This window comes from Curtobacterium sp. MCBA15_009 (genome assembly GCF_001864895.1).
In the GTDB taxonomy this organism is placed as follows: domain Bacteria; phylum Actinomycetota; class Actinomycetes; order Actinomycetales; family Microbacteriaceae; genus Curtobacterium.
This window is the reverse complement of sequence record NZ_MJGO01000023.1, coordinates 336,476-380,677: the sequence shown is the minus strand read 5'-3', so window position 1 is coordinate 380,677 and position 44,202 is coordinate 336,476. Positions and strand designations below refer to the sequence as shown.

The following is a 44,202-nucleotide window of genomic DNA, read 5'->3' as shown; positions in this document are numbered from 1 at the left end:
GAACCGGAACCGGAACCGGACCGGAACCGGAACCGGAACCGGAACCGGTACCAGGACCGCTGCCGATGCGGGGGCAGGCTCCGAGCCGGCCATGGTCGACAGGGCTGTGGGCACCAAGCTCGCGGACCCCTGACGGACCCGGTTCGCAAGCCCCGGCGCTCGATCACCGGAACCGTCATTCGCCGGACCGCACCACCTCACCCGCTGTCTGCTGGCGCGCCAGTCGCCCACGGCCGGACGTGAGCGGCGCGTCGCGCGGCACGCGCTCCGGGTGGCAGCGACACGCGGGCGGTGCGGGCCTCCGCGCAGCCTTGCGGGAAGCCGCACGCCATGCCGGAGACCCCCCGTCCGGGTGTCCGTACCGGTCCGTTCGTCCCCCTACGGTCGGAGGACCCGCGGGGGTCCCGACAGCACGCCGACCCGAAGGCACGCTGCCCCCGAGGACTGAAGGACCGTCATGCCCGAACAGCGTGACGGCGCCAGCGTGCGCCGTCGACAGTGGGGATCCGAGCGTCGTACCCGTCCGCTCGACACCCTCCACGAACGTCCCTCCGACCGGAAGCTCGTCTCCGGCCGGGTCGCGATCATCCTGACCATCGCGTTCTGGTCCGCCTACGTCGTCTACACGGTGATCCGGCAGTTCCTGGACTCCGGCACCGAGAGCTTCCGCTTCACGACCGAGGCGATCTCGTACCTCGTGGTCGTCACCTTCCTGACCTTCTCCGCGCTCATGCACCTCGTCGCCCGACAGGGGGCGATGGAGCGCTTCGCGAGCCACGTCCGGGTGCCGCGTGCGGAACTCGACCGGCACTTCGCCGAGGGCCACGAGTCGCCGATGACGGTCCTCGTGCCGAGCTACGCCGAGGAGCCCGACGTCGTCGCCACCACGCTGTGGTCGGCTGCGCTGCAGGAGTACCCGTCGTTGCGCGTGGTGCTGCTCGTCGACGACGCGCCGTTCCCGTCCGACCCGGAGACCCTGGCGAAGCTCGAGCGCACCCGCGCCGTCGCCGCGACGATCCAGGCGCAGCTCGCGGCACCGTCGAACCGGTTCCGCGAGGCCCTGTTCTCGGCCGAGGTCGAGGCGGCGAACGCGCCCTTCGCGAGCGTCGACGCCCTCCGCACGCTGGTCGAGCACCACCGCTGGGCCGACGCCTGGCTGCGGCGGCACGCACGGGAGCACGACGTCGTCGACCACGTCGACCGGTTCTTCCACGACCAGGTGCTCGTCGGGCTGGCCGACGAGTTCCGCCTGACCTCCGAGGCGCTCGAAGCCGCCATCGTCGACGCGCTCGACAGCGCGGCCGACGGCGCGACCGAGCCCACCACCGCGGCCGACGGCACGGACGGCGTTGTCTTCACGGAGATCACCTCGGCCCGCGCGGTCGAGCTCCAGCGCCGCCTGGCGTGGACGTTCACCGCCGAGATCACCACCTTCGAGCGGAAGCGCTTCGCGAACCTGTCCGACGAGGCGAACAAGGCGATGAACCTGAACGCCTACATCGGGCTGCTCGGTGGCTCGTACGCGTTCGAGGAGACGGCGAGCGGCACGATCCTGCGCACCGTCGAGGACCCGACGGCGGCGGACCTCGTGGTCCCCGCGTCCGACTACGTCCTGACGCTCGACGCCGACTCGGTGCTGCTGCGGGACTACTGCCTCCGCCTGGTGTACTTCCTCGAGCAGCCGGAGAACGCCAAGGTCGCCGTCACGCAGACCCCGTACTCGTCCTTCCGCGGCGCCGCGACCCGCATCGAGCGGCTCGCCGGTGCCACCACGGACATCCAGCACATCCTGCACCAGGGCATGTCGCGCCACGACGCCACCTTCTGGGTCGGTGCGAACGCGGTCATCCGCACGCGGGCGCTCCGCGACATCGAGGAGGTCGAGACGGTCGGCGGCTTCGAGGTGAAGCGCTACGTGCAGGACCGCACGGTCATCGAGGACACCGAGTCGAGCGTCGACCTCGGCATGCACGGCTGGACCCTCGTCAACTACCCGGAGCGCCTGTCCTACAGCGCGACGCCGCCGGACTTCGGGTCGCTCATCGTCCAGCGTCGGCGTTGGGCGAACGGCGGGCTGCTCATCCTGCCGAAGTACCTGCGCCAGGTGCGCGAGCGTCGCGCCCGCGGTGAGCGCGTCGGGATCGTCGAGTTCTCGCTCCGCGTCAACTACATGGCGTCGATCGCGTGGGCGTCGTTCGGGCTCATCTTCCTGCTGGCGTACCCGTACGACTCGCGGCTGCTCAGCCCGATGGTGTTGCTCGCGGCGCTGCCCTACTTCTGGCTGCTCAGCAGCGACCTCAAGTACTGCGGCTACAAGCGCACCGACGTGTTCCGGATCTACGGCTTCAACCTCATCCTCATGCCCGTGAACGTGGCCGGTGTGCTGAAGAGCATCCAGCAGGCGCTCACCGCGAAGAAGATCCCGTTCGCCCGCACGCCGAAGGTCCGGGACCGCACGGCGTCGCCGGCGCTCTACGTCCTGGCGCCCTACGCGATCGTCGTCTTCTCGGTCTTCACCTTCGCCCGCGACTACCAGGCACAGAACTGGGGCAACGCGGTGTTCGCCGCGTTCAACGCCCTGCTGGCGATGTACGCGATCGTCGCCTACATCGGGATCTGGAACTCGGTCGTCGACGTCTGGATCTGGGCGACGAAGTGGATGTACTACGACCCCTCGGCCCGGGCGGCCGCCCGGGCGGCACATCGTGCGGAGCGGGCTGCCCGGAAGGACGCCGCCCGCGGGGTCCTCCCCGAGGAACTCCCCGCCGAGGACTGGCGCGCCACGCTGTACTTCGGGCACCGCGGCGGTCGCATGCCGGTCCGCCACTCCGCCGACGTCGTCGGCGCGGCGCGCGGACGCCGGACCACCGGCACCCTCGCGACGACCCACCCGACCGCAGCACCGATCCCGTCCGCAACGAGCCCGACCACGGCCGTCGTGCCGGCGGTGTCCTCCGGCCGCCACGCCGACGGCCGGACCGCCGGCACCACCGCCACGGGCACCACGACCCCCGACACGAACAGGACCGCCGCCTGATGGCCACGACCCGTCGACTCTCCCCGCTCCGCGTCGGCATCGCCGTCGTGCTCACCGCGGCCCTCGCCGCCACCGCGTACGTCGGCCTCGGCCGCTGGCAGGCCGCCCACGCCGACGGAGCCGAGCAGCCGTGGTTCGCCGCGTACACCGACGTCACCGTCACGCCGACGTTCGCCTTCGAGGACGTCAAGTCCGCCAAGGGCCGCGACGTCATGCTGTCCTTCGTCGTCGCCGACCACGACGCCGCGTGCACCCCGACGTGGGGTTCCGCCTACACGTTGCAGGGGGCGTCGGACTCCCTCGACCTCGACCGGCGCATCGCCCGACTGCAGCAGCAGAAGGGTGAGGTCGGGGTGTCGTTCGGCGGCCTCGCGAACGACGAGCTCGCCACCACCTGTCGGAACGGCGACGACCTGCTGCGCGCGTACGACACGGTCGTGCGGCGCTACGACGTCAGCACGGTCGACTACGACGTCGAGGGCGACGACCTGACGAACCACACCGCCGGGAAGCGCCGCGCCGAGGCCGTCGCCGCCCTGCAGGAGCAGCGTCGGGCCGCCGGGCACCCGCTCGCGGTCTGGCTGACGCTGCCCGCCGCTCCCGGAGGCCTCACCGCCGACGGCACCACCGCGGTCGCGCAGTTCCTCGCGGCCGGCGTCGACCTCGCCGGGGTCAACGCGATGACGATGGACTACGGCGACTCGAAGGGGTCGAGCCAGAGCATGTACTCGGCATCGGTCCAGACCCTGCAGGAGGTCCACCGGCAGCTCGGCGTGCTCTACCAGCGCGCGGGCACCCCGCTCACCGCCGCGACGCTCTGGCGGAAGACCGGCGCGACGCCGATGATCGGCCAGAACGACGTGCAGGACGAGGTCTTCACCCTCACGGACGCCGAGAAGCTGAACGCCTGGGCCCGCGACAAGGGGCTCGGCCGGATGTCGATGTGGTCGCTGAACCGCGACACGACGTGCGGCTCGAACTACGTCAACCTGTCGACCGTGTCGAACTCGTGCTCCGGGGTCGACCAGGGCGGGCGGCTGTTCGCCGACGTCCTGGGCAAGGGCTTCGGCGGCGGGATCGTCGCCGCGGCCTCCGACGTGACGCAGGCGGAGCCGTCGGCGACGATCCAGCCGACCGACGACCCGAAGACGAGCCCGTACCCGGTCTGGGACGCCGACGCGTCGTACCTCGAGGGCACGAAGATCGTCTGGCACCGCAACGTCTACGAGTCGAAGTGGTGGACCTCGGGCGACCTGCCGGACGACCCGGTGCTCAGCGCGTACGAGACGCCGTGGCAGCTCATCGGCCCGGTGCTGCCGGGGGAGAAGCCCGTCGAGCAGCCCACCCTGCCGGACGGCACCTACCCGGCGTGGACCGGCACGAAGCAGTACGACACCGGCGACCGGGTGCTCTTCGCGGGTGTCCCGTACCAGGCGAAGTGGTGGAACACGGGCGACAGCCCGCAGGCCTCGACGAGCGATCCGGACGGCTCGCCCTGGGTGCGGCTGAAGGACTCGGAGATCCAGCGGCTCCTGTCCGGCGACGACCGGTAGGCGACCGGACCACCCGCCGGACGGGAGGCGCGGTGCCGGCCCGCACCGCGCCTCCCGTCCGCACGTCGGGGGACCTGTGGGGGCCGTCCGGCGTTCGCGGACCGCGGACGCTGTCCACAGCCCCGTTCGGGGCTGTGGTTCGGGCACTTCTTTCCGATACGCTTGTGGGCCAAGAGGAGGAGGTCCACCGATGCCAGATCCAGTGGTCCCGCAGCCCGACGGTCAGAAGACCCCGGAGCAGCGGCTGGTCGACACCACGCTGACCTTCAGCATGGACATGGGCGCGGCGCTCACCGCCGAGTCCGGAGTCTCGACCGAGGAACGCGACGCCGTCAACGCACTGCCGTCCGGTTCGGCGTTGCTCGTGGTGCGACGCGGCCCGAACGTGGGCGCGCGGTTCCTCCTCGACTCCGATGTCACGACGGCCGGCCGGCACCCCGACGCCGACATCTTCCTCGACGACGTCACCGTCTCCCGCAAGCACGCGCAATTCCTGCGGCACGGCACGGCCTTCACCGTGAAGGACAACGGCTCCCTCAACGGCACCTACTTCGACGGCGTGCGCATCGACGAGGCGCCGCTCACCGACGGTGCCGAGGTCCAGGTGGGCAAGTTCCGCCTGACGTTCTACGCCTCCCGGGTCGACCTGGCGCGCCTGGCGAACGCGTAGTGGCCGCACGGTCCGCTGCGGCCCGGGCGGGGAACGCGGCACCGGACCTGCTCACCATCGGGCAGGTCCTCGCGCGCCTCAAGCCCGAGTTCCCGGACCTGTCGAGCTCGAAGCTCCGTTTCCTCGAGGAACGCGAGCTCGTCACCCCGATCCGCACGGCGAGTGGCTACCGCAAGTTCTCGCCGGCCGACGTGGACCGCCTCCGCGTCGTGCTCGGCCTGCAGCGCGACCACTACCTGCCGCTCAAGGTCATCAAGGACTACCTGGCCGACCTCGACGCCGGTCGCGAGCCGGTCCTGCCCGGGGGCGGCGATGCTCCCCGGCCGTCGATGCTCGGTCGGGAGCGCCGCTACACCCGCGACGAGACCGTCCGGGCCGCCGGTGCTTCGCCGATGCTGCTCGCCGACGCGGTGTCGGCGTCGCTGCTGCCCGCGACCGAGACCTACGACGAGGCGAGCGTGTCGGTGCTCAAGGCGCTCGTCGACCTGCAGCGCACCGGCATCGAACCGCGTCACCTCCGCACGCTCCGCAGCACCGCCGAGCGCGAGGTCGGGCTCATCGAGTCCGCGCTCATGCCGGTGTCGCGGCGGGGCGACGCGACCTCGCGGGCGAAGGCCGCCGAGGCCGCGCGCGAGATCGCGGGGCACCTCGAGGTCATCCGCTCGAACCTCATCCGCGCCGCCATCGGTCGCCTCGACACATGACGCTGTCGGGCGCTCCGCGGGGGCTTGTGTGTCGGAGGGTGGGGCGTATCCTCGACACGCCGGACGCGCCGGGTCGGATGTCCCGCGTGGGAGCGGTCGGAGTCGCTACCGTGGACCTCGGAACAACTCTCAACCCGTCATTGAACGTTCGGGTGGGAGCTCGATCGTCGTGGAAGGCAAGCGCATGAGTGGGAACGACACCCCTGGCACCGAGTCGGACACGACCCGGTACGACCTCGGGCTGCTCTTCACCGACGGCCTGCCCGAGCACGACGAGCAGAACGGCTACCGCGGCACCGTCGCCGCCCGTGCAGCCGGTATCTCCTACCGCCAGCTCGACTACTGGGCCCGCACCGAACTCGTCCAGCCGACGATCCGCGGGGCCGCCGGCTCCGGGTCGCAGCGCCTGTACGGCTTCCGCGACATCCTGGTCCTCAAGCTCGTCAAGCGCCTGCTCGACACCGGCATCTCCCTGCAGCAGATCCGCACCGCCGTGAACCAGCTCCGCGAGTCGGGCGTGTCGGACCTCGCCCAGACCACCCTGATGTCCGACGGGGCCTCGGTCTACCTCTGCACCTCCGACGACGAGGTCATCGACCTCGTGTCCCGCGGCCAGGGCGTCTTCGGCATCGCGGTCGGCAAGGTCCTGCGCGAGGTCGAGAGCTCCCTGGTCGAGCTCGACGCCACCGCCGCGGCGGACCCGGCCGACGAGCTCGCCGCTCGCCGGGCGACGCGCGCTTCCTGACCAGGTTCTCGTCCCCGCGGCTCGGCCCGAGTGGTCACGAACCGCCGTGTGCGTGTCACCGAGTGGCCGAGAACTGTCGCCTGCGACGTTGCTGACCGACAAGTGGTGACCCCTCGGCGGACGTGAGTGGCATGTCGTGACCGCTGGGCGAGCGACATGTCGTGACCGGTGGGTGAGCGGCTGGGCGAGCCGGAGTCGCGTGTGTCTGCCGGGGCCGGGGTGGGCCTCCCGGCAGGCGCCGAGTGGTCACGGACCGCGGTGTGCACCTCGTCGAGAGGTCACGAACTGTCGTCTGCGACGTTGCCGACCGACAGTTGGCGGCCGCTCGGCGGACGTGAGCGGCATGTCGTGACCGCTGAGCGAGCCGCTGGGCGAGCCGGAGTCGGGCGTGTCTGCCGGGGCCGGGGTGGGCCTCCCGGCAGTCGCCTGAGCCTCCCGGCCGGCGCCGAGTGGTCACGAACCGCCGTGTGCACCTCGCCGAATGGTCATGAACTGTCGCCTGCGTCGTCGCCGACCGACAGGTGGTGACCCCTCGGCGGCGGTGAGCGGCACGTCGTGACCGCCTGACCGCAACGACCTAGGCGGCGCCGCCCTCGGCGTACGGGCCGATCTTGCCCGTGCGCATGATGCGCTCGAGCAGCTGGTCGAAGTTCTTCGCCATCTCCTGCGCGGACTCGCCAGGCCAGACGTGCAGGGGCTTCGCGGCGCCCTGGGCCTGCTGGAGCGAGGTGCGCTCGGGCAGCTGGGGGGAGAGCACGAGGGGGCCGAACATGTCCCGGAGCTCCTTGATGCGGAACTGGTGCTCGAGCGACTGCACGCGGGCGCGGTTCACGATGATGCCGAGCGGCTGCAGTCGTGGGGAGAGGCCGCGGCGGATCTCCTCGATGGCCCGGAGGGCACGGTCGGCGGCGGCGACGGAGAACAGACCGGGCTCGGTGACGACGGTGACGCGGTCCGACGCGGCCCACGCGGTGCGCGTGAGGGCGTTCAGGGACGGCGCGCAGTCGATGAGCACGAGCTCGTAGTCCTGCTCGACGTTGGCCAGGGCCTCCTCGAGCTTCCAGATGTCGCGGATGGAGGGGTGCGGGCCGTCGAAGTTGATGGCGGAGGGCGACCCGACCATGACGTCGATCTTGCCCTGGGAACCCTTCGTCCAGCCCGACGGGGCGATCGCCTGGCGGACGATCTTCTCCTTCGGGTTCTCGAGCACGTCGGCCACGTTGAGGTGTCCGGCGATGTTGATGTCGAGGCCGGTCGAGACGTCGGACTGCGGGTCGAGATCCACCACCAGCGTGCGCAGTCCCTTGGCGAACGCGGCCGAAGTCAGGCCGAGCGTCACCGTCGTCTTGCCGACACCACCCTTGAGGGAGCTCACGCTGAGTACATGCACGGTGAGCCACGTTACCGCCGATAGGGTTGTCCCACCTCAACCCGGGCTGAAAGGGACCTCGTGTTCAGCAAGATCCTGGTCGCGAACCGTGGCGAGATCGCCATCCGAGCATTCCGCGCTGCGTACGAGCTCGGGGCACGGACGGTCGCCGTCTACCCCTACGAGGACCGCAACTCGCTGCACCGTCTGAAGGCCGACGAGGCGTACCGCATCGGTGAGCGGGGGCACCCGGTACGCGCGTACCTCGACGTCAGCGAGATCGTCCGCGTGGCGCGGGAGTCCGGTGCCGACGCGATCTACCCCGGGTACGGCTTCCTGTCCGAGAACCCGGAGCTGGCGGCCGCCGCTGCGGCTGCGGGCATCACGTTCATCGGTCCGGGGGAGCACGTCCTCGAGATGGCCGGCAACAAGGTCACCGCGAAGGAGCACGCCATCGCGGCCGGGGTCCCGGTCCTGGCGAGCACGCCGGCGAGCCGCGACGTCGACGAGCTCGTGGCCGGTGCCGACGCCATCGGGTTCCCGGTGTTCGCGAAGGCCGTCGCCGGTGGCGGCGGGCGCGGCATGCGCCGGGTCGAGACGAAGGCCGAGCTCCGCGACGCCCTCGAGGCAGCGATGCGCGAGGCCGACAGCGCCTTCGGCGACCCGACGATGTTCCTCGAGCAGGCCGTCATCCGGCCGCGGCACATCGAGGTCCAGATCCTCGCCGACGCGACCGGCACCGACGCCGGCACGATCCACCTGTTCGAGCGCGACTGCTCGGTGCAGCGGCGCAACCAGAAGGTCGTCGAGATCGCCCCGGCGCCGAACCTCGACCCCGCGATCGCGCAGGCGCTGCACCGCGACGCCGTGGCGTTCGCCCGGTCGATCGGGTACGTCAACGCCGGCACGGTCGAGTTCCTGCTCGACACCGAGGGCGAGCGCGCCGGCCAGCACGTCTTCATCGAGATGAACCCGCGCATCCAGGTCGAGCACACCGTGACCGAAGAGGTCACCGACGTCGACCTCGTGCAGTCGCAGATGCGGATCGCCTCGGGCGAGTCGCTCGCCGACCTCGGCCTGTCGCAGGACACCGTCCGCGTGCACGGTGCGGCGCTGCAGACCCGCATCACGACGGAGGACCCGACGCAGGGCTTCCGCCCGGACACCGGCCGGATCAGCACCTACCGCAGCCCGGGCGGCGCGGGCGTGCGCCTCGACGGCGGCACGGTCGCCACCGGCGCGCAGATCAGCCCGCACTTCGACTCGATGCTCGCCAAGATGACGTGCCGCGGTCGTGACTTCCCCGCAGCGGTGGCGCGCGCGAAGCGAGCCCTCGCCGAGTTCCGCATCCGTGGGGTGAGCACGAACATCCCGTTCCTGCAGGCCGTGCTCGAGGACCCGGACTTCGCTCGCGGCGACGTGTCGACGAAGTTCATCGAAGAGCGTCCGCAGCTGCTCGGCGGCCACGTCTCGAAGGACCGCGGCACGAAGGTGCTCAACTGGCTCGCCGAAGTCACGGTGAACAAGCCGAACGGTGAACGGTCGCCGCTCGTCGTCGACCCGGGCGTCAAGCTGCCCGCCGTCGACCTGGGCACCCCGCTGCCCGAGGGGCAGCGCGACCGCCTGCTGGCGGTGGGGCCGGCCGAGTGGGCGCGGGAACTCCGCGCGCAGACGGCCCTGGCGGTCACCGAGACGACGATGCGCGACGCGCACCAGTCGCTCCTGGCCACCCGCGTCCGCACGAAGGACCTCGTCGCGGTGGCGCCGTACGTCGCGCGGCTCACTCCGCAGCTGCTCAGCGTCGAGGCGTGGGGCGGCGCGACGTACGACGTGGCTCTCCGGTTCCTCGGCGAGGACCCCTGGGAGCGCCTGGCCTCGCTGCGGCAGGCGATGCCGAACATCCCGGTGCAGATGCTGCTGCGCGGTCGCAACACGGTCGGCTACACGCCGTACCCGACCGAGGTCACCGACGCCTTCGTCGACGAGGCCGCACGGAGCGGCGTCGACGTGTTCCGGGTGTTCGACGCGCTGAACGACGTCGGTCAGATGCGACCGGCGCTCGAGGCGGTGCTCGCGACCGGTACGGCCGTCGCCGAGGCCGCGCTCTGCTACACCGCCGACCTGCTCGACCCGGCCGAGGAGCTCTACACGCTCGACTACTACCTCCGGCTCGCGGAGCAGATGGTCGAGGCGGGCGCCCACGTCATCGGGATCAAGGACATGGCCGGCCTGCTCCGCGCCGGCGCGGCCGAGAAGCTCGTCGGCGCACTGCGCGAGCGCTTCGACCAGCCGGTGCACGTGCACACGCACGACACCGCGGGTGGGCAGCTCGCGACGCTCCTCGCCGCCGCGCGGGCCGGTGCCGACGCCGTCGACGTCGCGTCCGCGCCGATGGCCGGCACGACGAGCCAGCCGAGCATGTCCGCGCTCGTCGCCGCCCTGGCGCACACCGAGCGCGACACCGGTCTGTCGCTCGGCGCGGTCGGTGACCTCGAGCCCTACTGGGAGGCCGTCCGCCGCGCCTACGCCCCCTTCGAGTCCGGGCTGCCCGGGCCGACGGGTCGCGTCTACCAGCACGAGATCCCGGGCGGCCAGCTGTCGAACCTCCGGCAGCAGGCGATCGCCCTCGGGCTCGGCGACCGCTTCGAGCAGGTCGAGGACTGGTACGCCGCGGCGAACCGGATCCTCGGCCGTCCGACCAAGGTGACGCCCTCGTCGAAGGTCGTCGGCGACCTCGCACTGCAGCTCGCCGCCGTCGGCGCCGACCCGGTCGACTTCGAGCAGAACCCGGACAAGTACGACATCCCGGACTCCGTGGTCGGGTTCATGGCCGGCGAGCTGGGCGACCTGCCCGGCGGCTGGCCCGAGCCGTTCCGCTCGAAGGTCCTGGCCGGCCGCGACGTCCGACTCGAGATCGCCGCCGTGCCCGACGCCGAGCGTGCGCACCTCGAGACCCCCGGCCCCGAGCGGCAGCAGGCCCTCAACCGCCTGCTCTTCCCGCAGCCCACGCAGCAGTTCGCCCGTGTCCGCGAGCAGTACGGCGACCTGTCCGTCGTGCCGACGGTCGACTACCTGTACGGGCTGCGTCCCGGCCAGGAGCACGTCGTCCCGCTCGGCCGGGGCGTCGACCTGTTCGTCGGGCTCGAGGCGATCGGCGAGGTGGACGACAAGGGCATCCGCACGGTCATGGCGACGATGAACGGGCAGCTCCGCCCGGTGTCGGTCCGCGACCGGTCGGTCGAGGTCGAGACGAAGGCCGCCGAGAAGGCCGACCCGTCCGACCCGAAGCACGTGGCCGCGCCGTTCTCCGGCGTGGTGACGCTCAAGGTCGCCGTCGGTGACGTCGTCGAGGCGGGCACGCCCGTGGCGACCATCGAGGCGATGAAGATGGAAGCGGCCATCACGGCGCCCGTGTCGGGCACCGTCGGCCGTCTCGCGATCCCGGCGACCCAGCAGGTGGACGCCGGCGACCTGTTGGTGGTGCTGCAGTAAATTGACCGTCCGTCCCATCCGCCTGTTCGGCGACCCCGTCCTCCGTTCCCCGGCGGACCCGATCCGACCCGAGTCGCTCGGCAGCCAGGGGGTCCGTGACCTCGTGCAGGACCTCGTCGACACCGTCCGCGAGCCCGGCCGCGCCGGCGTGGCCGCGCCGCAGATCGGCGTGGGCCTGCGGGCCTTCTCGTACAACGTCGACGGCGAGGTCGGCTACGTGCTGAACCCCGAGGTCGTCGAGGTCTCCGGCGAGCCCGAGCTCATGGAGGAAGGCTGCCTGTCCGTCCCCGGCCTCGGCTACCCGACCCGTCGGCACCCGTACGCCAAGGTGCGCGGGGTCGACGTCGACGGGAACGAGGTCGTGCTCGAGGGCACCGGGCTCATGGCCGAGGCGCTCCAGCACGAGGTCGACCACCTGGACGGCACCGTCTACGTGATGACCCTCGACCCCGAGGTCAGGCGACAGGCGTTGCGCGACATCCGCGCGCAGGACTGGTTCCACTGATCCGACGCCCGTTCCGGTGACACCCGGAAGCGGGATTGTCGTCTCGTCCTGACGACGAGGTACCGTACCGTCGTCGGCTTCCCACCGACGACGTATCCCACACCCCCAGGACAGCATCATGGCCGCTCAGGACAACGAGCTCAGCTCGCACCGCACCCGTACCAACCTCCGACCCGACTCGGCCGCCTCGACGACGTCGTCGACGGCCGTGCTCGACGCACCCGCCGCGGAGATGCCCCCGCAGGGCTGACCGCAGCAGGGCGCGTCGCGCCCCGCGCACACCGTGACCGCCTGGAGGCCCGGTGCCGATCCCATGGACCGGCACTGGGCCTCCAGGCCGTCGCGACGGACGTTCTTGCCCATTGCACGCGAGATGGGAAGACGAATCGCGCGTAGGGGGCCAGAAGTTCGGACCTCCTACGCGCGATTCCGCTTCCCACGCGCGAAACGACCACCTACGCGCGGAACAGCGCCCACCGCGGAACCGCCGCCTACGCGCGACGGCGGCGGCCCTCGACGACCGGCGTCGCCGTCGTCTGCACCTTCGACCCCGAGTAGATGTGCTCGACGTCCGCGGCGAAGTCGCGGAGGACCACCGCACGCTTGATCGTGAGCTTCGGAGTGAGGTGCCCCGACGCCTCGGTGAGGTCCGCGTCGAGGATCGTGAAGGACCGCACCGACTCGGCGCGCGAGACCCGTCCGTTCGCGGCGTCCACGGCTTCCTGCACGGCGGCCAGCACCCGGTCGTCGCGGGTCGCGGCGCCGGGCTCGAGCGCCGGCGAGATGCCCCGGCTCTCGCACCAGCCGGGCAGCATGTCGCGGTCCAGGGTGACGAGCGCGGCGACGAACGGCTTGCCCTCGCCGACGACGACGACCTGTCCGACGAGCGGGTGCTCGCGGATGCCGTCCTCGAGGGGCGCGGGGGCGACGTTCTTGCCGCTCGCGGTGACGATGAGCTCCTTGGCCCGGCCGGTGACGGTGAGCACGCCGTCGCCGTCGAGACGGCCGAGGTCGCCGGTGCGGAACCAGCCGTCGGCGAAGGCGGACGCCGTGGCCTCCTCGTTGTGCCAGTAGCGGTCGAAGACGTCGACGCCGCGGATGAGGATCTCGCCGTCGTCGGCGATGCGGACCTCGACGCCGGGCAGGGCGGGGCCGACCGACCCGATGCGCAGGTCGGCAGCGCGGTTCACCGTCGCCGGCGCCGTGGTCTCGGTGAGGCCGTAGCCCTCGAGGATGAGCACGCCGATCGAGCGGAAGAAGTGCGACAGCCGCGGTGAGAGCGGCGCCGAGCCGCTGACCGCGTACCGGGTGCGGCCGCCGAGGGCGTCGCGGAGCTTGGCGTAGACGAGCTTGTCGAACAGCCGGAAGCGCAGCGCGAGCCCGAGGGGCACCCGGCCGGCCGTGACGGCCTCGGAGTGCGCGACCGCGGTGGCCGCCGCCGCGCGGAACACCCGGCCGCGGCCGCCGAGGTCGGCCTTCTGCTCGGCGGAGTTGTAGATCTTCTCGAACACGCGCGGCACGGCGAGCAGGAACGTCGGGCGGAACGTCGAGACCGCGCGCATGAGGTCCTTCGTGTCCGGCTCGTGGCCGACCAGGACGCCCGTCGAGATCGACATGACCGCGATGAACCGGGCGAAGACGTGGGCCATCGGGATGAAGAGCAGGGTCGAGGACCCGTCGGCCACCACCTCGGGCATGGCCTCGCTCGCGCCCTCGACGGTGGCGGTGAAGTTGTCGTGCCGGAGCACGCAGCCCTTCGGCCGACCGGTGGTGCCCGACGTGTAGATGATCGTGGCGTCGTCGTGTCCGTGCACGTCCGCGGTCCTGGCGTCGAGCTCGTCGTCGGTGACGTGCTCGCCGAGCCGGACCAGGTCGTCGAGCCCGCCGCCGTCGATCGTCCAGTGCTGCCCGAGGTGCGGCAGGTCCGGCGCGATCGAGGCGACGCGGCGCGCGTGCTCCTCCTGCTCGACGACGATCGCGACCGCCTCGGAGTCGGACAGGATCCAGCGGACCTGGTCGGGCGAGCTCGTCTCGTAGACCGGGACGGACACCAGGCCCGCCTGCCACAGGGCGAAGTCGACGAGGGTCCACTCCATGCGGGTGCGGGAGAGGATCGCCACGTGGGCACCCGGCGCCAGGCCGGCGGCGACGAACCCCTTCGCGATGCCGCGGACGCGCGCGAGCGTCTCGGCGGCGGTGACGGTGCTCCACGAGTCGCCGTGGCGCTGCGCGAGGACCGGTCGGTCCGGCGTGCTGGCGGCCCGGGCCTCGAGCAGCCGGGCGGCGGAGCCGTGGTCGGGGGCGACCGGACCGGTGCCGGTGCTGCTGCCGGCGGCGGGCCGGGCGCGGTCCGGGGTCGGGGTGCTGCGCGGTGCGGGCCGCTGATCGTTCACGGTGACTCCCTTGTCTGCCGGTTCGATTCGGTGTCGACTCGTCCTCGAGACGACACGCTCAGCATAGGACGCGTCACCGGGCGTTCCGTGGGTCCCGGACGAACGGGTAGGCTCGTTCTCCGTGCAGGCCATCGGAATCGACATCGGGGGCACCAAGATCGCGGGGGCGGTCGTGACGGAACTGGGCGAGATCATCGCCGAGGACCGCGTGGCCACCAACGCTGCGGACCCGGACGCCATGCTGGACGACGTGGTCGCGATGGTCTCGCGGCTCCGCGCGACGAGCGACGTGGGAGCGGTCGGCGTCGCCGCACCGGGCTTCATCGACGCGTCGCAGTCGATCGTCTACTACACGCCGAACATCCGGTGGCGGAACGAGCCCCTGCGGCAGAAGCTGCAGCAGCGCCTCGGCGACCTGCACATCACCGTCGACAACGACGCGAACGCCGCCGGCTGGGCCGAGTTCCGGTTCGGCGCCGGGCGACTCGTGTCGGACATGACCATGCTCACCATCGGCACCGGGGTCGGCGGCGCGATCGTCACCGAGGACCGCCTGTTCCGCGGCGGCTTCGGCACCGGCGGCGAGATCGGGCACCTGCGCATCGTGCCGAACGGCCTGCCCTGCGGCTGCGGCGCCCGCGGCTGCATCGAGCAGTACGGCTCCGGCCGTGCGCTCCAGCGCATGGCGAACGACGTCGCCGACGCCGGCGGTATCGGGTCGGCCCTCGCCGACGCCCGGGCCGACAACGGCGGGCAGCTCGACGGCGGGATCGTCGGCGACCTCATCCTGGCCGACGACCCCGGCGCCCTCGCTGCGCTCCGCCGCCTGGGCCGGCACCTCGGCGAGGCCTGCGCGTCGCTGTCCGCGGTGCTCGACCCGCAGCTGTTCGTGTTCGGCGGCGGCGTCGCGAGCGCGGGGGACCGACTGCTCGACCCGATCAAGCAGGCCTACCTCAACAACCTGCCGGCGCGGGGATACCACCCGGAGCCCGACTTCGTGATCGCCGAGCTCGTGAACGATGCGGGCGTCGTCGGCGCGGCCGACCTCGCCCGGATCCACGCCCGGACGGCGTAGGGTCGGGCCACCCACCACCTGGAGTCGTCGATGACCTACTGGCTGCTGAAGAACTTCGTGCTCGGCCCGCTCATCCTCACCCTGTTCCGCCCGTGGGTGATCGGCCGCGAGAACGTGCCGACGACCGGACCGGTCATCTTCGCGTCGAACCACATCTCGTTCATCGACTCGGTGATCCTGCCCGCGGTGCTCGACCGGCGGTTGTCCTTCCTGGCGAAGAGCGACTACTTCACCGGGCGCGGCCTGAAGGGCTGGGCGACGAAGACGTTCTTCAACGCGATCGGCCAGCTGCCCATCGACCGCTCCGGCGGCAAGGCGTCCGAAGCGTCCCTGCGCACCGGGCTGCAGGTCCTGGCCCGCGGCGAGCAGCTCGGCATCTACCCCGAGGGCACCCGCAGCCCCGACGGCAAGCTGTACCGGGGTCGCACCGGCATCGCGCGGATGATCCTCGAGGGCCGCGTGCTCGTCGTCCCGGTCGCCATGGTGGGCACCCGTGAGGTCCAGCAGATCGGGCAGAAGTTCCCGAAGATCAAGCGCGTCGGCGTCGTCTTCGGCAAGCCGCTCGACTTCTCGCGCTTCCAGGGGTTCGAGACCGACCGCTTCATCCTGCGCAGCGTCACCGACGAGGTCATGCACGAGCTCGCCGGTCTGAGCCGCCAGGAGTACGTCGACGTCTACGCGACGAGCGTCAAGGAGCGCGCGAGCTCTGCGCGCGAGGCCGTCATGCGGGAACGCGGGAGCACGCCCGCACGTTAGGCTCTGATGGTCCCGGCACCCGCCCGGGGCGCACGGCGTCGCCGATGTGCACGCCGCGCCGATCGCACAGAACACCGAGGTACCGCCCTTGTCCGAGTCGACCGACTTCGTCGCCCTGCAGGATCCGGACGCGATCGAGGGCCTGGACTACTGGCGCACCCTCCCGATCAAGCAGCAGCCGACCTGGCCGGACCCCGCCGCGGCCGAGGCCGCCTCGGCCGAGATCGCCACGCTGCCGCCGCTCGTCTTCGCCGGCGAGGTCGACAAGCTGCGCGAGCGGCTCGCCGCCGCCGCCCAGGGCAAGGCGTTCCTGCTGCAGGGCGGCGACTGCGCCGAGACCTTCGCCGGTGCCACCGCCGACTCCATCCGCGACCGCGTCAAGACGATCCTGCAGATGGCCGTCGTGCTCACGTACGGTGCCTCGATGCCGGTCATCAAGATGGGGCGCATGGCCGGCCAGTTCGCCAAGCCGCGCTCGAGCGACTTCGAGACCCGCGGCGACGTCACGCTGCCCGCCTACCGCGGCGACATCGTGAACGGCTACGACTTCACCCCGGAGAGCCGGCAGGCCGACCCGCGCCGCCTGGTGCAGGGGTACCACACCGCCGCGTCGACCCTGAACCTCGTCCGCGCCTTCACGCAGGGCGGGTTCGCCGACCTGCGCCAGGTGCACTCGTGGAACAAGGGCTTCGCGTCGAACCCGGCGAACGCCCGGTACGAGCACCTGGCGCAGGAGATCGACCGCGCGATCCGCTTCATGGCGGCCTGCGGCGCCGACTTCGACGCCCTGAAGAACGTCGAGTTCTACGCCTCGCACGAGGGCCTGCTCATGGACTACGAGCGGCCGATGACCCGCATCGACTCCCGGTCCGGCCAGGCGTACGACACCTCGGGCCACTTCATCTGGATCGGGGAGCGCACGCGTGACCTCGACGGTGCCCACGTGGACTTCCTGTCCCGCGTCCGGAACCCGATCGGCGTGAAGCTCGGCCCGACGACGAGCGTCGACGACATGCAGGCCCTGGTCGAGAAGCTCGACCCGAACCGCGAGCCCGGTCGCCTGACCTTCATCACCCGCATGGGCGCCGGCAAGATCCGCGACGAGCTGCCGAAGCTGCTCGAGGCGATCAAGGGCATGGACGCGAACCCGCTGTGGGTCACCGACCCGATGCACGGCAACGGCCTCACCACGCCCACCGGCTACAAGACGCGGCGCTTCGACGACGTCGTCGACGAGGTGCTCGGCTTCTTCGAGGCGCACCGTCAGGTCGGCACCTACCCGGGCGGCATGCACGTCGAGCTCACCGGCGACGACGTCACCGAGTGCCTCGGCGGCTCGGAGCACATCGACGAGGCCACGCTCGCGACCCGTTACGAGTCGCTGTGCGACCCGCGGCTCAACCACATGCAGTCGCTCGAGCTCGCCTTCCTGGTGGCCGAGGAGCTCGGCGCGCACCCGCACGTCCGCGCCTAGCGCGACGCAGGTCGGGTCGGTCCCGGCAGAGCGACAGGACCCCGCGAGCAGTTCGCGGGGTCCTGTCGCTGCCGCGGACCGGACGGGAGGCCCGTGGCAGGCCCGCACCGTGCCTCCCGTCCGTCGTGCCGGTCGCGCCCAGTGCCAGCCGCGCGCGTCCGACGCGGCCGCCCGCCGTGCCGTCCCGTCCCGTCCCGCGGAAGCGACACTGTCTCGCCGATGTGCGGCGCCAGACTGTCGCCCTCGCGGAGCCTTCGGCGGGGCCAGGCGGACGTGTGTCGCCGTGGCGGATCGGACTGCTCGCCCCGCTCGCCCTGCCCGCTGCCCGCTGCGCGCGGCGCCGGCGGTGCCGGCGGTGCCGTTCTGCGAAAGCGACAGTGTGCCGCCGATGTGTGGCGCCAGACTGTCGCTTTCGCGAAGCCTTCGACGTGTCAGTCGCCCCGCTACTGGTCGTACGCGAGGGTGACGGTGTCGCCCCGGTGCACGGTGGCACCGACGCCGGGGTCCGTGCCGGTGACCGGGAGCTTCGACTTCCAGTCGTAGAAGCCGCAGAGGATGTTCGTGCAGTCCGGTACCGAGACCTGGAGCCCGAGTCCGCGCAGGGTCGCCGTGGCCTCGTTGATGGTCGCCCCGACGACGCCGTCCTCGGGGATGACGATGGGCGTCGGACCCTTCGACACGACGACGTCGACGGTGCTGCCGCGGACGACGGGGGAGTCCTGCACCGAGGCGGACACGATCTGCCCCTGCGGTACGGACTCGTCGTACTCCTCGGACTGCGCGCCGAGCACCAGGCCGACGTCGTCGAGCGCTGCCGTGGCCTGCTCGACGGTCTTGCCCGCGAGGTCCGGGACCGGACCGAGGGAGACCGTGAGCGTGACCGGCCCGGTCTCCCCGTAGGCCTTCACGGTGCTCAGGTCGAGGCGTTCGCCGTCAGCTCCGCGCCCGGTGGCCGCGATGACGGTGTCCTCCGGGGCGTCGGCGGAGAACTGGTAGCGGTCGTCCTGCAGCTCGAAGTCGTCGTCGAGGGCAGCGGTGACGGTGGACAGCGGCTGGCCGACGATCGCCGGGAGCGCGATCATCCGCGGACCGTTCGACACGACGATCCGGACGGCGGTGCCCTTCCGGACCTCGCGCGCCGCGGCCGGTTCCGTGGCCGACACCTGTCCCTTCGCGACGACGGCGTCGAACCGTGTCCCGGTCTTCGACGCCGTGTGCAGGCCCTGCGCTTCGAGCAGCTGCCGGGCCTGTGAGACCGACTTGCCCGCGACCGCCGGGATCCGCACGTTGCCACCGGGGCCCGGCCCGAACCAGAAGGCGATGCCGGCGGCGACGAGGGCGAGCACGACGACGATCGCCAGGGCGGCCCAGCCGCGCTTCCGCCGCTTGCCGGACAAGTCGGCCAGGCGTTGCGCGGCGGGGGAGAGCGCTCCCGGCTGCGAACCGGTGCGCCGGGGTCCGGGCGGCGCGTTCCGGCCCCGCGCCGGACGACCGGGGTCGGTGGCGCGGTCGCGCGGGATGACGGCCGTCGCGTCGGTGGCCGGCGGGGAAGCAGGGGCACCCGCTCCGGAGCCGGCGCCGCCGCCGCCCGAGGGCAGGATCGCCGTGGCGTTCTCGGGTCGGAGCACCGCGGTCCGGTACTGCCCGGTGGCGCGCTGCTGGTTGCCGGCCATGTGGTCGAGCATCTCGCGGGCGTCGCGGGGGCGGTCGTCGGGGTTGCGCGCGGTCGCCCAGGCGACGAGGTCGTCGAGCTCGGGCGGCACGCCGTCGACCGCGGCGCTCGGCAGCGGCACGGTGTCGTTGGCGTGCTGGTAGGCGATCTGCATCGGCTGGTCGCCCTTGTAGGGCTGCTCGCCGGTGAGCATCTCGTAGAGCATGATGCCGAGCGCGTAGATGTCGCTGCGCGAGTCCGCGGCGCCGCGGGTGACGAGCTCGGGGGACAGGTACGCGATCGTGCCGAGGAGCGCCGCACCGGTCGCGGTGTTCGCGGTGGTGGCACGGGCGAGCCCGAAGTCGCCGAGCTTGATCCGGCCGTCGTCGGCGAGCAGGACGTTCTCGGGCTTGAGGTCGCGGTGCACGATGCCGGCGCGGTGCGCCGAGGCGAGTCCGGCGAGCACGGCCCGCAGGATGTCGGTCGCCTGCTCCGGCGTCAGGGCGTGGTGCTCCTGGAGCAGGTCCCGCAGCGTGATGCCGGGGATGTACTCCATGACGATGTAGGCGGTGTCGTCCTCGGCGCCCTGGTCGTAGACGCCGACGAGGTTCGGGTGCGACAGGCGGGCCGCGGAACGGGCCTCCTGGATGAAGCGCTCCCGGAACGCCTGGTCGTCCGCCAGGTGCCCGTGCATGATCTTGATCGCGACGCGCCGTTCGAGGCGGACGTCCGTGGCGAGGTACACGGTCGCCATGCCCCCGCGCGCGATGCGGGAGCGGACGCGGTACCGCTGATCGATCATGCGACCGATCATCGGATCCGTGGCGGCGTTCGTGCTCATCGGCGGCATTCTACGAATCGAGACTGCACACGGCCGCACTGACGCACCGGTCGTGATGCAATCTCGATCTTGCGGATGAGACTCAGAGCGTGGCCAGCCAGCCCTCGGCGGCGCTCGCCCAGTGGGCGTAGGCCTTCGGGTAGGCGGAACGCTGCACGGCCTGGGCCGCGTCCGTGATGCTCATCGACGCCCATCCGGGCACGTCGAGCAGGCCGCGCGTCGTGCCGGCGTTCGGGTTCGACCGGCCGCCGTAGAAGAGCTTCGCGGCGTGGGTCGGGTCCTGCAGGGCCGCGGCGCTGCCCCAGCCCTGGCTCGGACGCTGCTGGAACAGGCCGACCGAGTCACGGTCGCCGTGCGCGAGGTTGCGGAGGCTCGACTCCTGCATCGCGGCGGCGAGGGCGACGACGATGCCCCGGTCCGGCACACCGAGGGAGCGTCCGACGGCGACGATCGTCGCGGCGTTCTGCCGCTGCTGGGCGCTCAGCCCGACGGCGGAGCTGACCGCGGCACCGGAGGGCGCGGCGGCGACGGCGGTGGACGTGGCACCGGGCAGGACGAGGGTGCCGCCCGCGTAGATGGTGCTCGTGTAGCTCAGGCCGTTCGCGGACAGGAGCGACGCGACCGACACGTGGTGCGCGGCGGCGATCGAGCCGACGGTGTCGCCCGCGGCGATCTTCACCGAGGACGCACGCGACGCCGACGACCCGCCGGAGCCGGACGTGGACGACGCCGTCGAGGACGGCGCCGACGTCGTGGCGCCGTGCGGCACCCGGAGGGTCTGGCCCGGGTAGATGACGCTGCGCTGCGAGAGCCGGTTCGCCGACAGGAGCGCCGACGTGGACACGCCCACGCGGGACGCGATGCCGGAGACCGTGTCGCCCGACTTCACGTGGTAGCTCGAGGTGCTCGACCCGGTGGACGCGGTGGCGCCCGACGTCGCGGCCCCCGACGTGCGGGTGGACGCGGTGGTGACCGCGGGCGTCGAGGCGAGGTGCAGGGTCTGGCCCGGGTGGATGATCGTGTTCCAGCCGAGGCCGTTGCGCACCAGGACCTCCTGCGCGGAGAGGCCGAAGCGGGCGGCGATGCCGGACACGGTGTCGCCCTGGCGGACCGTGTACGAGGACGGCACCGAGGCGGTCGCCGCGACGGTGGTCACGACGGTCTGCGCCGGCCGGGCGACGGCGGTGCTGAACACCGGGCGGTCGCCGACGGTGCGGTCCTGGTCGACGTGGCGCTTGTGGTTCGCGTCCTGGTCGTCGTGCCGCGGTTCGGCGTGCGCGACGGGGCCGGTGAGTCCGGCGGTCACCGCGATGGTCCCCGCGAGGACGATGGGGACGGTGGCGAAGCGGGCGGATCGCGCGCGCCGGGCGGCGTCGTCTGCGGCGTTGTCCACGGGTTTCTCCTGACCTCGGTGAGCCGTGCTCGTGCGTGCGCGCACTCACAGGTGGCCCCACGCTGGCATGGTGTGGTTTCCAAGTCAACCAGAGAGTCGGACGTGACGCGTGTGACTGGTGTGACGAACGAGGTCGCGCCGGACCGGCGCGCGCTCTGGCACCATGGGCGTGTGAGTGCCGCACCCGCAGACGACCTGACCCTCTCCGAGCGCTGGCTGACCGTCCCCGAACTCGTGGACATGTTCAGCACCAGCCCCGGCCGGATCCACCGACTCTTCGAGCAGAAGACCCTGCTCGCCGCCCGCGTCGGCGGAGTCCTCCGGGTGCCGGTCGAGTTCCTGGAGGACGGCGAGCCGATGCCCGAGCTCCGCGGCACGCTCATCGTGCTCGGCGACAACGGCTTCACCGACGACGAGGCGGTCCGCTGGATGCTCACCGTCGACGACGCGATGGGCACGACGCCGATCGCGGCGCTGCGCGCCGGTCGCAAGGCCGAGGTGCGCCGCGTGGCTCAGTCGCTGCTCTAGACCCGCCCCGGGACGGACGGGAGGCCCGTGGCGGTGTCGCCACGGGCCTCCCGTCCGTTCCGGGGTCGCGTCTACGCGGAGCGGCGGCTGACCGTGTCCGCCAGCGACGCGAGCTGGTCGCGCGCCGACGGCGTGAGCGGGGAGGACTCGAGCGCGGCCTTGGCGCGCGCGACGTGCCGGTCGATCGATCGTTCCACCGCGGCGACCGCACCGGACTCGGTGAGGGTGGCGCGGAGCATCTGCACCTGGGCCTCGTCGAGGTCCGGGTCGCCGAGGAGCTCGTCGAGCAGCTGCCGGGGGCCGCTCGGCAGCGCCTTGCGCGCGGACGCGATGAGGACGGTGCGCTTGCCCTCGCGCAGGTCGTCGCCGGCGGGCTTGCCCGTGACCTCGGGGTCGCCGAAGACGCCGAGCATGTCGTCGCGCAACTGGTACGCCACCCCGAGCGGCAGACCGAAGGACCGCAGGCCCTCGAGCTGCGAATCGCTCGCGCCGGCGACGAGTGCGCCGATGACGAGGGGGGCCTCGATCGAGTACTTGGCGGACTTGAAGACGATGACGCGCTGGGCGCGGAGCAGGTGCTCGGACTCGTCGATGACGGGCCAGGCGGTCTCCTCGTGCACGTCGAGGTACTGCCCGGCGGTGACGTCGAGGCGCATCGCGTGGAACTCCTGGCGGACGATCCGTGCCCGGACCGGGTCGAGCAGCGCCAGGCCCTCGTCGAAGACGGAGTCACTCAGGGACAGCAGCAGGTCGCCGAGCAGCAGGGCCGAGTTCGTGCCGTACTGCGCCCGGTCACCGGTGAACCCGGACTCCTGGTGCAGGGACTCGAAGCGGCGGTGCGCCGCCGGTCGCCCACGGCGGGTGTCCGAGCGGTCCATGATGTCGTCGTGCACGAGGGCTGCGGCGTGGAAGACCTCGAGCGCGGCGGCGACGGTGACGACGGCCTCGGCGGTGGTCTGTCGCGAACCCTCGGCGAGGGGGTCGAACGAGCCGGAGCGCCCCGCGACCGACTGCCAACCCCAGTAGCAGAACAGCGCCCGGAAGCGCTTGCCGCCGGACAGCAGGTCTCGGGCGTACTGGTCGAACGGCGCGAGGTCGGGGCTGATCGCGAGGAGCCGCTCACGCTGCTCGTCGAGTGCCCGGTCGATACGCGCCGATACGAGGTCCACTAATCGCGTACTCTCAGCCACGGTGCCTAGCCTAGTGGAGTGGTCCGGACGTAGGATCGGCCCACTCAAGACGAGTGTTTTCCAGCCCGGTTCACCAACCCCGCGTCGATCCCAGGAACAGAGGGAACCAAGATGCCGCTCTCGGAACAGGAGCAGCGCCTTCTCGAAGAGATGGAGCGCAGCCTCTACCAGAACGATTCCGACTTCGTGGCGCGTGTCACACGTCGACAGGGCCGTCCGACGTACACGTCCATCACGCTCGGGGTGCTCGGCGCCCTCGCCGGTGTGGCCGTCGTCATCGTCGGCCTCGCCATCAAGGCACCGCTCCTCGGCATCCTCGGCTTCGTCGTGATGCTCGCCGGCGTGCTGTTCGCCCTGCGCCCCGGTCTCGGCGCTCCGAAGGCGAAGGCGCCGCGGTCCGGACGCCCCTCCAGCGGCGGGTCCGCCCGGTCCGGTGGGTCGTCGCGGTCGTCGAACGGCGGCGGGTCCTTCATGGACCGCATGAACGAGCGTTGGGACAAGCGGAACGACCAGAGCTAGCGCTCCCTCCACAGTCCTCCACGGGGTCGGCCTTCGGGCCGGCCCCGTTCTGTGTTCCCGGGGGGCGGTGTCGCACGGGCCGGACCGGACCGAGCAGGGCAGAGCCGGTCCGGTCCGGTCCGGTCGGTCCGGCTCGGTCGGCGCCGAGGTCGCACGAACTGTCGCTGGGGGCCCCCGCGAGCGACGGTCCGAGCGACCTCGGCGGAGTCCGTGCGGCATGTCGTGACCTCTCGCCAGCGTCTCTGACTGCGCGCCTCGGCCTCCGATCGTCGGTGAGGTCGCACTCCGACCCGCTCCGGCCACCGGGATCCGGTCCGGACCGCGATCTCACCGACCTCGCCGCGCCCCGGCGTGCCGGCGTTTCGCCTCCGGCTGGCGCCGAGGTTGCACGAACTGTCGCGCGAGGCCGGCGCGGGCGACAGTTCGACCGACCTCGGCGGACTTTGTGCGGCATGTCGTGACCTCTCGCCGGCGAGACCGTCCGCCCGCACCCCGGCGTCCGCGCCTCGGCCTCCGGGCGCCGGTGAGATCGCACTCCGACCCGCTTCGGCCACCGGGATCCGGTCCGGAGTGCGACCTCAGCGACCTCGCCGCGCCCTGACGTGCTCCACCGGCTGCGAAAGTCCTCCACTTCGCTCCACCGACGCCCCACGAGCGCCGATCCGCGCGGTTGCGGGCCTCGACGGACCGCCGGTGGGCCCGGTGGCCGTCCGGAGCGCCCCCAGAAGGGGTGTCGCGGGCCGAAAAGGGAGCGGGAACCTGGGCAGGGGGAGGGGAGTGGAGTAAAGTGGGGCATGCAACGGTCCGGTGGAGCGGAGGGGAGGCCCGACGTGCTGCTCGGTACCCATGCCCCGAAGCTCGACGAGAAGGGTCGCGTCATCCTGCCCGCCAAGTTCCGGGACGAACTGTCCGGGGGACTCGTGATGACCCGTGGGCAGGAACGCTGCGTCGTGGTCTTCAGCGCCCGGACGTTCGAGGAACTCCACGAGCGCATCCGGACCGCCCCGATGACGTCGAAGCGCACCCGGGACTACATGCGCCTGTTCCTGTCGGGAGCGAGCGCGGAACAGCCCGACAAGCAGAACCGCGTCACGATCCCGCAGAACCTCCGCGAGTACGCGGGGCTCGAGCGGGACCTGACGGTCATCGGCAGCGGTGACCGTGCCGAGATCTGGTCGACCACCGCGTGGGAGGCCTACTACGCCGAAGCCGAAGAGGCGTTCGCCGACAACGACGAGGAGGTGATCCCGGGGATCTTCTGATCCGTGGATCGGGACTCCCAGCCGTGGAGCCCTGACATCACTTCCCCGATGTCAGGTCGCATGGATGGGGATCCGGACCCGCGGCCCAGGAGACGAGGGGCTGCACATGGCCGAGGACGAGACTCCGAAGTTCCCGCACACGCCGGTGATGCTCGAGCGCATCGTCGACCTGTTCACGCCGACCCTCGAGGGGCCGGGCAAGGTCGTCGTCGACGCCACCCTCGGCATGGGCGGGCACTCCGAGGGGCTGCTCGAGCGCTTCCCGGAGCTGACGCTCATCGGTCTCGACCGCGACACCGACGCGCTCGGCATCGCGGGGGAGCGGCTCGCCCGGTTCGGCGACCGGGTCCGCCTGGTGCACACCGTGTACGACGGCATCGTCGACGCGATCGAGGGCGAGGGCTTCACGACCGTCGACGGCGTGCTCTTCGACCTCGGCGTGAGCTCGCTGCAGCTGGACCGTGCCGAGCGCGGCTTCGCCTACAGCCAGGACGCCCCGCTCGACATGCGGATGGATCGGACCGAGGGGCAGACCGCCGCCGACGTGCTGGCCACCTACGACGAGGGCGAGCTGCGTCGGATCTTCCAGCGCTACGGCGAGGAGAAGCTCGCCGGTCGGTACGCCCGGGCGATCGTCGAGCGTCGCGCGAGCAAGCCCTTCACGATGTCCGGCGACCTGGTCCAGGTGCTGCACGACGCCACCCCGGTCGCCGTCCAGCGGCAGGGGCACCCCGCCAAGCGCGTGTTCCAGGCGCTGCGCATCGAGGTCAACGCCGAGCTGAGCGTGCTCGAACGTGCGATCCCGGCGGCGCTCGACGCCATCGCGGTCGGCGGACGCATCGTCGTCGAGTCGTACCAGTCGCTCGAGGACCGCATCGTCAAGCGGGCCCTCGTGGAGCGCACGAAGTCGAGCGCCCCCGCCGGGCTGCCGGTCGAACTGCCCGAGCACCGGCCGACGTACGAACTGGTCGTCAAGGGCGCCGAGCTGGCCGACGAGGCCGAGCGCGCCGCCAACCCCCGAGCAACCCCCGTGCGCCTGCGCGCGGCCGAGCGGATCCGGAAGTGACATGAGCACGAACCTCGCACTCGTCGACCCCGCCGTCGTCCCGTCGCGGGCCCCGCGCCCGGACCGTCAGCACCGCCCGGAGCTCGTCGAGGTCACGCCGTCGAAGGCGCAGCGTCGGGCCCGTCCGCGCATCGGCTACGCCGTGGTCGCCGTGGCGGCCCTCGGCATCCTGCTGCTCGCCCAGCTCGGCATCAGCATGGTGCTCAGCCAGGGGGCGTACACGCTCGACTCGCTGAGCGCCGAGCGGACCGACCTGTCCCGGACGCAGCAGTCGTTGTCCGAGGAGCTCCGGGTGCTGGACTCGCCGCAGAACCTGGCGCGCAACGCGCAGGGGCTCGGCATGATCGCCAACTCGACCCCGGTCTACCTCGACCCGAAGACCGGCCGCGTCTACGGCACGCCGACGCCGGCGAAGCCGGACGAGTCCACGGTGTCGACGGACAACCAGGTACCGAACGCCCTGCTGGACGACGTCCCGCTCGCCGCGAAGCCCGGCAGCACGACGTCCGGCACGGACAAGACCGCCAAGGCGGACAAGACGGACAAGACCACCACGACGGACACGACCGACAAGACGGACGAGGCGGCGACGACGGAGCAGCCCGCCCAGGCCGCTCCCTCTGGGAAGACCTCCGACGCCAGCGCGTCGGACGGGGGTTCGTCGAAGTCCTCCGTAGAGTCCGACGCGAACCAGCTCCAGGCGCCCTCGACCCGGTGACCGACGGGGCTGACGCTCCCCTCCAGCCCCACCCAGCACCACCCCGGGAAGGACCGCACGCGTGACCAGGACGATCCGCAACCGCCGACTGCGCTACAGCATCGTGATGCTCGCCGTGATCGCCCTGGTGGGCGTCTTCGTGGTGCGGCTCGTCGACATCCAGGTGGTGCAGGCGGCCGAGATGAACAAGCAGTCGGCGGCGAAGCGCAGCATCCCGGTGACCGTCTACGGCACCCGCGGGTCGATCGTCGACCGCAGCGGCACCGCCCTGGCGGACAGCGTGACGCGCTACAACATCACCACCGCGCCCCGGCTCGTCAAGAAGTTCACGGGCAAGCTCGGCGGCACGCGCAAGAAGCAGGTCTCGGTCGACACGGCGCTCCAGGCCCTCGCGAAGGCGTCCGGGGGCGACGCAGCGACGATGCGGCAGAACATCGCGGCGGACCCGCGGTCGAACTTCGCGTACCTGGTGAAGGGCCTCGACGTGAAGCACTTCGAGGCGGTGCGGGCGCTCGAGATCCCGTGGGTCTACAAGGAGCAGCAGGCGGCCCGGGTCTACCCGGCTGGGGCGACGACCGGCAACCTGACCGGCTTCATGGGCACCGACGGCGCGCAGGCCGGCCTGGAGTACGCGTACAACCGGTGCCTCGCGGGCACGAACGGTTCCGAGACGTACGAGCGCGGCGAGGACGGCGTGCAGCTGCCCGGCAGCACCGTGACGAAGACGAAGGCCAAGGACGGCGGCACCCTCCACACCACGATCGACAGCGACCTGCAGTACATGGCGCAGCAGACGATCGCGTCCGCCGGCAAGGAGCTGCAGGCGGAGTCGGCGACGGCGACGGTGACGAGCGTCAAGACCGGCGAGATCCTGGCGGTCGCCGACTGGCCGACCGTCGACCCCAACGACGTCGACGCCACCACGGACAAGGGTGCCTTCGGCTCGCGGGCGCTGACGGCCTCGTACGAGCCGGGCTCCACGATCAAGGCCGCCATCGCCGCGGCGCTGCTCGACCAGGGCAAGTCGAGCCCCACCGACCAGGCCGTCGTGCCCTACTCCCGCACGTTCCCCTGGGGCGGCCGCATCCAGGACTCGGAGTTCCACCAGACCGAGAACCTGACCCTGACCGGCATCCTGCAGAACTCGTCGAACGTCGGCATCACGGAGCTCGGCGAGCGGCTGACGCCCCAGCAGCGCTACGACTACATGAAGAAGTTCGGCCTGTTCGAGCCGGAGAGCGCGATCGACTACCCGGGCCAGCCGTCGATGGACTACGGCTCGACGCCGGACTGGGACCAGCAGACGAACATCAACTCGATGTTCGGCCAGGGCATCTCGACGACGGCCGTGCAGGTCGCGAGCGTCTTCCAGACCATCGCCAACGACGGCGTGCGCATCCCGCTGCACTTCGTCACGGGCTGCACCACCGCCGACGGCACGACGATCGACGCGCCCGACGTGCAGAAGCAGCGCGTCGTGTCGGCGTCCGCCGCGGAGCAGACCACGCAGATGCTGCAGAGCGTCGTGACGGGCGGCACGCTCGTCGGCATGGAGCGGATCTCCGGCTACAACATCGCCGCCAAGACCGGTACGGCCGAGGTCGCCGAGGGCTCGAAGGGCTACGGCGGACAGCGCATCACGTCGGTGGCCGGAATGGCACCCGCCGAGGACCCCCAGTATGTTGTCACGGTGACGTTCACGAAGCCGCAGACCAACAAGTGGTCCAGTGGTGCGGCTCCGGCGTTCCGAACCCTCATGTCCCAGGTGCTCGAGAAGTACCGAGTAGCCCCCTCCACGACGCCGGCGAAGCTCTACCCGTCGACGTGGTGAGGAAGAAGGAACACTTGTCCGCACGGATCCCCCCGGTCCTCCGACCCGAACACCCGACCCCGAGGGCCGTCGCCGAACTCGCCAACGCCTTCGGCATGCGAGTCGTCGGCTCGGTCGACGCCGTCGAGACGACCGGTGTCACCCTGAGCGCCACGGAGGTGCAGCCGGGCGACCTGTTCGTCGGTGTGCACGGCGCCAACCGCCACGGTGCGCAGTTCGCGACCGAGGCCGCCGAGCGCGGTGCCGTCGCGGTCCTCACCGACCAGGACGGCGTCGCACTCGTCGAGCCCTCCGGCCTGCCGGTGCTCGTCGTCGACGACCCGCGCGCCGCCCTCGGCGACGTCGCGGCCTGGGTCTACCGCACGCACCCGGACGAGGCGACCGACCTGCCGCAGCTGTTCGCCGTCACCGGCACGAACGGCAAGACGAGCACGTCGTACATCCTCGAGGGGATCCTCAAGCAGCTCGGCCTGGTCACCGGCCTCAGCTCGACCGCGGAGCGCCACATCGGTTCGCTCAGCGTCACGAGCCGCCTGACCACGCCCGAGGCCAGCGAGATGCACGCGCTCCTCGCCCGGATGCGCGAGAGCGAGGTGCGCGCGGTCGCGGTCGAGGTCAGCGCGCAGGCCCTCAGCCGCCACCGGGTCGACGGGATCGTCTTCGACGTCGCGGCGTTCACGAACCTGTCGCACGACCACCTCGACGACTACGCCGACATGGAGGAGTACTACCAGGCGAAGCTCCCGCTGTTCCAGCCCGAGCACGCCCGTCGCGGCGTCGTCTCGCTGGACACCGACTGGGGCCACCGCGTGGTGCAGGACTCCCGCATCCCGGTCACCACGATCACCGTGCACCCGGACGTCGAGGCCGAGTGGCACGTCGACATCGTCGAGGCGCACGCCGCGTACACCGAGTTCCGCCTGACCGGTCCCGAGGGCCGCGAGCTGACCACCCGCGTGCCGCTCATCGGCTGGCACATGGCCGCGAACGCCGCGCTGGCGATCGTCATGCTCGTCGAGGGCGGCTTCGAGCTCGGCGCGATCGCCCAGGCGCTCGAGACGAACCACCGGCAGTACGCCGACCAGGGCGACGACCGTCCGGTGTCCGCGATCGAGTGCTACCTGCCCGGTCGCACCGAGCGGGTGTCCGGCGAGCACGGCCCGAGCGTCTACGTCGACTTCGGCCACAGCGCCGACGCCTTCGAGAACACCCTCGCCGCGGTCCGCCAGTTCACGGCCGGCCGGGTCCTCATGCTGTTCGGCGCCGACGGCGACCGCGACACGACCAAGCGCGGCGACATGGCGCGCGTGGCAGCTGCCGGCAGCGACGTCCTCGTCGTCACCGATCACCACCCCCGCTTCGAGGACGCCGCGTCGATCCGGAAGACCCTGGTCGACGCCGCACGCGAGGCCTACCCGGACCACGAGCTGTACGAGGTGAGTCCGCCCGAGGCGGCGATCCGCAAGGCGGTGAGCCTGCTCGGCGAGGGCGACTCGATCCTCTGGGCCGGTCCCGGCCACCAGGACTACCGCGACATCCAGGGCGTCCGCACGCCGTACTCCGCCCGCGACGAGGCCCGTGCGGCCCTGCGCGAGGCCGGCTGGGAGCCGAACGCCGGCCCGGCGGAGGACATCCGATGATCGCCCTGACCCTCGCCGAGATCGCCCGCGCGGTCGACGGCGAGCTGATCGGCGGTGCCCAGGCGACCGACGTCGCCGAGCCCGGCGACCTCGTCGTCGACGGCTCGGTCGAGACCGACTCGCGCCTGGTCCGCCCCGGCAGCGTCTTCTTCGCCCTGCCCGGCGAGGTCACCGACGGACGTCGCTTCGTGCCCGCCGCGACCGAGGCCGGCGCAGCACTGGTGATCACACCCGAGCGCGTCGACACGACCGCGCCGCAGATCGTCGTCGCCGACGGGTACGCCGCCCTCGCCGCGCTCGCGCACGAGGTCGTCACGCGCGTCCGGACGGCCTCCGCCGACCGGGTCGACGCCGAGGGCCGCCCGGCGCCCCTGCGCGTCGTCGGCATCACCGGTTCCAACGGCAAGACGAGCACGAAGAACATGCTCCGCACGATCCTCGAGCAGCACGGCGAGACCGTCGCGCCGCAGGGGTCGTTCAACAACCACGTCGGCGCACCGATCTCGATGCTCCGCGTCACGTACGACACCCGGTACCTCGTGGTCGAGATGGGGGCGAGCGGCGTCGGCCACATCGCCAAGCTCGTCTCGATCGCCGAGCCGGACACCGGTGTCGTGCTCAAGGTGGGCCTGGCGCACGCCGGCGAGTTCGGCGGCATCGAGGCGACGCAGCGCGCGAAGTCCGAGATGGTCACCGACCTGCCCGCGACCGCCACCGCCCTGCTCAACGTCGACGACGACCGGGTCGCGTCGATGCGCGACCTGACGGCCGCCCAGGTGGTCGGCTTCGGCACGTCGGCGGACGCCGACTACCGCATCACCGGCATCGAGACGGACCGCAGCGGCACCCGCTTCACCCTCACCGCGCCTCCCGTACCAGCGGACGACCCGTCTGCAGACGGCGGCCGACCGGGAGGCCCGGATCACGTCGACGTGCGCCTCGCGATCCTGGGTGAGCACCACGCCATGAACGCGTCCGCCGCGCTCACGGTCGCCCATCAGTGGGGCGTCCCGCTCGCCGACGGCGCCGCGGCGCTCGCGTCGATGACGCGTGCCGAGCGCTGGCGCATGGAGCTGCTCCAGGGCGGCCCCGAGGGCGTGACCGTCATCAACGACGCGTACAACGCGTCGCCCGACTCCACCGCGGCGGCGCTGCGGACCCTGGCGCAGATCGTGCGTCCGGGGGAGCGGACCGTCGCCGTGCTCGGCGAGATGGCCGAGCTCGGGGAGTACTCCGTCGAGGAGCACGACCGCATCGGTCGGCTCGTCGTCCGCCTCGGCATCGGACAGCTCGTGGTCGTCGGCCGCGGCGCGATGCCCATCCACCAGGCCGCCACCCTCGAGGGATCGTGGGACGGCGAGTCCGTGTACATCGAGGACGTCGACGACGCCGTCCACACCCTGCAGGACATGCTCCGCCCCGGCGACGTGGTCCTCGTCAAGTCCTCGAAGTCTGCCGAACTGCGATTCCTCGGCGACCGCCTCGGAGGTGTCACCAAATGATCGCGCTCCTCGTCGCCGGCGCTGTGTCGCTGGTGTTCACGTTGCTGCTCACCCCGTTCTTCATCAAGCTGTTCCACCGCCTCGGCTGGGGACAGTTCATCCGTGACGACGGTCCGCAGTCGCACCACACCAAGCGCGGGACCGCCACGATGGGCGGCATCGTGCTCATCATCGGTGCGGTCATCGGGTACTTCGTCGGGCACCTGGTCGGGGGCGACTCGGTCACGCTGTCCGGCCTGCTCGTCCTGTTCCTCATGGTCGGGCTCGGGTTCGTCGGCTTCATCGACGACTTCCTCAAGGTCCGGCGGCAGCGCAGTCTCGGCCTCGGCGGCTGGGCCAAGGTCCTCGGCCAGGTCATCGTCGGCGTGATCTTCGCCACGATCGCCCTCGTCGTGCCGACGTCGAACGGCAAGCCGCCGGCGTCCACGATGATCTCGGCGATCCGCGACGTCCCGTGGCTCGACTTCATGGCGCTCGGCACCGTCATCGGCACCGTGCTGTTCCTCGCCTGGATCGTGCTGCTCACCGTGTCCACGTCGAACGGCGTGAACGTGGCGGACGGCCTCGACGGCCTCGCCACCGGGTCGAGCACCCTGGCGATCGGCTCGTACGTCATCATCGGCTTCTGGCAGTCGAACCAGCTCTGCGGCGGAGCGCGTCTCGACGAGCGGGCCGCCGACGCCTGCTACACGGTGTCGAACCCGCTCGACCTGGCGGTCGTCGCCGCCGCGGTCTGCGGTGGGCTCATCGGCTTCCTCTGGTACAACACGTCGCCAGCGCAGATCTTCCTCGGTGACACCGGCTCGCTCGGTCTCGGCGGAGCACTGGCGGGTCTCGCGATCCTCAGCCGCACCGAGCTGCTGCTCGTCCTCATCGGTGGCCTGTTCTTCATCGTCACCGGCTCGGTCATCCTGCAGCGGGCGTACTTCAAGATCACGCACGGCAAGCGCATCTTCCTGATGAGCCCGCTGCACCACCACTTCGAGCTGAAGGGGTGGGCCGAGGTGACCGTCGTGGTCCGCTTCTGGATCATCGCCGGCCTCTTCGTCGCCGCCGGTGTCGGCCTCTTCTACCTCGAATGGATCGCCCGTGTCGGCTGACCGTCTCGCCTCGCTCGACAGCTGGTACGCCGAGGGGTGGAAGGGACTGGACGTCGCCGTCCTCGGCCTCGGTGCCACCGGGTTCTCGGTGGCCGACACGCTCGTCGAGCTCGGCAGCGCCGTGACGGTCTACTCGACCGACGCGCCGTCGGACAGCGTCGAGCTCCTCGACGTCATCGGCGCGCGGTTCGTGCAGACGCCGCTCGACGCGGTGCCGGACGCCCTCGTGCAGCAGGCGCCGGACGTCGTCGTCGTGTCGCCGGGCCTGCCCCCGCACAACCCGACCGTGCAGTGGGCCGTGGCGAACAGCGTCGTCTGGGGCGACATCGAGCTCGCCTGGCGCGTGCGCGACAAGGTCGTCCGCGGCCCGGTCGCGGCGCCGTGGATCACGATCACGGGCACGAACGGGAAGACCACGACCACGCAGCTCACCACGGCGATGTACGAGGCCGGCGGGCTGCGGGCGGTGGCCTGCGGCAACATCGGCGTGCCGGTGCTCGACGTCGTCCGCGACCCGGACGGCTACGACGTGCTCGTCGTCGAGCTCTCCAGCCACCAGCTGCACTACATGGCGACCTCCGGCGACGGCGCGGTCGTGCCGCTCGCGAGCGCCTGCCTGAACATCGCGGACGACCACCTCGAGTGGCACGGCTCCGCCGAGGCCTACCGCGCCGCCAAGGCCAAGGTCTACGAGCGCACCGTGATGGCGTGCGTCTACAACACGACCGACGAGGTCACCCGGCACATGGTCGAGCAGGCCGACGTGGTCGAGGGCTGCCGGGCCGTCGGCTTCACGCCCGGTGTGCCGGCACCCGGTGACGTCGGCATCGTCGAGGACGTCCTCTGCGACCGAGCCTTCACCGAGGACCGCCGGAACAGCGCCTTCGAGCTCGCGACCCTCGCCGACCTCGAGGTCGCCGGGCTCGCCAGCCCGCACATGACGATGAACGTGCTCGCCGCAGCGGCCCTCGCCCGGGCCGGCACCGTGCAGCCGAACGCGATCCAGGGCGCCGTGCGCGCCTTCCGAGCCGACCACCACCGCACCGAGCGCGTCGCCGAGTCGGGCGGGATCGCCTGGGTCGACGACTCGAAGGCGACGAACCCGCATGCGGCGACGGCGTCGCTCGCCTCCTTCGACACGGTCGTGTGGATCGTCGGCGGCCTGTTCAAGGGCGTCGACGTCGACGGGCTCGTCGCCCGCTTCGGCCCCGACGTCCGCGCCGTCGTCGTGATCGGGACCGACCGCACGCCGGTCCTCGAGGCATTCGCGCGACACGCGCCCACGGTGCCGGTGCTCCAGGTGGAGACGACGGACACTGATCAGGTCATGCCCGAGGCGGTCCGGCATGCCGCATCGGTCGCGAGGCCGGGCGACACGGTCCTCCTCGCCCCGGCGGCCGCGTCGTTCGACCAGTTCGGCTCCTACGCCGACCGGGGGCAGCGCTTCGCGGCGGCGGTCCACGAGCACCTGGGAGGAGACGCGGATGGCGACCACACCGACGGATCTCCCGAACAGCCGTAACGCACGGCCCACGGGGACGTCCCGACGGACGAACGGCGCGATCGTCGCCGTCAAGAACGTCTTCGTCGCCGAGTCCGGCACCTTCTACGCGATCCTCGGCGTGACCCTGTTCCTCGTCGTCTTCGGGGTCGTCATGGTCCTGTCGTCGTCGAGCGTCGAGCAGTACGCCGCCACCCACGACTTCTTCGGGGCGGCATCGCGCCAGGGGCTGTACGCCGTGCTCGGCGTGCCGCTCATGCTCATCGCGAGTCGCGTGCCGGCACGCTGGTGGCGGAAGTGGGCCATGCGACTGCTCGGAGCAGCCCTCGTGCTGCAGCTGCTCGTCTTCACGCCGCTCGGTCTGGACATCCAGGGCAACCGGAACTGGATCAAGATCGGGGAGTCCTTCACCGCGCAGCCGTCCGAGGTCGTCAAGCTCGGACTCGCGCTCGGCATCGGCGCGATCATGTACGTCAAGCGGGACAAGCTCGACGACTGGAAAGAGGTCTTCATCCCGATCGGGATCGCCTCGATGGTGTCGCTCGGGCTCGTCGTCCTCGGTGGCGACCAGGGCACCGCGATGATCATGCTCCTGCTGGTCCTCGGCGCCCTCTACGTCGGCGGTGCCCGCGCGCGGCACCTGCTCGTCGGGGTCCTCGCCTTCGCGGTGATGCTGCCGTTCGTCACGATGGCGTCGAGCTCCCGCCGGGTGCGCATCGACGCGTGGTTGTCCGGCTGCACCGACTCGAACGCGTTCCAGGACCTCTGCTGGCAGCCCGTGCACGGCATGTGGGCGCTGGCATCAGGCGGCGTCTTCGGCGTCGGGCTCGGCAACTCCAAGGCGAAGTGGTCGTGGCTGCCCGAGGCCGACAACGACTACATCTTCGCGATCATCGGCGAGGAGCTCGGGCTGATCGGTGCGATCGTCGTGCTCGCCCTGTTCGTGGTGCTCGCCATCAGCATGATGAAGGTCATCCGCCAGTCGCGCGACCCCTTCGTGAAGACCGTCACCGGCGGCGTGCTGGCGTGGATCATCGGCCAGGCGCTCGTCAACATCGCCGTGGTGCTCGGGCTGCTGCCCGTGCTCGGCGTCCCGCTCCCGCTCATCTCCGCCGGTGGGTCGGCGCTCATCATGACGCTCGTCGCGATCGGCGTCGTGCTGTCCTTCGCGCGCGACCTGCCCGGCAAGCACGACCCGCGGCCGACGACCGCACCCCTCGACGGCACCACCACGAACGGACGACTCCGGTGAGCAAGTACCTCTTCGCCGGCGGCGGCACCGCCGGCCACGTCAACCCCCTGCTCGCGGTCGCCGACCGCCTGACCGACCGCGTGCCGGACGCCGAGGTGCTCGTGCTCGGCACCGCCGAGGGCCTGGAGTCCCGACTCGTGCCGATGCGCGGGTACGAGCTGCGGACGATCCCGCGCCTGCCGTTCCCGCGCCGCCTGAACGGTGCGGCCCTGCGGTTCCCGCAGCGGTTCGCCGCTGCGGTCAGGCAGACCGAACAGCTCATCCGCGACGAGCGGATCGAGGTCGTGCTCGGGGTCGGCGGCTACGCCGCCGCACCCGCCTACATCGCAGCCCGGCGGACCGGCACGCCGATCGTCGTGCACGAGCAGAACGCCAAGCCCGGGCTCGCGAACCGACTCGCGGCGTTCCTCACCGAGCACGTCGGCTTGACCTTCTCGAACACGCGGCTGCGCCACGGCCGGGTCGTCGGCATGCCGCTGCGCCGCGAGATCGAGTCGCTCGACCGTCGAGCGTCGCGGGCCGAGGGCCTCGCCGAGTTCGGACTCGACCCGGACCGCCCGGTGCTGCTCGTCACCGGTGGGTCGTCGGGCGCCCGGAGCATCAACCGGACCGTCAACCGGTCGGCGGCGGCCATCGTCGGTGCCGGCTGGCAGGTGCTGCACGTCGTCGGTGCGAAGTCGGACATCGGGCCGAGCGACCTCGACGGGTACCACGTGCTGCCCTACTGCGACCGCATGGACCTGGCGTACGCGGCGAGCGACTTCGTGGTGTCGCGCTCCGGCGCCGGCATGGTCTGCGAGCTCACCGCCGTGGGGCTGCCGAGCGTGCTCGTGCCGTACCCGGTCGGCAACGGCGAACAGCGGCACAACGCGAAGGACGTCGTCGACGCCGGCGGCGCGGTGCTCGTCGCCGACGGGGAATTCGACCAGGACTGGGTGACGTTCCAGCTCCTGACGATCCTGCAGGACCGCTCCCGCATCGCGGACATGACGGTCCGCGCGGGCAGTGTCGGCCACCGCGACGGAGCGGACCGCATGACCGACCTCGTCCTCGACGCGGCGAAGCACACGCAGCACGGAGTCGGGCACGCGCCCGACGGGACCGGGGACGCGCCCCGCCCCGCCAGCACCACGGAGGAAGCATGACCATCAAGCCGGACCTGACGCAGCCGATCCCGGACGACCTCGGCACGGTGCACTTCGTCGGCATCGGCGGCTCCGGCATGAGCGGCATCGCGCGGATGTTCCTCGCGGCCGGCCACCGGGTGTCCGGCAGCGACGCCCGTGAGACCGACACCACTGGTGCGATGCGCGACCTCGGCGCGACGGTGCACATCGGGCACGACGCCGCCAACCTCGCCGACGCCGACACGGTCGTCGTCACGAGCGCCCTCTGGCCGGACAACCCCGAGCTCCTCGAAGCGCAGCGCCGCGGCCTGCCGGTCCTGCACCGGTCGCAGGCCCTCGCCGCCCTCATCGCCGAGCGCCGCCTCGTCGCGGTCGCGGGTGCGCACGGCAAGACCACCTCGACCGGCATGATCGTCACCGCGATGGTCGAGCTCGGCCTCGACCCCAGCTACGTGAACGGCGGGGTCATCCAGTCCCTCGGCACGAGCTCGGCCCCGGGTTCGAGCGACCTGTTCGTCGTCGAGGCGGACGAGTCCGACGGCTCGTTCCTGCTCTACGACGTCGCCGTGGCGCTCGTCACGAACGTCGACGCCGACCACCTGGACCACTACGGCAGCGAGGAGGCGTTCACCGAGGCCTTCGTCGAGTTCGCCGCGAAGGCGAGCGAGCGCGTCGTCATCTCGAGCGACGACGCCGGCGCGAAGACGGTCACGGCCGGCATCCGCCAGCGCCCGGACGCCCCCGAGGTCGTCACCTTCGGCGAGGCCGTCGACGCGGACGTCCGCATCGAGGGCATCACCGAGTCCGCCGGCGTCGAGGTCGACTTCCGTGCCGGTGGCGAGGCGCACCACCTGACCCTCCGCGTGCCCGGCCGGCACAACGCGATCAACGCCGTCGGCGCCTTCGCGGTCCTGACCGGCCTCGGCGTCGCCCCGGCCGACGCGATCCGCGGGCTCGAGGCGTTCGGCGGCACCCAGCGCCGCTTCGAGCTGCACGGGGTCGAGCGCGGCGTCTCGGTCTACGACGACTACGCCCACCACCCGACCGAGGTCGCCGCGGCGCTCAAGGCCGCCCGCAACGTCGTCGGCGACGGCCGGATCATCGCGATCCACCAGCCGCACCTGTACTCACGCACCCGCCTGATGGCCGGGGACTTCGCGAAGGTCTACGAGGAGCTCGCCGACCACACGGTCGTCCTCGACGTCTACGGCGCCCGCGAGGACCCGGAGCCCGGCGTCACCGGCGCCCTCGTGCAGGAGCGCTTCGCCGACCAGTCGCGCGTCGAGTTCCTGCCCGACTGGGACGAGGCGGCGGCCCGCGCGGCCGCGGTCGCCGAGGACGGCGACATCATCATGACGCTGAGCTGCGGCGACGTGTACCGGATCATCCCGCAGGTGTTGGGAGCGCTGTCCCGGTGAGGCGACCCGAGGGATTCGACGAGGGGGACGCCCGCGCGGACGCCCCGGCCGAGGACGCCGCGGCGCTCCGGCAGCGTCGTGCCCCCTCGATGCCGCGGCTGCCGTTCCGCGGCCGCTCGACGGACGGCCAGGAGGCCCGGCCGGCGTCCGACGCGGCCGTCGCGTCCGACGACGCCCCGGCCCCGACGTCCGCCCCGGCACCCGAGGACACCGCCGGTTCCGCGCGGGACCGCGTCGGCGCCATCGCGGGTGCTGCCGGCCGCCGCTTCGGCGCCGGGCTGTCCACCGTCGCCGACCGGCTGCGCGAGTACACGCCCGACGAGGACCACGAGTCGCATCCGCGGGTCGAGGGCGCACGCAGGGTCGAACCGGCGACGGGCGACTCCCAGGTCACCGACGTGCTCACGTCGCCCGTCGGCACCGGGGTCCGCGCCGCCGAGACCGCCCGCGAGGCACGGATCGCGAAGCGCCGCCGTCGGCTCCTCGAACGCGCCGAGGTCCGGCGGTTCACCCGCAGGAGCCGCCACCGTCGTGCTGCGTGGATCACCGCGGCGGGCATCGTCGTCGTGCTCGGCGCGTCGATCCTGGTCGCCGTGTACTCGCCGCTCATGGCGCTCCGCACGATCGAGGTGAAGGGGACGAACCGCGTCGACGAGTCCGCGCTGCGGCAGGCACTGTCGGACCAGGTGGGCACGCCGCTCGCCAGACTCGACTTCGACGCGATCAAGCGCGACGTCGCTGGGTTCCCGCTCATCGAGAGCTACGTGACCGAGGAAGCCCCGCCGCACACGCTCGTCATCACGGTCACCGAGCGCACCCCGGTCGTCGCCGTGAAGTCGGGGAGCACGTTCGACCTCGTCGACCCGGCGGGCATCGTCGTGCAGTCGTCGCCCAAGCGCCCGGACACGATGCCGCTCGCCGACATCGCGCGTGCGGAGCTCGGGTCGATGAGCTTCCGCACGATGACCGAGGTCGTGCTCGCGCTGCCGTCCTCGGTGCGGTCGCAGGTCACCCGGGTCGCCGGCTCGACGGCCGACGACGTGACGCTGACGCTGCGCGACAAGTCGACGGTCGTGTGGGGGAGTCCCGACGACCCGCGGGCGAAGGCCGCGCTGCTCGCCGCCCTCGTCGAGGACCACGAGGCGAGGAACCCCGGCGTCGTCGTCGAGTACGACGTGTCCGCCCCGGACAACGGCGTCATCCGCGCGAAGCGGTGAGCGGCGGAGAAATGCCGGGCGCGATCGGCGACACGCGGCGTGGCGAGGCGACAGTGCGCCGAGCGCACCCGTAGCGTCGGAGCCAGCACCACAACTACCAGCATTGCCCCTGAACTTCAAGTAGAGGTTGAGGGTTCGACCGGAGGCCTGACTGACGTGACCACGAACCACAACTACCTCGCCGTCATCAAGGTCGTCGGTGTCGGCGGCGGCGGCGTCAACGCCGTCAACCGGATGATCGAGCTCGGCCTGCGTGGGGTCGAGTTCATCGCGATCAACACCGACGCCCAGGCGCTGCTCCTCAGCGACGCCGACGTCAAGCTCGACGTCGGCCGCGAGATCACCCGCGGCCTCGGTGCCGGCGCGGACCCCGAGGTCGGCCGTCGCGCCGCCGAGGACCACGCCGAGGAGATCGAGGAGGCCCTGGCGGGCGCCGACATGGTCTTCGTCACCGCCGGCGAGGGCGGCGGGACCGGCACGGGTGGTGCTCCCGTCGTCGCGCGCATCGCGAAGTCGATCGGCGCGCTGACCATCGGTGTCGTCACGAAGCCGTTCAGCTTCGAGGGCAAGCGCCGCCAGTCCCAGGCCGAGAACGGCGTCGCCGGGCTGAAGGACGAGGTCGACACGCTCATCGTCGTCCCGAACGACCGCCTGCTCGAGATCAGCGACCGCGGCATCTCCATGGTCGAGGCCTTCGCGACCGCCGACCAGGTGCTCCTCGCCGGCGTGCAGGGCATCACCGACCTCATCACCACCCCGGGTCTCATCAACCTCGACTTCGCCGACGTGAAGAGCGTCATGCAGGGTGCGGGATCCGCGCTCATGGGCATCGGCTCGTCGCGCGGCGCCGACCGCGCCATCAAGGCCGCGGAGCTCGCGGTGGCGTCGCCGCTGCTCGAGGCCTCGATCGACGGCGCGCACGGCGTGCTGCTCTCGATCCAGGGCGGCTCGAACCTCGGCATCTTCGAGATCAACGACGCGGCCCGCCTCGTGCAGGAAGCCGTCCACCCCGAGGCGAACATCATCTTCGGTGCCGTCATCGACGACACCCTCGGCGACGAGGTCCGCGTGACGGTCATCGCCGCCGGCTTCGACGGTGGCGAGCCCACCACGCAGCAGAAGGAACGTCGCTCGAGCTACGTCGACCCCGAGTCGAGCGCGACGGTCCCCGTCGCCGCGTCGACCGGTGCGATCGAGGACTCGAGCACGTCGAGCCCGTCCTGGGCCTCCCAGGAGCACCAGCCGCCGGTGCAGCGCGCCGCCGACCCGGCCTTCGACGACGACGCCGACGAGCTCGACGTCCCCGACTTCCTGAAGTAACCGTCTCCTTGGCAGCCGAACCGCGCCTCCAGACCGCCTCGTCCCACGACGACGGACTGGAGGCGCGTGTTGCGTCCGTCAGGGCAGGCATCGCCGACGCGGCGCGAGCCGCGGGGCGGTCGGTGGACGAGCTGACGCTCGTCGTCGTCACGAAGTACCACCCGGCCTCGCTGGTGCGCGAGCTCGCCGCACTGGGTGTCACGGACGTGGGGGAGAACCGCCACCAGGAGGCGCAGGCGAAGGCGGCGGAGCTCGCCGACCTGCCGCTCACCTGGCACTTCGTCGGGCAGCTGCAGTCGAAGAAGGCCCGTCAGGTCCGCCGGTACGCCGACGTGGTGCAGTCGCTCGACCGCGACTCGGTCGTCGACGCCTTCGCCCCGACCGAAGCCGAGCCGTCGCCGCGGATCCTCGACGGGTTCGTGCAGGTGAACCTGACGGACGACCCCGGCCGTGGCGGTGTCCAGCCGGACGACGTCGAGGCGATGGTCGCCCGGGTGCTCGCCACGGGGACGATCCGGTTGCGCGGGGTCATGGCGGTCGCACCGCTCGACGAGGAACCGCGTCGCGCCTTCGCCCGGCTCCGCACCGTCTCCGACCGCGTGGTGTCGCTCGAGCCGACGGCGACCGACATCTCGGCGGGCATGAGCGGCGACTACGCCGACGCCGTCGCCGAGGGCGCGACACACCTGCGGATCGGTACCGCAATCACGGGAAACCGGCCGGTCGCGCCCTAGCCTCGACTCAGGGCATCCACGAGCAGACACCTCCGGAGGAACCATGGCCAACCCGCTGAAGAAGACGATGGTCTACCTCGGCCTCGCCGACGAGGAACTCGACTACGAGGACGAGCAGCCGCAGCAGGCACCCGCACGCCAGCAGGCCGCGGCCGCTCCGGCTGCTGCCCCGGCCGCCGCTCCCGCTCCGGAGACCCCGGCCGCCGCGCCCGCAGCAGCTCCGGCTGCCGCCGCGCCGGCCCCGACGAAGACGCACACCCACCAGCGCGGCGCCCAGGTCACCCCGCTCCGCCGCGCGAACACGACCGCACAGAAGGCGACCCCGGTCCAGGAAATGAACGAGATCCTCACCGTCCACCCCCGCGAGTACAAGGACGCGCAGTCCATCGCCGAGAGCTTCCGTGACGGGATCCCCGTCATCATCAACCTCTCGCAGATGACCGAGGGCGACGCGCGCCGCATGATCGATTTCGCCTCCGGGCTCTCGCTCGGCCTGTTCGGCAAGATCGAGCGCGTCACGAACAAGGTCTTCCTGCTCTCGCCCGCCCACGTCGCAGTGAGCGGTGAGCCTGCTGAGGTAGAGTCCGACATCGAGGCGAACTTCTTCGCCCAGCCCTGAGTCCCAGGCGCACCCGCCCCTGAGCGCCGTCCCCGGACGGCACTCGCACGAGACGAGCGAGCCACACCGTGTCCGCGATCTTCACGCTCCTGTACTACGTCCTGCTGCTCTACTTCCTGGTGATGTGGGGCCGGTTCGCGCTCGACCTGGTGCAGAGCTTCAACCGCTCCTGGCGTCCGCGCGGAGGCCTGCTCGTGGTGTCCGAGTTCGTGTACACGGTCACGGACCCGCCGATCCGGGCGGTCCGCCGGGTGCTCCCGCCGCTCCGGCTCGGGCCGATCGCGCTCGACTTCGGCTGGACGATCGTCATGCTCGTGACGATCATCCTCATGCGGCTCATGCCCTTCCTGGCCGCCGTCGTCTGACGACCGCGGTCGTCGCGACACGCGCCACGCCGCGCGGGCGGCACGGTTCCGCCCCACCGTCGGTGTACGGTGGTCGGGATCGATGCCGCGTCCGCGTGGCATCCGCGCCACCCGGTTCGACTGGTACATTCGGTCCGACCCGAAGTGGTTCCACACGTTCAGCAGTTCTATTGAGGTGACGGCAATGGCTTTGACGCCGGAAGACGTAGTCAACAAGCGGTTCCAGCCGACGAAGTTCCGCGAGGGCTACGACCAGGACGAGGTCGACGACTTCCTCGACGAGGTCGTCGTCGAGCTCCGTCGCCTGACCGCGGAGAACGACGAGCTCCGTCAGCGCCTGCAGGCTGCCGAGTCGGCCAGCCCCGCGCCGTCGCTCGAGAAGTCCGAGCAGCCCGCTCCGGCCGCCGAGCCCGAGCCCGCCCCGGTCGAGGCAGCACCGGAGCCCGCTCCGGTCGCCGCCGCTCCGGCCCCCGCCGCCGCTCCGGTGTCGACGGTCCCGGCCGACGAGGACACCGAGGGCACCACGAACCTGCTCACGCTGGCTCGTCGTCTGCACGAGGAGCATGTCCGCGAGGGCATCGAGAAGCGCGACGCGCTCATCGCCGAGGGCACCGCGCAGGCCGCCCGCCTGGTCTCCGAGGCCGAGGCGAAGCAGCGTCAGATCATCGCCGACACCGAGAACACCAACCGTCAGCGCGTCGCGGTGCTCGACCAGGAGCGCACGCAGCTCGAGGGCAAGATCGACGAGCTCCGCACCTTCGAGCGCGACTACCGTGCGCAGCTCAAGAGCTACATCCAGGGGCAGCTCTCCGAGCTCGACTCCTCGGGCGAGCAGTCCTCGGGCCTCGCCCCCGCGCCGGCATCGGCGCAGGGCTTCGGCAACTGACGTTGTCCCGTCCGACCTCACCGGCGAAGGTCAGTGCCCGCGCGATCGCGGGCCTGGCCTTCGCCGCTGTCGTGGTGGTGGCCGCCGACCAGATCGCGAAGGCGCTCGTCGTCGCACACCTGCCGTACGGCACACCCGTGCCCGTCCTCGGCGGCGCACTCCAGTTCCTCTACGTCCGCAACCCCGGTGCCGCGTTCTCGTTCGCGGTGAACATGACCTGGGTCTTCTCGGTCATCTCGGCCGCGGTCGTCGTGGGCATCATCGTCTTCGCCCGCCGCATCCGGTCGATGTGGTGGGCCATCGTGCTCGGCATGCTGCTCGGCGGCGCGCTCGGCAACCTGGTCGACCGCCTGTTCCGTGAGCCGGGCTTCGCGCGCGGCCACGTCGTCGACTTCATCTCGACGCCGTGGATGATGCCGGCCATCTACAACGTCGCCGACTCGTTCATCTGCATCAGCATGGTGGTCTTCGTGCTCCTCGTGGTGCTCGGCGTGAACCTCGACGGCACCCGCACGGTGTCGACGAAGCGTGCCGCCGCGGCGGGGACCGACCCGGCCGCGCCGCTCGACGGCGGGGCCGCGTTCGCACCCGCGCCGACGGCAGCCGACGCGCCGGAGCCGGACCGGGCCTCCCGCTCGGAGCAGCACGACCGACGCGACACCCTGGGGCACGACGCCACGTGACCGAGAGCCGTTCCCTGCCCGTCCCCGACGGGCTCGCCGGTGAGCGCGTCGACGCCGCCATCGCCA

At 71.6% G+C, this 44,202-nt stretch carries 36 protein-coding genes; 31 read left to right on the top strand and 5 right to left on the bottom strand.

What is annotated here, in order from left to right; genetic code table 11:
- Positions 1 to 457: 457 nt before the first annotated feature.
- The 5 genes from BIU97_RS07400 (at position 458) to BIU97_RS07380 (ending at position 6,709) form a co-directional block, all read left to right on the top strand.
- Positions 458 to 3,037, top strand: coding sequence for a glycosyltransferase family 2 protein (locus tag BIU97_RS07400; protein ID WP_071254508.1), 2,580 nt, complete (start codon positions 458 to 460; stop codon positions 3,035 to 3,037).
- Positions 3,037 to 4,590 carry a chitinase gene (locus tag BIU97_RS07395; protein WP_071254510.1) on the top strand — a complete coding sequence of 518 codons (1,554 nt, stop codon included), beginning with the start codon at positions 3,037 to 3,039 and terminating at the stop codon, positions 4,588 to 4,590. The genes BIU97_RS07400 and BIU97_RS07395 overlap by 1 nt, the downstream gene beginning before the upstream one ends.
- 190 nt (positions 4,591 to 4,780) lie before the next feature.
- Entirely contained in the window at positions 4,781 to 5,260 is a 480-nt protein-coding gene (locus tag BIU97_RS07390) for an FHA domain-containing protein (RefSeq protein WP_071254512.1), read from the top strand.
- A complete protein-coding gene (gene ftsR, locus BIU97_RS07385; RefSeq protein ID WP_071254514.1) occupies positions 5,260 to 5,964 on the top strand; it encodes a transcriptional regulator FtsR in 705 nt (234 codons plus the stop codon). The genes BIU97_RS07390 and ftsR overlap by 1 nt, the downstream gene beginning before the upstream one ends.
- 184 nt (positions 5,965 to 6,148) lie before the next feature.
- Positions 6,149 to 6,709, top strand: coding sequence for a MerR family transcriptional regulator (locus tag BIU97_RS07380; protein WP_071254515.1), 561 nt, complete (start codon positions 6,149 to 6,151; stop codon positions 6,707 to 6,709).
- A 577-nt stretch (positions 6,710 to 7,286) separates the two neighbouring features.
- On the opposite strand, the gene BIU97_RS07375 is transcribed toward BIU97_RS07380, so the two are convergent.
- Positions 7,287 to 8,099 carry a ParA family protein gene (locus BIU97_RS07375; protein WP_071254517.1) on the bottom strand — a complete coding sequence of 271 codons (813 nt, stop codon included), beginning with the start codon at positions 8,097 to 8,099 and terminating at the stop codon, positions 7,287 to 7,289.
- Positions 8,100 to 8,159: 60 nt separating this feature from the next.
- Here BIU97_RS07375 and BIU97_RS07370 point away from each other — a divergent pair, with 60 nt between their 5' ends.
- The 3 genes from BIU97_RS07370 to BIU97_RS18440 all read left to right on the top strand — a co-directional run bounded on the left by BIU97_RS07370 (position 8,160) and on the right by BIU97_RS18440 (position 12,325).
- Complete coding sequence (locus BIU97_RS07370; RefSeq protein WP_071254519.1) at positions 8,160 to 11,570, top strand: pyruvate carboxylase; 3,411 nt, start codon at positions 8,160 to 8,162, stop codon at positions 11,568 to 11,570.
- Between the two features lies 1 nt (position 11,571).
- Positions 11,572 to 12,075, top strand: a complete 504-nt coding sequence (locus BIU97_RS07365; RefSeq protein WP_071254521.1) for a peptide deformylase — start codon at positions 11,572 to 11,574, stop codon at positions 12,073 to 12,075.
- 118 nt (positions 12,076 to 12,193) lie between these two features.
- The gene (locus BIU97_RS18440; RefSeq protein ID WP_302846694.1) at positions 12,194 to 12,325 is read left to right on the top strand and encodes a hypothetical protein; all 132 of its coding nucleotides are present in this window, start codon (positions 12,194 to 12,196) and stop codon (positions 12,323 to 12,325) included.
- Positions 12,326 to 12,566: 241 nt separating this feature from the next.
- On the opposite strand, the gene BIU97_RS07360 is transcribed toward BIU97_RS18440, so the two are convergent.
- Positions 12,567 to 14,468: an AMP-dependent synthetase/ligase gene (locus tag BIU97_RS07360; protein ID WP_083404570.1), complete on the bottom strand. Its 1,902-nt coding sequence runs from the start codon at positions 14,466 to 14,468 to the stop codon at positions 12,567 to 12,569.
- Positions 14,469 to 14,589: 121 nt separating this feature from the next.
- Here BIU97_RS07360 and BIU97_RS07355 point away from each other — a divergent pair, with 121 nt between their 5' ends.
- From BIU97_RS07355 to BIU97_RS07345, 3 genes are all read left to right on the top strand, one after another.
- Positions 14,590 to 15,543, top strand: coding sequence for an ROK family protein (locus tag BIU97_RS07355; RefSeq protein WP_071254523.1), 954 nt, complete (start codon positions 14,590 to 14,592; stop codon positions 15,541 to 15,543).
- 30 nt (positions 15,544 to 15,573) lie between these two features.
- Positions 15,574 to 16,299: a lysophospholipid acyltransferase family protein gene (locus BIU97_RS07350; protein WP_071254525.1), complete on the top strand. Its 726-nt coding sequence runs from the start codon at positions 15,574 to 15,576 to the stop codon at positions 16,297 to 16,299.
- A gap of 88 nt (positions 16,300 to 16,387) precedes the next feature.
- On the top strand, positions 16,388 to 17,773 hold the full coding sequence (locus BIU97_RS07345; protein ID WP_071256189.1) for a class II 3-deoxy-7-phosphoheptulonate synthase: 1,386 nt from the start codon (positions 16,388 to 16,390) through the stop codon (positions 17,771 to 17,773).
- Between the two features lie 443 nt (positions 17,774 to 18,216).
- Here the strand turns inward: BIU97_RS07345 and pknB are convergent, their stop codons facing one another.
- Entirely contained in the window at positions 18,217 to 20,265 is a 2,049-nt protein-coding gene (gene pknB / locus BIU97_RS07340; RefSeq protein ID WP_071297394.1) for a Stk1 family PASTA domain-containing Ser/Thr kinase, read from the bottom strand.
- A gap of 82 nt (positions 20,266 to 20,347) precedes the next feature.
- Positions 20,348 to 21,658 carry a LysM peptidoglycan-binding domain-containing protein gene (locus BIU97_RS07335; RefSeq protein WP_071254527.1) on the bottom strand — a complete coding sequence of 437 codons (1,311 nt, stop codon included), beginning with the start codon at positions 21,656 to 21,658 and terminating at the stop codon, positions 20,348 to 20,350.
- A gap of 171 nt (positions 21,659 to 21,829) precedes the next feature.
- On the opposite strand from BIU97_RS07335, the gene BIU97_RS07330 reads away from it, so the two are divergent.
- On the top strand, positions 21,830 to 22,186 hold the full coding sequence (locus BIU97_RS07330) for an Rv2175c family DNA-binding protein (protein ID WP_017886613.1): 357 nt from the start codon (positions 21,830 to 21,832) through the stop codon (positions 22,184 to 22,186).
- A gap of 71 nt (positions 22,187 to 22,257) precedes the next feature.
- Here the strand turns inward: BIU97_RS07330 and BIU97_RS07325 are convergent, their stop codons facing one another.
- A complete protein-coding gene (locus BIU97_RS07325; RefSeq protein WP_071254528.1) occupies positions 22,258 to 23,376 on the bottom strand; it encodes a polyprenyl synthetase family protein in 1,119 nt (372 codons plus the stop codon).
- Between the two features lie 111 nt (positions 23,377 to 23,487).
- Between BIU97_RS07325 and BIU97_RS07320 the strand changes: the two genes are divergently transcribed.
- The 19 genes from BIU97_RS07320 to lspA all read left to right on the top strand — a co-directional run bounded on the left by BIU97_RS07320 (position 23,488) and on the right by lspA (position 44,136).
- Positions 23,488 to 23,895: a DUF3040 domain-containing protein gene (locus tag BIU97_RS07320; RefSeq protein WP_071297323.1), complete on the top strand. Its 408-nt coding sequence runs from the start codon at positions 23,488 to 23,490 to the stop codon at positions 23,893 to 23,895.
- 830 nt (positions 23,896 to 24,725) lie between these two features.
- On the top strand, positions 24,726 to 25,157 hold the full coding sequence (gene mraZ, locus BIU97_RS07315; protein WP_071254530.1) for a division/cell wall cluster transcriptional repressor MraZ: 432 nt from the start codon (positions 24,726 to 24,728) through the stop codon (positions 25,155 to 25,157).
- A 106-nt stretch (positions 25,158 to 25,263) separates the two neighbouring features.
- Complete coding sequence (gene rsmH, locus BIU97_RS07310) at positions 25,264 to 26,223, top strand: 16S rRNA (cytosine(1402)-N(4))-methyltransferase RsmH (protein WP_139195940.1); 960 nt, start codon at positions 25,264 to 25,266, stop codon at positions 26,221 to 26,223.
- A 1-nt stretch (position 26,224) separates the two neighbouring features.
- On the top strand, positions 26,225 to 26,941 hold the full coding sequence (locus tag BIU97_RS07305) for a hypothetical protein (protein WP_071254533.1): 717 nt from the start codon (positions 26,225 to 26,227) through the stop codon (positions 26,939 to 26,941).
- A 61-nt stretch (positions 26,942 to 27,002) separates the two neighbouring features.
- Positions 27,003 to 28,772 (top strand): peptidoglycan D,D-transpeptidase FtsI family protein, encoded by a 1,770-nt coding sequence (locus tag BIU97_RS07300; RefSeq protein WP_083404571.1) that lies wholly within the window; start codon positions 27,003 to 27,005, stop codon positions 28,770 to 28,772.
- Between the two features lie 14 nt (positions 28,773 to 28,786).
- Positions 28,787 to 30,412 (top strand): Mur ligase family protein, encoded by a 1,626-nt coding sequence (locus tag BIU97_RS07295; protein WP_071256198.1) that lies wholly within the window; start codon positions 28,787 to 28,789, stop codon positions 30,410 to 30,412.
- Entirely contained in the window at positions 30,409 to 31,914 is a 1,506-nt protein-coding gene (locus BIU97_RS07290) for a UDP-N-acetylmuramoyl-tripeptide--D-alanyl-D-alanine ligase (RefSeq protein ID WP_071297322.1), read from the top strand. The genes BIU97_RS07295 and BIU97_RS07290 overlap by 4 nt, the downstream gene beginning before the upstream one ends.
- A complete protein-coding gene (gene mraY, locus BIU97_RS07285; RefSeq protein WP_071297321.1) occupies positions 31,911 to 33,014 on the top strand; it encodes a phospho-N-acetylmuramoyl-pentapeptide-transferase in 1,104 nt (367 codons plus the stop codon). The genes BIU97_RS07290 and mraY overlap by 4 nt, the downstream gene beginning before the upstream one ends.
- Positions 33,004 to 34,536: a UDP-N-acetylmuramoyl-L-alanine--D-glutamate ligase gene (murD, locus tag BIU97_RS07280; protein ID WP_083420845.1), complete on the top strand. Its 1,533-nt coding sequence runs from the start codon at positions 33,004 to 33,006 to the stop codon at positions 34,534 to 34,536. Before mraY ends, murD begins: the two co-directional genes overlap by 11 nt.
- Positions 34,499 to 35,767, top strand: a complete 1,269-nt coding sequence (gene ftsW / locus BIU97_RS07275) for a putative lipid II flippase FtsW (protein WP_071254540.1) — start codon at positions 34,499 to 34,501, stop codon at positions 35,765 to 35,767. The genes murD and ftsW overlap by 38 nt, the downstream gene beginning before the upstream one ends.
- On the top strand, positions 35,764 to 36,912 hold the full coding sequence (gene murG, locus BIU97_RS07270) for an undecaprenyldiphospho-muramoylpentapeptide beta-N-acetylglucosaminyltransferase (RefSeq protein ID WP_254782934.1): 1,149 nt from the start codon (positions 35,764 to 35,766) through the stop codon (positions 36,910 to 36,912). Before ftsW ends, murG begins: the two co-directional genes overlap by 4 nt.
- Positions 36,909 to 38,312: a UDP-N-acetylmuramate--L-alanine ligase gene (gene murC, locus BIU97_RS07265; protein ID WP_071297319.1), complete on the top strand. Its 1,404-nt coding sequence runs from the start codon at positions 36,909 to 36,911 to the stop codon at positions 38,310 to 38,312. Before murG ends, murC begins: the two co-directional genes overlap by 4 nt.
- Positions 38,309 to 39,529, top strand: coding sequence for an FtsQ-type POTRA domain-containing protein (locus tag BIU97_RS07260; protein WP_139195939.1), 1,221 nt, complete (start codon positions 38,309 to 38,311; stop codon positions 39,527 to 39,529). The genes murC and BIU97_RS07260 overlap by 4 nt, the downstream gene beginning before the upstream one ends.
- Before the next feature lie 156 nt (positions 39,530 to 39,685).
- Positions 39,686 to 40,849, top strand: a complete 1,164-nt coding sequence (gene ftsZ, locus BIU97_RS07255; RefSeq protein WP_071254545.1) for a cell division protein FtsZ — start codon at positions 39,686 to 39,688, stop codon at positions 40,847 to 40,849.
- 8 nt (positions 40,850 to 40,857) lie between these two features.
- The gene (locus BIU97_RS07250) at positions 40,858 to 41,583 is read left to right on the top strand and encodes a YggS family pyridoxal phosphate-dependent enzyme (protein ID WP_071254547.1); all 726 of its coding nucleotides are present in this window, start codon (positions 40,858 to 40,860) and stop codon (positions 41,581 to 41,583) included.
- A gap of 43 nt (positions 41,584 to 41,626) precedes the next feature.
- A complete protein-coding gene (locus BIU97_RS07245) occupies positions 41,627 to 42,202 on the top strand; it encodes a cell division protein SepF (protein WP_071254549.1) in 576 nt (191 codons plus the stop codon).
- Between the two features lie 68 nt (positions 42,203 to 42,270).
- A complete protein-coding gene (locus BIU97_RS07240; protein WP_071254551.1) occupies positions 42,271 to 42,567 on the top strand; it encodes a YggT family protein in 297 nt (98 codons plus the stop codon).
- Positions 42,568 to 42,751: 184 nt separating this feature from the next.
- Positions 42,752 to 43,453 carry a DivIVA domain-containing protein gene (locus tag BIU97_RS07235; RefSeq protein WP_071297318.1) on the top strand — a complete coding sequence of 234 codons (702 nt, stop codon included), beginning with the start codon at positions 42,752 to 42,754 and terminating at the stop codon, positions 43,451 to 43,453.
- 2 nt (positions 43,454 to 43,455) lie between these two features.
- Positions 43,456 to 44,136 (top strand): signal peptidase II, encoded by a 681-nt coding sequence (lspA, locus tag BIU97_RS07230; protein ID WP_083404574.1) that lies wholly within the window; start codon positions 43,456 to 43,458, stop codon positions 44,134 to 44,136.
- The last annotated feature ends 66 nt before the right edge of the window (positions 44,137 to 44,202 follow it).

Bases quoted from the DNA above. Each gene is read 5' to 3' on its own strand.
- BIU97_RS07400 (WP_071254508.1), top strand. From the start codon at position 458: ATGCCCGAACAGCGTGACGGCGCCAGCGTGCGCCGTCGACAGTGGGGA.
- BIU97_RS07395 (WP_071254510.1), top strand. From the start codon at position 3,037: ATGGCCACGACCCGTCGACTCTCCCCGCTCCGCGTCGGCATCGCCGTC.
- BIU97_RS07390 (WP_071254512.1), top strand. From the start codon at position 4,781: ATGCCAGATCCAGTGGTCCCGCAGCCCGACGGTCAGAAGACCCCGGAG.
- BIU97_RS07380 (WP_071254515.1), top strand. From the start codon at position 6,149: ATGAGTGGGAACGACACCCCTGGCACCGAGTCGGACACGACCCGGTAC.
- BIU97_RS18440 (WP_302846694.1), top strand. From the start codon at position 12,194: ATGGCCGCTCAGGACAACGAGCTCAGCTCGCACCGCACCCGTACCAAC.
- BIU97_RS07350 (WP_071254525.1), top strand. From the start codon at position 15,574: ATGACCTACTGGCTGCTGAAGAACTTCGTGCTCGGCCCGCTCATCCTC.
- pknB (WP_071297394.1), bottom strand. From the start codon at position 20,265: ATGAGCACGAACGCCGCCACGGATCCGATGATCGGTCGCATGATCGAT.
- BIU97_RS07320 (WP_071297323.1), top strand. From the start codon at position 23,488: ATGCCGCTCTCGGAACAGGAGCAGCGCCTTCTCGAAGAGATGGAGCGC.
- rsmH (WP_139195940.1), top strand. From the start codon at position 25,264: ATGGCCGAGGACGAGACTCCGAAGTTCCCGCACACGCCGGTGATGCTC.
- BIU97_RS07305 (WP_071254533.1), top strand. From the start codon at position 26,225: ATGAGCACGAACCTCGCACTCGTCGACCCCGCCGTCGTCCCGTCGCGG.
- BIU97_RS07290 (WP_071297322.1), top strand. From the start codon at position 30,409: ATGATCGCCCTGACCCTCGCCGAGATCGCCCGCGCGGTCGACGGCGAG.
- mraY (WP_071297321.1), top strand. From the start codon at position 31,911: ATGATCGCGCTCCTCGTCGCCGGCGCTGTGTCGCTGGTGTTCACGTTG.
- ftsW (WP_071254540.1), top strand. From the start codon at position 34,499: ATGGCGACCACACCGACGGATCTCCCGAACAGCCGTAACGCACGGCCC.
- murC (WP_071297319.1), top strand. From the start codon at position 36,909: ATGACCATCAAGCCGGACCTGACGCAGCCGATCCCGGACGACCTCGGC.
- BIU97_RS07245 (WP_071254549.1), top strand. From the start codon at position 41,627: ATGGCCAACCCGCTGAAGAAGACGATGGTCTACCTCGGCCTCGCCGAC.
- BIU97_RS07235 (WP_071297318.1), top strand. From the start codon at position 42,752: ATGGCTTTGACGCCGGAAGACGTAGTCAACAAGCGGTTCCAGCCGACG.